Below are 57,671 nucleotides of genomic sequence, written 5' to 3' on the forward strand. Positions count from 1 at the left end.
ATTTCTCATTACAAATTTAATTTATAAATGATACCTGAAATGAACCTGCAACCTTCCAGCACTCCTAAACTCAAAGTATGTGGTTTAACGCAATTACACCAGATTCAAGAGCTGATGGCTATGAACGTAGATTTTCTTGGCTTTATCTTCTACAAAAAATCACCGAGATATGTTTTGAATCATCTGAGCCTGGAAGAGATCTCCACTATTGATCATCAGGGAAAAACTGGTGTTTTTGTGAACGAAGCTGCTGATGATATTCTACAGATTGTTCAAAAAGCCAAATTGAATTTTGTTCAGCTTCATGGTGACGAAAGTGGTAGTTTCATTGCTGAATTAAAACAAAAACTGGATACTGAAGTCAAGATCATTAAAGTGATAAGGATAGGAAACAATGATTCAGAAACAAAAAATAAAATACTGCAAACTTTCAGTCAACAACCTGCGGCCTGCAACCCGTCACCTATCACCTATTATTTGTTTGATACAGACGGGAAAGCATTCGGTGGAACAGGGAAACAGTTTGACTGGACTTTACTAAATGATCTTAAGATTCCACTGCCCTACTTTTTAAGTGGTGGTATTTCAGAAGAAAACATTGGGAATATCGAAGCTTTACAACAGCAGCCTTTTGCTTTAGATATCAATTCAAAATTTGAAATCGAGCCTGGAAATAAAGATATTGACCGCATAAAAAAGTTTAAAAACCTATATCAGTAAAAGATATAACCCCTAAAAAAACACAACGATGAACATACATTTGCTAAAAAAGACATTTTATAAAGCCTTATTTCCTCCTAAGTTTGGGAATGAAAAAATCCAGTCTTTGTACCATTTTGTTGCTGAGAACGACAGCAATATAGAACATTGGGAAGTTGGTGGATTATTGTCTGAGTTCATTGAAATCATTAAAGATTTTCAGGAAACCGACATCCAGTATTTTTTTGAAAGAATCAGTTTGTGGAATAGCTATTATCTTGTTATTATTTCGGATAAGTTTCTGGAAAACCATGTAAGATCAGTTATAAAATATGACTTAGGATTGATTTATGCTAAAATATTTCTGCTGTATGAAGACTCTGATTCTTATTATCTGATTGACAATCTGGAAATTGCGATTACCATGTATCAATCTAAAATAGATAAAGCCACTTTAATTGATTTAATGCATAAAATTGAATTATTACATTATAAAAAACTGATTACCAAACAACAATATGATTACCATCTTACATTTATTAATAGCTTAAACTCATGAAATATCAAGTAAAAGAAACGAAAAATCTAACGGAAAACGAGATAGAACATATCTTGCAGCTTTGGGATATCTCGGCGTGGAACAGCATGAAGTCTGCCTATTTCAAGACATTTTTCAAAGATTCAGAATTTCATTTTATGCTGGATACCGATGAAAATATACTGGCATTGATGCGTGTGAATTTTGATTTTACTTTAAAAATAGCCGGCACTGATTATTCTTTTGCAGAAGCTGTAGGCCTTGTGTCTGCTCATCAAAAGAAAGGGTATGGAGCTGATTTGATTCGAAATTTCAAAGAAAATGCGATCCTGAGAAACATGGAAACTATTGGATTTTGCCATTTGGATCTTCGTCCTTTTTACGAAAAGTGCTCAATTGAAATCCTTCATGACAAAGCCAAAATGATCAAAGAAAGTATCGGTTCGGAATGGATTAACTCTGAAGATGACGATATTTTGATTTTTAATGCCTCACAGGAAACAAAAGAGCTGCTCAATCAGCTGAGCGCACAGAATAATGCTTATTTAATTACTAAAGAATAAAAAAATGAATTATAAAAACCCCGATGAAAACGGATATTATGGAGAGTTTGGAGGTGCTTTTATCCCCGAAATGCTCTATCCTAATGTAGAAGAATTACAAAAAAACTATCTTGAAATTATAGAATCTGAAGATTTTCAGGCTGAGTATCAGGATTTACTGAAAAACTATGTAGGCCGTGCCACACCTTTATATTTTGCTAAAAATCTAAGTCAGAAATATCAGACTCAGATTTATTTAAAACGGGAAGACCTCAACCATACCGGAGCTCATAAGATCAATAATGCTTTGGGACAGGTTCTATTGGCAAAACGTCTTGGAAAAACAAGGATTATTGCTGAAACCGGAGCCGGACAGCATGGTGTTGCCACCGCTACAGCCTGTGCTTTGCTTGGTTTGGAGTGCATCGTTTATATGGGAGAAATAGATATCCAGAGACAGGCCCCGAATGTGGCAAGAATGAAAATGCTGGGTGCAGAAGTGATACCGGCTACATCAGGATCAAAAACCCTTAAAGACGCCGTGAACGAAGCATTGAGAGACTGGATCAATAATCCTCAGACCACTCATTATGTGATTGGAAGTGTGGTCGGTCCTCATCCTTTCCCGGATCTTGTGGCGAGATTTCAGAGCATCATTTCAAAAGAGATTAAAGAACAGCTTAAGGAAAAAATTGGAAGAGAAAACCCAGACTATGTGATTGCCTGTGTAGGTGGTGGAAGCAATGCAGCAGGAACTTTTTATCATTTTGTAGAAGAAAAAGAAGTGAAAATTATCGCTGCAGAAGCAGGAGGACTGGGAATAGATTCAGGGAAATCTGCGGCTACTACATTTTTAGGAACTCTAGGGGTACTTCACGGAAGTAAAAGTCTTGTGATGCAGACAGAAGACGGACAGGTTATAGAGCCCCACTCTATCTCTGCAGGACTGGATTATCCGGGAATCGGACCTTTTCATGCGCATTTGTTTAAAGAAAAAAGAGCAGAATTCTTTAGTATTAATGATGATGAAGCTTTAAAATGTGCTTTTGAACTGACCAAACTGGAAGGAATTATTCCGGCATTGGAAAGCTCTCACGCGCTGGCTGTTCTGGACAAGAAGAAATTTAATGAAAAAGATGTTGTTGTCATTTGTCTGAGCGGCCGTGGTGATAAGGATATGGAAACGTATTTGAAAAATCTGTAAAATGTCGGATGTATTTCCCCGCCTAACATTCATTACATTATACTTTCTTTAATACAATAAAAAATGAAAAAACTAAATATATACTTCACAGCAGGAATTCCTCAATTGGAAGATACCGCTGATATTATAAAACTGATTCAGGATTCGGGAGCAAATATGATTGAGATCGGAATGCCCTATTCTGATCCTGTGGCAGACGGACCGGTGATCCAAAAAGCTCACGAACTGGCTTTACAAAACGGAATGACGATTGAAAAGTTATTATCTCAATTAAAAGCTATCAAAGACGAAATCAAAATTCCGATTATTCTGATGGGCTATATCAACCCGGTATTGAGTTTCGGATTTGAGAGATTCTGTGCTGCATGTTCAGAAAGCGGTGTTTCAGGATTGATTCTTCCAGACCTTCCTCCTATTGAGTTTGAGAAAAACTATCAGTCTATCTTAAAGCAGTACAATCTTAATTTTACCTTTCTGGTCACTCCGGAAACGTCTGATGAAAGAATGATGTATCTGGATTCTTTAAGTTCAGGTTTTCTATATGCAGTAAGCTCTTCCTCCACAACCGGAAATGAAAATGCTGTTTTAAAAAATGAGTACTACCTTTCCAGGGTAGCTTCCCTTCCACTCAAAAATCCTGTGATGATTGGATTTGGAATTAAATCGAAAGAGGATTTTGAAAATGTAACGGAAAAAGCGGATGGCGGTATCATAGGAACAGCCTTTGTGAATATTTTGCTTCAGGATAAAGACTGGAAGAAAAGTGCCATAGATTTTATCCATTCCATCAAAGAGTAAAATTCACTAAATTTGTATATCAAAAATTGAAATGAATACAAATCAAAATAAATCAGTAGAATTTGAAGATTTAGGGGTCAAAGAATATCAGCCAGCCTGGGATTATCAGGAGCAGCTGATGAAAAATATCATTGATACCAAGATAAAAAACAGAGATCTTCCTGCAGAACAGCATAGTACCACTCCCAATCACCTTCTTTTTGTAGAGCATCCCCATGTATATACTTTGGGAAAAAGCGGACATGAAGAAAATATGCTTGCCGGCATTGATAAACTGAAAGAGATTGATGCTACTTTCGTAAAGGTAAACCGTGGCGGAGATATTACTTATCATGGTTTCGGACAGGTTGTAGGTTATCCTATTCTTGATCTTGAGAACTTTTTTACAGACATTCATTTATACATGAGAAATCTGGAAGAAGTGATCATCAGAACGATTGCTGAATATGGCATTAAAGGAGAACGCTCTCCGGGAGAAACAGGAGTATGGCTGGATGTTGGAAAGCCTTATGCCAGAAAAATGTGTGCTATGGGAGTGAAAGCTTCCCGATGGGTTACTCTTCATGGTTTTGCATTGAATGTAAATACGGATATGCGTTATTTTGAATACATCATTCCATGTGGGATCAAAGATAAGCAGGTGACTTCTCTGAAAAGAGAACTTGAAAGAGAGCTGACCCTGGAAGAGGTGGAAGAACTGAAAGCAAAAATCAGAAAACATTTTGCAGACGTTTTCCAGGCAGAACTCATTTACAAATAGTCAATTGACTTAAAATATAATAAACCCAGTTTCAATAGTTGAAACTGGGTTTTTAGTTTAAATACTATCAGAACATTTAAATCCTACGGAATCTAAACCGTTTTATTTATAATTTGGAAATCGAAGGGTTTCAAAAACTTATGAATGTTGGAGAATAGTTCTGTTTTGTGAAATTGGCCAGATTCCTACGGAATGACACAATTGGAATAGAGGTTTTACCCACAGTTTGTCCATTCCGTAGGAATCCAATCCATGAAAACCAAAAAAATCACAATTTAAAAAAATCTCATTTTCTTTAAATCCACCACTATAATCATTAGTTTTTAATCATTTTCAATATCATAAAATCAATAAAATGAAAGAATAGTTTATTTTATTTGAAAAAACTCTTGCTCATATTTTAAATTTTATTACTTTTAATATCACAAAATAGTGAACTATTACAACAAAAATGTTCACTGAAAATTAACCACCAAAATATAAAAACTATGAAAAAATTTCTGTTATCCATGATGGTATTCGTGACGGTACTGTCATTTAATTCCTGCTCAGATTCAGGTGCCAACCAGGATCCTAATCTTGTTGCTAAAGAGTCAAACGAAATTGCAATGAAAGATTTCGGCAAAACTGTCCCGGTAGGGATTGATAAAGAAGATGGGAAATTTAAAATCTCCTTTATGGTTAGTGCCCAGCCCTACTACATCAAGGACACTAAAGAAAATGCAGGCTATATTTCCATGATCAGACAGGCTGTTGAAAACGAAACTCCTGTTCAGGTTTTCCTTAAAGCCAATACCAGCGAAATCGCAAAAGTAGACAAAGCTACCGCTGAAGATATCCGTTATTTCAAATCTATCCTTACTAAAGAAGTAAAAGAAGAGAGCAGAAAAGCAGTAAGTGTTATTCCTAACCTTGCCACTTTAAACAGTCTGTTTGCCCAGATAAAAAATCAGGCTTGCGGAACTTCTACAGCTTCTTCACCATGCATCACATTCAGATATCCTGTTGACGGATGCTATGCAAGAGCCCACAAAATGAGACAGATACTATTGAATGCAGGATACGACTGTGAAAAGCAATTCGTGTATGGTAATCTGAGAGCTTCTACAGGAACGTGCTGCGTATCATGGGTATATCACGTAGCAATATTGGTAAGCTTTAAAAATGCTTCCGGAATTGTTGAAAAAAGAATCATTGATCCATCATTATTCTCCAGCGGACCAGTAACTGATGCTGCATGGAGAGCTGCATGTACAAACACAAGCTGTGGATCTGCTTCTGTATCTTCTTTTGCCAATACAGCAGGAAATGTATACTACAGAAGTCCGGCAGGATCTTTACTGTATGATAACAACTATGTAAATACCAATTGTGTATTGAATATCTTCTCATCCCTTTCAGGATGTTCTCCTTCTCCTGCACCTAGCGTAGGAAGCTGTGGATTTTAACTAATTTATATAGAGCTCCTGCATTTATTTTGATACATTGCAGGAGCTTTTTACTTAATACTTTTTGCTATGAAAGCCTGGTCGTATTTACTATTACTTTTTATTATGATTACATCCTGTTCCGGTAATTCCAGTTCACAGAACTTAACCTGGTATAATAATGCCACTATTTCAGATATCACCGAAGATCCTGATAAACCGAATGAAGTGGTACGTGTTGCCATTGGAATCAGTGCTCAGGTTTTTTATATTTCAAAAAAATCACCAGAATACAAAACTCTTATAGAAAAGGCAACCCAAAGCTTTAAGAAAAATAAGACTTATAATATTGGTATTGAAAATAAAACCAATATCATCAAAGAAATTAAAGAGATCAAATAATCTTTAATTGCTATGAAATAGTCTGCCATTATCTGATCACAGAAATCCCGGCATCTACTTTTACTTCAGCTCCATGGATATAAGAGGCTTCTTCTGAAGCAAGAAACAGAACTACACTGGCTATTTCTGATGGTTCTCCCTGTCTTTTAAAAGGAATGGTAGGAATAATATCTTCAATGGCACTTTCAATCTGCTCTCCGGTTAAGCCTGTATTATTAAAAATATTAGTCTTTATATGTCCGGGACTCACTCCGTTGACGCGGATACCGCGTTCTGTAAGCTCTACCGCAAATGTTTTGATGAAAGACTGTACTGCTGATTTCGCCGCAGAATACACGGAAAAATTATGCATCGCAATATCCGTCGCCACAGAAGTATTAAAAATAACGGAGCTTCCGCTATTCATCAATGGTAATATTTGCTGTACTGTAAAAAAAGGACCTTTTACGAGAAGATTAAAAAGTTCGTCAAACTGATTTTCATCCACATATTCTACAGGAGCAAATCTTCCGTATCCTGCATTCGCAAAGACCAGATCTATCTGTTCAGTATATTTTCTGACTTCCTGCTGGAGGTTCATCAGGTCTTTTATATTTCCGGCATTGGATACTATTCCAAAAGCCTTTTCTCCAAGTTTTTCCAGGGCAATATTCACAGTACCTTCACTCCTTCCTGTGATAATGACTGTTCCCCCTTCTTCAATCAATTTCTGAGCAGTAGCCAGCCCCATTCCATTTGTTCCTCCGGTAATTAAAGCCGTTTTGTTTTTAAATCTCTGCATTATTTTTGGTTTAAAATTCTTCTACAAAGATTGGAATAGAGAGGGTCTTAAAAAATCCGAATCATGCGGAAATGGATTAAAAGCAAATCACTTATTTTCCTGCTTATTTAAATTCATCAATAATCGTCATCAATAAAATCTTTCAAAATTAAATTGCACGCAATTAAATTGCTTGTATATTTGCAGTATTGTTTTACTTCAATATAAAAAACAGGAAGTTCAATAACCGCCAAGTAGTTTAATTTAAAAAACAATAAAAAATGTCATTAATAGAAAATCTAAACTGGAGACATGCTGTAAAAGCTTATGACCCGAACAAAAAAATTTCACAGGAAGATCTTACTACTATTTTAGAATCAGCAAGACTGGCTCCTACTTCATCCGGATTACAACCATTCCGAATTATTGTGGTAGAAAATCAGGAACTAAAAGAAAAAATGGTAGCAGGTGCTTTAAACCCTGAAGTAATGAGAGATTCTTCTCACGTTTTGGTCTTTGCAGCATGGGATAGCTATTCTAATGAAAAAATTGACAAAGTTTACGATTATCATACCGATGTAAGAGACCTTCCAAGAGGACGTTTCGGAAGCTATACCGATAAAATTAAAGAAATGTATGGAGCACAGACTCCTGAAGAGCATTTTGCACACACGGCCCGTCAAACCTATATTGCCTTAGGAATTGCCCTGGCACAGGCTGCGGAACTTAAAATTGACAGTACTCCGGCAGAAGGATTCAGCAATGCTGTAGTAGATGAAGTATTGGGATTAAAAGAATTAGGATTAAAAAGTGTAAGCCTTTTATATCTTGGCTACCGTGACGAAGGCAATGACTGGCTGTCTTCTATGAAAAAAGTCAGAATTCCAATGGATGAATTTATCATAAAAAAGTAATACCTTCATCGAATCTTTCGTACTCAAACTTATGGAAAATCCGAAAACACCCAAACTAGAAAACCAGATTTGCTTCCCGCTGTATGTTATCGCCAAAGAGATCACAGGACTTTACCGTCCTTTCCTCGATGAGCTGGACATGACATATCCGCAGTACCTTGTTATGATGGTATTATGGGAAGGTGACGGACTTACAGTTACCCACATAGGGGAAAAACTGTTTCTCGACAGCGGTACTTTGACACCTCTTCTTAAAAGACTGGAAAGCAAAGGATTTATCATCAGAAAAAGAAAAAAAGAAGACGAAAGAGTAGTTGAAGTATTTTTAGACGAAGCTGGAAAACAGCTTCAGCAAAAAGCATGTGAAATTCCGGGAAAAATTCAGGAAAGACTGGGTATACAGCCGGAAGAACTGCTGCATCTTAAAGACACAGTACTAAAAATATTAAACAAAATAGAAAAATAAATGAAAACATTATATACAACTCAAGTAACTGCTCAAGGGGGTAGAAACGGACATGTGAAAAGTGAAAACGGAGTTTTGGATCTTGAGGTAAGAATGCCTAAAGCATTAGGAGGAGCCAATGAAGATTTTGCCAACCCTGAAATGCTTTTTGCAGCCGGATATTCTGCGTGTTTCGACAGTGCTCTGAACAGAGTAATCAGTCTTTCTAAAGTGAAAACCGGAGAAACAACGGTTACTGCACAGATAAGTATTGGCCAACTTGAGAATGGAGGTTTCGGTTTGGCAGCAGAACTTGATGTCAATATTCCAGGAGTTTCTATTGAGGAAGCACAGGAATTGACAGAAAAGGCACACCAAATCTGCCCTTATTCTAATGCAACCAGAAATAATATGGAGGTGAAACTTTCAGTAACCAACAACGATTAATCCAATTTTTTTAAGCATAGTTATAACGAAAGGAGCTGTTTCCATGGAAACAGCTCCTTTTTATTTTTAAGCACAGGTGATTGAGGATATTTTAAAAGACCAACTTTACTATTGATTCTCTTAGAAATAAAGTAATTTTGTTTAATGGACATTATTATAGATATTGTTTGTCAGGTGTATGCGGGGCAAAAGTCAAGGAAGACAATCAATTTAGTATTAAATACATTTCTTCCGGGCTACAAAAAATTAAATCTGGACTATACCTATCCAAGGCACGACAAAAATTATATTTTCAAAACAGAAGATGAAATGATTGGTTATTTCATCGAAACACCTTCTATCACCCAGACTTTTTATTGGAATAAATATCATGATAACCCCAACAAAATCATGGTAGGTGCAGATATTACTGATGACGACAAACTTATTATGAGCCTGACCTTAAATGGAACCAAGGAAACTGAAAAAATGTATTTCGACCAGCTCAAAAGTATTTTACAATCTGATATTGGAGTGATTTCACACGTTGATCCCGCAGATTATGAAGATGGAGAAGATTTTATTTTGAAATATAGATAGAAAACAGAAGTTTACTTAGCCTTATAACAACTTCTAATCATTAATCATTATCTCCTATCTTTCATTACATCACTTTTCTGATAAGCATCTACTTTTTTATAAGAATCATTTTTATCGTTTTCTTTTTTATCGGAAATCAGAATTCCGAAAAGATGGTCAATTTCATGCTGGAAAATAACGGCTGTAAATCCTTCTACGAGTTCTGAATATTTCTGCCCTTTCAAATCCACATATTCTAACTGAATGACTTTACTTCTGTAAAACTGATCTCTGAAATCCGGAATAGAAAGATCTCCTTCAGGACCAAGATTCTGCAGATCGGAACGCCATACAATGACCGGATTGATAAAATATTCCAGCGGTGTTCCTTCTTTGTCAAAACGCTGTACCCAGATAATTTTTCTGTTGATTCCCACCTGTGGTGCTGCAATTCCTACTCCACCATCTGTAGAAAGAAGAGATTCTTTCATTCTTTTTACCAAAAGAGCTGTATTGGGATCAAGAGGATCTGCTTCTGAAGAAATACTCAGCAATGTTTTATGCTGGCTGGCATCTGTTGTCTGATAGATCGGTAATGCGGTGTTGATATCTCCCTGATTAATTATTGAAATCTCGTTGGATGTGAGTTTCTGGGCGTTTAACAGTCCTATAAAAAAGATCAGCAGGATAGGTAATTTCTTCATGTTTTTTGAATGTGATACAAAGGTAAATATTGTCCGGTAAAAATTAGGAGATAATTATATTTATGTTTGGGCTAAAGCCAATGGAGAGCTGATATAAAAAATAAAACGGGCTAACGCCCGTTTCTATTGAAAATCTGCAGTTTAAGCAATTTTTATTTTTGTCATTCTGAAAGGAATTCAATGTATTGAAGAATCTCATATGTCTGATTATCAATAAGATTACTCCTTCATCAGAATAACATTTTTGTAAGAAATTAGAAAGTCTTGGTCATATCCGTAGGAATAATCAGATTGAAATCTGTTGGGATATAGTCTTTAGCAGGAACTTTCAATTCAGGGTCTTCTGATTCAAAAACAGAGATTACTGCCATTTTCAGGTTAGGATTCTTCTGTTTGATATACCAATAGATTCCGCCAAATTCTTTGCTGTGATAGTTTCCGTTGTAATGGATAAATGTTTTTCCTGACTGGAAGTTTTTCAGAATAGATTCTGCCATGGTAGCATCTTTCGTTGCCTGGGCTGAAATAAAATTCATCACTTTTGTTCCTTCTGCATGATCGCCCATCATTGCCTTCATTTCCAGATATCCCGGAGTGTCTAACGTAACTTTTATAGGCAGCTGAGCAATATATGTTTTCTCTTTTTCGCTTAATTTATTCAGGGATTCAAGCCCTTCCTTAGCAGTTTGAGAGGCATATTTCCTTGGAATATTGGTGGCAATAAAATTCAGTTTTTTATTTTTAGCAAAATCTACCAAGGGTTTGTAATCCGTTGTATAGTTGTTCCATAAACGCGCAGAGTCTTTGAAAGTTTTAGCATCAAATTTCCCGTTCAGGTATTGGTTCAGCTGAGTCTGGTTGTCTCTTTCAAACATTTCAGCACCTAAAATAAGCTGTCCGTTCTTTTTTGCAAACAGGGCTTCTGTAATTTTAAGCTGAAGCCAATGGTTGACAGAACTGTTATGGTTTTCACCAAAAAAGACCACATCATAATCTGCCAGTTCTTTCACTAGTTTTTCCGTCTTTACTTCTTTTCCTTTTTTATCATAAAACTGGAAAGCTTTAAGCTCCTGTGCTTTCAAAGAACAGAAACCCGCAAGCAGTATCGCTATGAAAATATTTTTCATTTTTTTATATTTAACCACAAATTACACAAATATTTTGGCAGTTATTGCACTATAGGAGCAAATTCACACAACTGCAAATCTTTCTTTTAAGTCCTTTGATTATTCTTCGCCAAAACCTGAAATAAAAAAGACCGCTTTGAATTTTACAAACAAAACGGTCTCATTCAAATCATCTAATTATTACTTTTCTAATGTTGCTACAAGGTCCTTCCACTCCTGAAGTTCAGGAATTCCAGGTTTCCTTTTTCCAAAGAACTGAACGATAAAGTCTCCTTCTTTGTTGAATACTTCGATAGCCGTTACTTCTCCGTCTTCAGTTGGTTTTTTAACGATCCATGCTTCTGCAATTTTCGTTACATCCAAATGTAAGTTGAAATCCGGGTCCATTACGTTGAACCATTGCTGGTGCCAAAGCGTTTTCTTTACGTTTCCTGTATGGATCTGGATAATACCTCTGTTTCCAACGAAAACCATGATCGGTGTATTTTTTTCAGAAGCATCTTCAAGGATATTTACCACCTTAGCATTGTCGATTTTCTTAGCAAATCCTTCCGGCGCCAATCTTAATGCCTGTGTTCTGCTTACCCCATATTTTCTTGTCATCATGAAGAAATCATGCGTATCTTTCAATTCTGTCCATGCCTTTTTGAAGCCTTCCACATCAATTTCAGCATCTGCTTTTTCAGCCTGTTTTGGAGCTACAGCTTCAAATACAAAAGCCTGATTTTGATCTTCAGCTTTGAATTTTTCAACCAAAGCATCGAAAGCTTCTTCGTTGCTGTTTTTTGTCAGATAGATCTTGTGCAATGCCAGACCATCCTTTCCGAAAAACTGAAGACTCTTCTTATCTCCTTCCACTACTGCAAAAGCAAACTTCCAGTGGTTAAGGAAAATTCTAAGGTCAATATCTTCTCCAACAAAAAGCTGTGCGTGCGGGCTGCTGAAATCACTGTTCTGATAAATTCCTTTTCTTTCGTGAACACATTCATCATTACGGGTAAGAGCCATTACTTTTCCCAACTGCTCAGCTTCTGTAAGAATTCCCGGGAAATCTGCGTTTAAAACAGTTACCTCTTCTCCTACACTGGTCAATAATAATTCTGCTTCACTTACACCTAGCTGTGCAGCGGCATTTCTTATTCTTATATGTGGATTTTCTGCTTTCAGAGCTTCCCATTTTTCCTTTAAATCATTAACTAACGTGCTCATTATTTTATTTTTTAATGGTTAAAATTGTATAAATTCTTTGTATTGTTTCTTCTCCTGTTTTGCTTTTTATCTGTTCTTCTTTTTCGGAAGTTTTCATTCTTTTAAAATGACTTTTGGAGATCAGTTCTTCCATTTCGTGATTGTTGTAGAGTGTGAAATCATACTCTGTAAACGGTAGTTTCTCCATGAAATCTCTTTGTCCGAATGTAAGAACGAATGTTCCGTCATCTTTTAAAACCCTGTAGATCTCGTTTAAAAATTCTACCGGATTTCCCCAGAAATAGACAGTATTGACTGTAAATATTTTGTTGAAAGTCCCGTCCTGAAAAGGAAGTTTCTTGCCTTCATACAAAATAAAATCTGCCTGGTTTTCAAATTCTTTATTGAGTTTCTGGGCTTCATTGTGCATAGTTTCAGAAATATCAATCCCGGTATATTTGAGATTTTTGGCAAGACTCATTATATTCTTGAGGTGCCCAGCATTACCGTGTCCTATTTCAAGGATCTGCTGATCGTCTTCTATCACAAGTGTTCTGACACTTTCTAACGTCATACTGATGTTAGTGGCATTCATCATTTCGCCAATCTCAATGCCTTTTTCTCCCTGAGGATTGGCAAGATTCTGTGCAAGGATTTTGAGTTCTTCTTTTTCCATGGTTATCCAAAAATGATCATTGGGTTATTGGTAATAGGGTGTCCGCAGATGGTACAGGGGAAATTATAGGCTGTGCTGATATTTTCTGCTGTAAAAACTTCCTGTGGAGTTCCAAAAGCGGAAACCTTTCCTGATTTCATCAATAAAATCTTATCTGCAAATTGTGCTGCAAGGTTCAGGTCATGCAAAACAACAATGGCACTGTTGGCTTTTTTCGTAAAGTTTTTGATAATTTCCAACGCCTTATACTGATGTTTTATATCCAAATTGTTCAAAGGTTCATCCAGAAAAACCAGTTTATGGGTAATTTCGTTCTGTAATTGAGCCATTACTCTTGACAGATGTACCCGTTGTTTTTCTCCGCCGGACAGGGTATTGTAGTCTCTGTCTTTCAGATGAAAAATATCGGTTTCATACATCATATTATTCATGGCTTCCAAATCTTCTTTACCGGGCTGAGCATCAAAATAAGGATATCTGCCCATCATGACTACGTCTTTTACTTCAAGTGGAATATCATTACTGTTGTGCTGCGAAAATTTTGCTTTATGTCTGGAAAGCTCTTTCACGTTCCACTCCTGAATAAGTTTATCTTTAAATAATACTTTTTGTTTTCCGGATTTCACTTCATCTGCCAAAACACTCAGAAGGCTTGATTTTCCTGCTCCGTTCGGACCTACAATGGCTAAAAATTCACCATATTCCAGAGAGACATCTATTCCATCCAGAATACGGAATTCTTTATGTTTATAATTAATCTGGTGTGCCTTGATCATTACAGTGATTTTTTAAATTTAACCAAAATAGCAATAAAGATAGGTCCTCCCATCAGTGCAGTCAGAATTCCGATCGGAAGTTCAGACGGTGCTACAATACTTCTGCTGAATGTATCTGCCGTCAGCAGCAAAATACTTCCACACATGGCTGATAAAGGCAGAATAAAGGTATTATTGGATTTGAATAAAAGTCTTAAAATATAAGGTACAATAAGACCTACAAAACCAATTGTCCCTGAAAATGCTACACAGGTTCCCACCATTAATGCAACAGTGATGATGATCTGTTTTTTCAGTTTTTCTACATTAATTCCCAAGTGCTGAGCATCTTTTTCTCCCAACATCATGGCATTCAAAGCTTTTCCTTTTGGTAATAAAATCATGTAAGCTATCGTCATTACAATGGCCAGAATAATATTCTTTGTCCATGTAGCGGCTGCCAGACTTCCCAGATTCCAAAAGGTTAGATCTCTAAGCTGTTCATCTTTTGAAATATAGATCAGGAACCCGGTAATTGAAAAACCTATTGCCGTTATTGCAACTCCGGTAAGCAGCATCATCACTACATTTGTTTTCCCTCCGCTTGTTGAAATCCTGTATACCAGCATCATAGATAAGAATGATCCTACAAAAGCAGCGATTCCTACCAATGAAAATTGTACAACCTCAGGAAGATATTCTTTGAAATGTCCTCCTAAAACAATCGCAATGGCCGCCAACAGGGTTGCTCCGGATGTAAGGCCAATCAAATCACCTGTTGCCAACGGATTTTTAAAAAGTCCCTGAAGGCTTGTTCCTGAGACGGAAAGCATTCCTCCTACTAAAATTGCCATAACAATTCTGGCTGCTCTTACGTCCCAAATCACATATTTATCACTTAAGGACAAAGACGGATCTCCTTTTATAAATTGCCACAGTGCTCTGAACGGAGAATTCTCTCCGAAATCATAAACTCCTGTATTAAGTGACAGTACTGCTATAATGACTAGCAGTACTGTACTTATAATAAGATAAAAGTATAGTTTACTTTGTGTTTTCAATTAAAAGTTTGTTTAATCCTACTGCTGCTTCTCCTACTCTTGGTCCAAAACCTGACACTAAACCTCCGTCCATTGCGATGATCTTCTTATTCTTTCCTGCATTGGTTTGGGAAACACCCGGCATTTTAAGAGCGCCTTCATTTCCTCCTGCTCCCTGTAAGCCTGTTTCAAAGAAGAACAGTACATCAGGATTAGCTTTTACAACGGCTTCAGGAGTCAATGGCTTGAAGTCTTCAAAATCAGTTACAGCATTTTCTCCGCCTGCAAGAGTGATTAATGCAGCCATTGGTGTATTTTTACCACTCACCATCAGCATATTTCCTCTGGCGTAGATGAACAATACTTTTGGTTTTTTAGCAATGGGCTGTACTTGTTTAAGATCAGCATCAATCTTGTCATTTAATTTCTGGTAATCTGTATTTCCGATAGCTTTTGCTACAGATTCGATTAGTTTTTTAGTTCCATCTACTGTATATTCCTGCTTGAATACTTCCGTTTTAATTCCGGAAGATTTGATTTTCCCCATTAATTCCGGGTTAATATCTTTATCGGAGGCTAAAATTAACGTCGGAGAAACTGCCATAATTGGCTCAATGGTCATTGATCTCATGTGACCTAAATCTTTAGACGTAGCTTTTAAAGATGCAGGATAAGTACTTGTAACATCTGTTCCTACGATTTCTTTTTCGTGGCCCAGAGCAGCTACAATTTCAGTAATTCCTCCGCTTAATGTTACTATTTTATTGCTGGTTTTTGGTGCTTCAGAAGTGGCTTCTGTTGTATTTTCTTTTGCTGATGCTTCTGCCTTTTTGCAAGAATACACTGCTACAAGTACAGAAGCTGCAAGGATGAATTTTTTCATGATATACTATTATTTGATTATTTTATAAAGGTTCAAATTCAAAATTGGTGTACCCACGGTTTCCGTTTTCGTCTTTCATTTTGTTAAATCTCAGTTTAAAGTAGAAACCTTCAGCATCTTTCAACACAAAGAAACGGTCTGAGTAGACAAAAGGAACCGGATTCGCTGCCGTCCCCGTTGTTGTTCTCCACTTATCACCAATGGCTCTATGATCATTAAAAACAAATTTAGCCGGCTCAACGTCTTTCAGTTTGAATGCTGTATAAGCCTGGTCCAGACTTCCTGTAACACTTACCTGGTAAGCACCTACTCCATTCAAGGTATTGGTCGTGACAAAATCTGCATAGAAGTAGCTTCCCGCACTGGTTGTAGGTCCCATGAATACCTCATTGGTAAACGTTGTAAATGCTAAATCCCAGCTTTTTTTCTTAGGCTGAATTTTTACTGGTGTACCTGTTTTCAGGTTAAAGAACGAAAAGTTGTATTCAGTATCTTTTGTAATGATATATTCTTTGATGGCTGTTCCTGTTGCATTCACATCGGCATATCGGATCTTGTATCCATTCTGAGCTCTCAGGATCTGAATTTTTTTCCATCCTCTCGGATCACCTGACAATGAAACGGAACCTGCCCCGATATTAGCTGCAGAAGGTATTTCTCTTCCCAGATTGATCAGATAAACAGGATTATCAGTATCATTTTCTTTGATGGCATCAATTCCCGAAGTCTGAGTTAGAAAATTACCATTAGGATTGTCGATATATTTCATATTGGCAGCATCAAATGTTCCCACCTGAGCAATTTCTTTCAAACTTTCAACATCAGCATCTTTTACTTTACTGATATCTGTAGCATCAGGGACTTTAATAACCGTCATAGCAAGGGATCCGTTCATAATCACACGATATTCATCTCCTGTATAAAAACCAAGATCCCAATCTGTTCTGCTGTTGACAGCCGGATTGGTGTAATCACTCAGATCAATCCAAACCTGATTAGGTTCTGTAGGACCACCAACTTTAACATTGACTTCTGATCCAGTCATGGGAGGAACCGAAACCGGATCTTCATCTGCAGAGAGGCAAGACTGTGTAGCCACCATGATGGAAAGAATAGAAAATATTTTTAAATATTTCATAACAGTAACTTATTATTTAAAATTGAAACATTAATCTGGCAAAATAGCTTCTGCCATAGTATAAATTAACAGAACCACTCGCTGCTGTGTGGGCAGAACCGGCAACTGCAGTAGAGTTTAATCTCGTTACATCAAATATATTTTTCACCCCTGCAGAAATTTCAAAATGCTTATTCCAGAAAGGCTGGCTTACGATAAAATCCATCGTATGAAAGCTGTCTACTTTTCCAAGGCGGAAACCACTTGCTCCATCAGACACATAAATTCTGTCCGGACCTGTAAATTTGTAGTAAAGGGCAAAATTAGTATCGGTATTTTTCAGTTTGTAAGTTGCGGAAGTTCCTGCCTGTACCAAATACTGGAAGTCTGTAGGAGAAGAGGATGTTAAGTCATTCATTAATACCGATGTACCATTTACAGACCCTCTTAAAGACAGGGCAAACTGATCTTTTCTAAAATCTATATTGGCTGAGAATAATAGATTTCTATAGGTATTAAGGTTCATGTATTTGTAGGTAGAAGGTTGTTTTACCACTACCATTTCAATTCTGTCACGTACATCCAGATATAAAGCATCTACCCCGTAAGCGATTTTCCAGCCATTATCCACTGAAAAGTTCTGATTCCAGAAAAGCCCTGCAGAGAATCCTTTTTCAGGATTTAAATCAGGATTTCCCTGTACATCATGGTTAAGGTTTACAAAATATGTGTACAGTTCATCATATTTAGGGAAACGGTTTGCAGATCCTACGATCGCTCTAAGGTTTGAATTCTCAGAAGTTTTATATCTTGCTGATAAGGAATAGTTGTATTGATTATTAAAGTTCTCACTAAGGGAAAGTCTTACTCCCGGTCTCAATGAAAATTTGTCTGAAACATTCCATTCTGCAGAAAGGAAATTGGAATAGGTAAATATTTTTCTTTTTACCGCTTCTCCGAAGAAATCTCCGGCAATCAGTGCCGCATATCCATTGGTATAGTCTAATTCATATCCTAACTGGAAATCAAAAACTTTACTGTCCAGGAAATTACTGAACATCCCTCTTGAGTAAATGACATCGGTCTTATAATAAGATTTTTCATCCTGACGGCTCTTTATCTCTCTGTTTGGAATGTCGTAATTGTAGTCGTAATATTTTCTGTCCTGATTCTGATAGGAGAAATCTCCCATGTATCGGATATGTCCCAGATTGGTTTGAATGTTAAACTGGTGCACCCAGCGGTCTGTATTGTACTTTCTGTCTCTACTCTCATAAGAAACTCCACCTACTCCGTCATTAAGCGGATTTCTGCTTACTTCCGGATTGTAAAAGTTAAAATTTTCATTCAGGTAGGACAGTTTGTAGAAGAATGTTGTTTTGTTTTTGGTATATCTTAGCAATGCAGAGGTATCATACTGGTCTTTCGGATTCCATTCATAGCCTCTCTGATTGTCCTGTCCGAAATATTTGTAACCTTTGCTGTCTCCTTCATATCCCATAAACTGGTTATGGTTGAAATTGATGCTGGCAAACCATTCATTGTTGATGTTATAATCTATATTCAGGTTCTGAATATGTCTTCCGTTTCCCCTTTTCTTAAGATCGTAATTATCTCTTACCGTTTCTTCCTGTACCGAACCTCTTACACTTACTTTTTTTGTACTGGTTTTCTTTGTAATAATGTTAATTACCCCGGCAACAGCTCCATTTCCATATTCAACACCCATACTTCCTTTTACAATTTCAATTCTTTCGATATTGCTTAAGGTAATTTTGGTAAGGTCAATATTACTTCCCAATCCTGTATCTCCTACTACCGGAATATTGTCTATAAGGATTTTTACATAATCACCATTAAGTCCCATAATATTGGCAGTGGAATTTCCTGAACGGGTATCCGGAGTGATCTGTATGTTAAGACTTTGATTTAAAACCTCAGCAACATTCGTTGCTGCCATATTTTTAATCTGTTCTGCATCAATAACATCAACCTTATATATCGATTTGTTAATGGACTGCTGCATATACTGTCCTGTAATAACAACTTCTTCAATTTTCTTTTGATTAAGAGAATCCTTTTCTTGTGCATTCATCCATAAGGCTACAGATAATGATAGAACGGAAAGCACTTTCTTCTTCATAAGGGTACAAATTTTCGACAAATATAAAACTTTATTTAGACTCATTAAAAATAAATATATATTTTTGTGGAATAATTCTAAATAAAAATAATCTCATGAAATTAAAATTACTTTTAGGAACTCTGATGTTTACAGCCTTAACAGCAAATGCTCAGGTATCTAACATCAATGAAAATTTCAATAATTTCACTGCCGGGAATACTACCTTCCCTCAGTTTGGATGGTCTGCCATTGTTGCACCAATAACGGGAGAGTTTCCTCCTGTACCTCCGAGAATGATTGTAGCAGGTGATTCTAACAGGTTCGTTCAATCTTATGCAGGAAATAATGCAACAGGCTCTTCATATCTGATTACACCACAAATTGAAGCTCCAACCGGAAATAAGACATTAACTTTTGATACAACTTTAGTATCTCCATCTCCTGGTCCGGGAAGTATCCAGATTGGGGTAGCATCCAATCCTGCGGATATGTCAACATTTGTTCCTGTCGGAAGCCCTGTCAATGTATCGGTTATTGGTACTGTTCAGAATATCAGCGTAAATATTCCGGCATCTACAGGCTCATATATTGTATTCAAATTCACACCTACAGCCACACACGTTGCGATTCAGGTTGATAATGTAGTGTATAATACGACAGCATCTCTAGGAGTAAATGATAACAATAAAGTGACGGAAAATTTAAGATTTGCATTAAACTCCAATCAGACAGCGTTGGAATTCGTGTCCAAAAAAGATCTTAAAAACATCCAGATCTACTCTGCTGCAGGCCAGAAGGTAACAGAAGGAAAACCAACCGGACAAAATTTTGATATCAGTACTCTTCAGACAGGAGTTTATTATATGAATATTGAAACTTCTGAAGGAAAAATGATCCAGTCAAAGTTTATTAAAAAATAAGGTTTATTAGACTATTATTTACCTTTTTAAAGCCGGCGGGATCATTCCTTCCGGCTTTTCTTTGCTCTTATTTTATGTAAACAAAAGTATAATTAATATAAAAACACGATAAAAATCATGTTTTTATTTAGAATCATTAAAAATAATTATATACTTTTGTTGAATCATTCTAAATAAGGATTTAAAAAATAAGTTATGAAAACAAAACTATTATTGGCTTCAGTATTGGCAATGTCTGTTCAGCAGACTGTTTTGGCACAAACTGATGCATTGGGATACTCACAGGTAAATATGACAATGGGAAGCGGATATCAAAACAGAGTTTTTGTAAATCTTGCAGATGGTAATATGGTTTCTCAGCCTGCCAATACCTGGGATGTTGCTTTTTATAGAAATTCAAACTATGCATTTGGATCAAGAATAAATGATGCGAAGGATATTGAAGTATTCACTGCTTCAACCAATTTAGCAGACTGGGATAATATTAGTATCAGCAATGAAGCGTCATGGGGAGACCCTCTTTATAACCCGGACCAGACAACTGACTGGAGTCAGGGAGCGTTCGAACAAGGACCTGTGACTTCTCCAAACCCTAATATTCCTTCAACAGGATGGGGAGTTTACAACCCAATCAATCACCATATCCAGGGGAAAGCAATATTTGTTTTAAAATATCCTTCTGGAGCATACATCAAATTTGCTATTGAAGATGCATTCGCAGGATATACTTTTAAATATTCAAAATGGAACGGCACTTCATGGGGCGCTACAGAAACAAGAACAGTCGCTAACGGAACAGATGATTCTTATTTCAATTATTTCTCATTTGATACCGGAGCAAAGGTTCCTAGTCTGGAGCCGTCCAGAACTGCATGGGATTTTGTATTTACAAAATATTACACATTCTATATGGGCATGCAGATGTACCCTCTTTCCGGAGCCATCCAAAGTCCTAACGTAAAAGTGGCAATGGTACAGCCGGAAACTCAGGCTACAGCAGCTTATACAATTCCTGCCAATGCGAGCTTATCATCAGCTATCACTACTGTAGGACACTCATGGAAAGGTATTGGGACAGTAAAAAGTGATGTCGTATACTATGTCAAAAAAGGAAACGATTATTACAGAATGTACTTCACGACTAATGGTGGAGCGACTACAGGAAATATGTATTTCAAATACAAAAAAATTACTGAAACATTAGGTATTACTGAAGTTGGGAAAAAGGCATCTTTTGGTATCTATCCTAACCCGGCAACGGCTGATAAAAAAGTAACGGTTCTTTTTGATGTTAAAGAAAAAGCAAGCAACAAAGGTAATGTAGAAGTTTATGATCTTACCGGTAAAAAGGTATATTCTGCTGAACTTAGCAATCAGGCAGGATTCTACAAGCAGGATCTGAACCTTTCTACACTTACATCAGGAAATTACCTTGTAAAAATTACTTACGGTGGCCATTCGGAGACGAAAAAGCTTATCGTGAAATAAATCTTTTATTTTAATACTTTCTATTTTTTCTAATAAAAAGGCGGTTTCAAACTCTTGAAACCGCCTTTTATTCTTTAAGGAAATCTAAAAATCTTTAAATTCTTAAATCATTAAGTCTTTAAATCTTCAATATTAATATATCTTAAATCCTTTATAAACTTCTGCAGAGCTCTCCATGATTTTGGAAGCATCTTTACGGAAATCCAAAAGGTGGTCCTGACCATTATGTCTGTTGTGATGCTCTACGCTTTCCCAAAGCTCGATCAGGAAGAAAGTTCCTTTATTATCTTTATCTTCAACAAGGTCATACTGCAGACAGCCTTCTTCTTTTCTTGTTTCTTTCACAAGGTTCTGAAACAGCTCTACCGCATCCATCAGATAATTTTCATTAAACTTAAAAAGTGCAATGATATGTAAATTCATGTTCTATTATTTAATGATGTAAAAGTAAAATATTTTCAAAACCGAATATCTTTTTAAGCCCTTTATTTTTCAATATAAAGCGTTATTTTTAATTAAAAACTGATTTATAAATAGTTATAGAACTCATTACAATCACCAATGTTCCGATAATCACAAACATTTTCTTCACAGGAAGCTTTGCCGTAAGCATAGCTGAAAAAGGAGCCGTAATAATTCCGCCGATCAAAAGCCCAAGAATAATATTCCAGTGTTGGATTCCCAGGGTAAAGAAAAAGGTAATGGCAGCCGTTAGGGTAAGGATAAATTTGGCTACAGTAGAACTTCCTACCGCAAATCTTGGGGTAAAAGCATTTTTAATCAAAGTTCCGGTTACCAGAGGACCCCATCCTCCTCCGGCAAAAGAGTCTATAAAACCTCCTATCACTCCCAGTCTGGTAAGATTAGTTTTTCTTTTCAATGCCTTACTTTGTTTTTCTTTAAAAGCATTCGATAAAATCTGGATTCCGAGGTATAAAGTATAAAAAGCGATCAGTGTTTTGGTGATCTTCGCATAATATTCTCCAAGGTAAGTAAGGCTTACCGCACCAATAACAGCCCCGATAACTGCCGGCACTGCAAGTCTCTTCACTAAACTCTTGCTGACATTTTTCAGTCTGATATGGCTAAGACTTCCCGCTGCTGTTGTAAAACTTTCTGCTGAATGGATACTTGCACTTACAATATGCGGTGGAATATTCAAAAGCAAAAGTGTAGTAGTACAGATCACTCCATATCCCATCCCCATTGATCCTGCCACAATTTCGGCAAAAACCCCTACCAGAAGCATCCAGTAAAAAATATAATTATCTTTTGCCAGGATGGTCTGCAGTTCTTCCAGATATCCCAGCTCATACATTGAAAAAACAGCAATAGATATAATGACTGCTGTCACAAAAAGGATATTAAGTCTTACCTGAATTTTTCTTGAAATCACCATATTAAAAAATCGTTTTAGTCTGTACTTCTTGATTATCTGTCACATCGAAAATAAAGACATTTAACGATCGTATGTTTTCTGCACTTCTGTACAAGGAAATATTTTCAGATATACGATATGCAGCATCAGAATGCACTGCAGTCATGGAGAGTGTAAGCTTTTGTAATTGGTTTTCCTCTTCTTTTGAAATCATAGTTTATTCATTTGAAGTACTGCAAATATCTGATAAAATATTTATCCTACAAAAAAAGTAGACTATTAATTCAAAAAAAAGGATCAGGTCAGTCGACCAGATCCATTAAAGTTTTTTTCTCAAGAATATTCAGTGAAGCATCCCGAACCTCGATCAGTACATCGTGAAGTCCACAGTGATCTTCATTGCAGTCATCACATTTCTGATAGAAATTCAGACTTACACAAGGAAGCATAGCAATAGGACCGTTTACGAGACGAATGATCTTGGCCAGTTTCACGTTTTCAGGTTTTTCCTTCAAAAAATATCCTCCACCCTTTCCTTTTTTACTGTCAAGAATTTCAGCTTTTTTTAGTTCAAGCAGGATATTTTCCAAAAACTTTAAAGGAATCTTTTTGTGTTCCGCAATTTCAGAAATAAGAATCGGACCTTCATTTCTTTTTTCTACAAGATATGAAAGTGCCTTAAACGCATATTGAGATTTTTTTGAAAGCATTACAGCAAAAATAAGAAAATTGTTTAACATTTGAAAAAGAGCAGATGATGAACAGGTAAATCTGCAAATTTGAATTCTGCGTTTACGTATTTTCGCTTATACGGTTTATCCGTAATTTTACGGTTTCAGTACCACATTTTTGCCTTTCTCCTATTAAATCATTATGTTTGCCGTATGTTCAGTAAACAAGAGGCACAGCAGTTAAAAAAGGAATTTTGGACAGCTTTTGGAAGATCATTTCCCAGAAAATGGATTCTTTATGATACCAAAATCAAGGATATGGCATTTAAATTTTCTGCCGACAATAAAAAAGCAGAAGTTTCTCTGGATATCGAAATGAAGGACGAAATTTTCCGAAACGCCTACTACGAAAAGATCTGGTCATTGGAAGATATTTTAAAAGATTTCACCGGAGATTTTCACAAAGAAGAACATTTCACCCTTGATAACGGAAAGGTTATCAGCAGAATATGGATAGAAAAACATGGTGTTTCCATTTTCAATAAAAATACTTGGCAAGAAATTTTTGAATTTTTTGTGGACAAAATGGACGGTTTCGAAAGGTTTTACTATGAATATGAGGATTTTATAAAGGATATATAAAATCCTTACGAAATAAATACTATTTTACACTTCAGGCTCAGATAAAAAAAGAAAACTTATCTTTGCGATACCACTTAAACTAATAGATGAAACTAAATAACGTGATTAAAAATGAGAAAAGTGTACAAAAACATTTTTGGAGAGATCATCTCTAAAAGTAAAGCTGTGAAGCTAAACGAATATCATCTGTATTATTATGAGGAAGGTTCCGATTTCCTGAAAGAAATTGAATTCATCAACGAAGACAGTGTTTACAGCATCAATTATTTTTTAAGTGACGAAGAGGACGAGGCGAATGTAGTAGAATATCTTAAGGAAAAATCTGACTTTTTTGATATTGAAAGAAAAGAAACTGCCGACGGTTTTATTATTTCTACCAATAAATTGTATTCCTTATCCGTAGATGACCTGCCTCTAATTTCTAAAACCGTTTTCAAAACGGACGACCCCGAAAACTTTATCTGTTCTCAGGTCATCGATAACGAAACCCATGAACCACAGCTCGAAAGAACCATAAAATGCTGGTACACCCAAGATGAAAGCGGTGAAAAATATGCAGCTATAGAATGCAGCTATCAGGAAGACGGTAAACTTGAACTGGCTGTAGACAAGACTCCTGATCCCGACCATGAAGAGAACTGGGTGCATTATGATTATGATACCTTTCAGGATCTTCAGGCACAGATGTCTACTGATATCAGCTATTACAGAACTGCTGCTTTACTTCCAAAAGAAGCCTATCAGCAATAATTTACACTCTTTTAACACCAATCTCAAACATTATCGAATATAGATGTGAACTCAACTTTTTATAACTGAAACCGGAATTTAGCGATCTTACAAATTATTTTGGAGATTACTAGCTGTATTTTACAAATCGAATCTCAGAGAAATAAAATAAAGACTGTTTCAGAATTGGGCAGTCTTTCTATTTTTAAATCATTCCATTTGTAACAAAACTGCTTTACCAAGTGTCTTATTATTAAAAACATATGGGAAGGATTTTATTATTAGTGGTAATTTCATGGATGTTGATATCATGTCATTCAGTAAATGAAGTTCGTCAGGCTCATCATGATGTCAGAGATTCTTTGGATGCGGCTGTCAACAAAATATACCAGCAAGGCTTATTCAACGGGTTTGCGGTTTCTATTGTAAGTGAAGAGTCGACTTTATATCAAAAGGGATTTGGTTTTTCAGATGTAAAAGAAAAGAAATTGTATACTGAAAATACAATACAGAATATTGCATCTGTTTCCAAAACATTTGTTGGAATTGCTCTTCTTAAAGCTCAGGAACTCGGAAAACTGAATCTGGATGATCCTGTTCAAAAATATGTACCCTTTAAAATAGCCAATCCTAATTTTCCTCAAACACCAATCACCATCCGTCAGCTTGGAACTCATACTTCTTCGATTCTGGACAATGATTTTTATTTATCTAAAAATTATTTTCTGAAATCTGATCAGGATCTGAATGGTGTAAAGCTCAATTTTGATGACGAGCAGATATTCAATCCTGCAGATTCGATGATTTCAATGTCTTTATTTTTAGAAAATGTGCTGGCAGAAAACGGAAAATGGAATAAAAACAGTTTCTCCACTCATAAACCGGGATCAATTTATGAATATTCAAATGTAGGAACTGCTCTGGCAGCCTTTATTATTGAAAAAGCTACCGGACAAACTTTCAATAGCTTCACAAAAGAGTATATCCTGAAACCTTTACAGATGAAAGATTCAGGCTGGTCATTTGAAGAAGTAAAGTTTTCACAATTCTCCAGACTGTATGAAAACCCTGACGCTCCTCTTCCCTATTATCAATCTGCAACGTATCCTGATGGAGGATTTATTACGAATATCAACGACCTGAGCAAGTATTTAACCGAACTTATCAAAGGCTATAATGGAAAAGGAACAATTCTGACTCAGAAAAGCTATAAAGAATATTTTATGCCACAGCTTACCGCGTCAAATTTCGCGGAAAGAAATGACAAAAATCCTTACAGTGAATCTTATAACGCAGGCATATTTATGGGTTTTGGTTATACGGGATATATTGGCCATACCGGAGGTGATCCGGGAGTAATGTCTATGCTGTTTTTTGATCCTAAAAATAATCTGGGAAGGATTATGATCTTCAATACCAATTTCTCGGATAAGAAGGGGAATGATGCTTTTTATGGGATCTGGAATGTACTGGAGAAGTATCAATTGAAACTGTAAACCAGATATAAAAAGGTCCGGAAGATACTTTCTTCCGGACCTTTTTATTTTATCCAAATTTCTTTTTCCTCAGCCAGAAGAATAATCCTCCGATAAGGCCGATAATCGCCAATGGAAGCAGTAAGTTAAGCCACTGCCATGTGGATTTCTCTTCGGTAATTCTTTGTCTGTCGAGAAGTCTTTCCTCAATGTTTCTGTTTCTCAGTTCCATCAGGTTGCTGTCATCCAACAGATAATCCAAGGCATTTCTAAGGAACTGCTCGTTTCCAAATTGCTCATTTGTCAACAGATCTACGCCTAATGGAAGCGGTTTTCCTTTGATCACTTTATTTCTTCCTACATCTCCGTCTGCAATAACGATCATTTTATTTTCCGGGCTGGATGTTTTGAATCCAGGGTAAGATTTTCTTTCAATTCTGGATGCATAGGCAGAATTAAATTTTCCTTCTAATGCTACAGCGAAGATCTTAGGTGTACTTGGTTTTTCCATTTGTCCAAGACTGTCTACACTTGCAATTTCTTTCAGATCTACATAATTCGGAACCTGTTTCAGTAATGTTCTTTCACTGGATTCGAAAAGAACTTTTGTTTTGATATTCTTTCTACCTCCTAAAGTATCAATAGAAGTCGGGAATTCAAATTTTACAGGATTGATATTTTTTGTGACCGGGTTATTATTTTCAGCAATCCCAAGCGGATAATACGGCCATGGCAGGCTTGTGTATTGTGGATTTCCACTCACTTCTCCAGTAACCAGTCTTAACAGGGCAAACTTTTTAACGTCTTTTACCAAAGCCGGATTAATTCTCAATCCATAATTGAAAAAGAAGTCTGTCATATTAATATCAACAGGGAAAGGCATTACTTTTTTAGATCTTGTTAAAGTATCCATCTCAGCATTTACTGCATCAATCATCCAAAGTGTTTTCCCTCCGTTCATGATATACTGGTCAAGAATTACTTTCTCATTATCTGTAAAAGCTTTTCTTGGTTTTGCAATCACCAAAGCACTCATTTGCTTCAATAAAGGAATATCTTCCAATGAAAGTTCGGTCTGATTTTTAGGGATAATAGGTCCTGCATCATAATTTTCCATAGCCAGCTGTACAAACCCCTGAAATTCATCCGGATTCAATTCATCATGATTGACCAGAATTCCGATTTTCTTTTTCTTAGCGGCTGCAATGTTCTTGATATTGGAAACAAGGTTGTATTCAAGACCTTCAATAGATCTCGTCAACTGCTGATCGGCATCAATTCCTGCCTGTTGTACCACTAATGGTATAGAAACACCATCATTTCCATGCTTGATCACAGCGTATGGAAAAAGTGTGATCTGTGAGATCTTTCCATCTTTTACATCCGGAAGAATAGATGGCTGCATGCCCATTGCCATCAGGGTATCCTGAGACATTTTCGTTTTAATCGGATCAATAAATTTAAAATCGATCTTTGGATTAATTTTTCTGAATTCTTCCAGCATGAATTTCGTTTCGCTCTGAAGCTGTTTGAAACTTGCAGGAAAATCTCCTTCCAAATATACTTCAACATTCAGAGGCGTTTTAACGGACTCCAATACTTTGATGGTATTATCAGAAAGTGTATATCTTTTTTCTTTTGTTAAGTCTAGTCTGATTCCCGAATACGTCAGGATAATAACCAAAGGAACGATCGCAAATAAGAAGATTCCCAGTGGAGATTTAGCATTGAACTTCTTCATAATTCTACTTCTTTTTGTTTATAAAATGATTAGACAATACTAATGAAGCTCCGATGACAAGAACAAAATAAGCGATATCTTTAAAATCAATAAGCCCTCTTGTAAAGCCTAAGAAATGCTGATAGAAACCTATATTCTGAAGGATAAAATCTGCTCCTCCCAAAAGTTTATAACTTGCCAGCTGTTCGATTCCGAAATACATAATAAAACACATGAAAACGCCCAACAAATAAGCCATAATCTGGTTCTGTGATAATGAAGAAGCCAGAATTCCCACTGCAGCAAATGCCGCAATTAAAATAATCAATCCAAGATAACTCCCAAAGGTCATTCCAAGGTCAATATTTCCTTCAGGAACTCCCAGCACATAAACTGTATACAGATAAATGAGTGAAGGAATAAGACATAAAATCCCAACAATCCATACGGAAAGGAATTTTCCGGTTACGAGCTCAGAAACCTTTAACGGCTGTGAAAAAAGCCAGTTTAATGTTCCCGTTTGCTGTTCTTCGGCAAAAGTTTTCATAGAAAGGGCCGGAATGATAAACATCAGCAGCCATGGAACCAATACGAAATAACTCTGAAGCGAGGCCATTCCGATCTCAAAAATATTAGAATCGTTGTCGAAAAAGAACAGGAAAAGAGTTGCGATCAAACTGAAAGCAGCAATGATCACCCATGCACTCCAGTTTCCAAAGTAACTCCAAAGTTCTTTCTTTAAAATTGCAATCATAGTTTTTTTGTAAGATGTAAAAAGGATGAATGTTCTCAGACACACACCCTACTCAACAATTATTTGTTTTTTTTATTTTTATTAACCAGTTTCACGGTCATCATAATCAGAAATACAAGAACGAAAAATCCTGCGATTAATTGCCACCAGTATTCAATTGCCATCGATTTTAAAATAACGGTAAATACAACCAGAAACAGAATGAATGTAGCAATTTCATTGGCCTGTCTCAGCTTGATATTGGCAGTGGACAATGTATTTCCATTCAAAGCCTTCAAATGAAGTACTTTTTTCCAGCACCAGTAATGGTAAACGGCAAGTCCGATCAGGAAGGTCAATTTCAAATGAAACCATGGCATTTTCATCAGTCCCGGATTTAAAAAGATCATGACCAATCCGCATACTGCCATGATTACCCCTGCAGGAACGGTGATAATATTCCACAGTCTTCTGGCCATAAAGGTGTACTGCTCTCTCAGAATTTTCTTTTTTTCTTCAGGAAATTCGTCGGTATCTTTATAGTAAACGAAAATCCTCACGAGATAAAAAATTCCCGCAAAGTAGCTTACCATAAAAATAATGTGCAGCGCTTTGATTATTGTATAAAGCATTCAGAAAAAATTAACAGCAAAGATAAGCTTATTATATAATTGTTAAAAATAAATTTCTTTTGATCAGGAAAATATAAGTAAAAACAGGTTTCTATAAAAAATAGTTCGGCTCGGGGCAGCAAAGCTGCCCGAGCCGAACATTATATTTCTATTGTTTAATCAACGCAATGATTAAGAAATCACTCCTAATTCTTTTCCAACTTTTTCAAAAGCAGCAATCGCCTTATCCAAATGTTCTCTGGTATGAGCAGCAGATAGCTGTACTCTGATTCTCGCTTTTCCTTTCGGTACTACAGGATAGAAGAATCCGATAACGTAAATTCCTTCATCCATAAGCCTTTCAGCCATTTTCTGAGAAAGAGGCGCATCATAAAGCATTACCGGAACAATGGCAGCATCTCCGTCCGGAATATCAAAGCCTTTCGCTTTCATTTCCGTTCTGAAGTATTCTGCATTTTCCATTACCTGATCACGAAGAGAAGTGTTATCAGAAATCATATCCAATACTTTCAAAGCAGCTCCTACGATTCCAGGCGCTAAAGAGTTAGAGAATAAATAGGGTCTTGAACGCTGTCTCAGCATATCAATGATCTCTTTTTTACCGGAAGTAAAACCTCCTAAAGCACCCCCTAAAGCTTTTCCTAATGTAGAAGTGATGATATCTACTCTCCCCATTACTTCATTAGCCTCGTGAGTTCCACGGCCTGTCTTCCCGATGAAACCTGTTGCGTGAGAATCATCTACCATTACCAAAGCATCATATTTATCAGCAAGGTCACACACTCCTTTCAGATCTGCAACAATACCGTCCATTGAGAATACTCCGTCTGTTACGATAATTTTGAAACGGTGGTTCTTTTCAGAAGCAGCAATCAATTGAGCTTCCAGATCCGCCATATTATTATTTTTATATCTGTATCTCGCTGCTTTACAAAGACGAACACCGTCAATGATAGAAGCGTGATTCAGTTCATCTGAAATAATAGCATCTTCTTCTGTAAACAATGGTTCAAAAACTCCACCATTGGCATCAAATGCTGCTGCATAAAGAATAGTATCTTCAAGACCTAAAAAGTCAGCGATTTTTTTCTCCAAATCCTTGTGAATATCCTGTGTTCCGCAGATGAAACGTACTGATGACATCCCATATCCATGAGATTGAATCATTTCCTGAGACGCTTTCATTACTTCCGGATGATTGGATAATCCCAGATAATTATTGGCACAGAAGTTCAAAAGCTTTTTTCCGTTAGCTTCTATTTCTGCACTTTGCTGAGAAGTGATGATTCTTTCTCTTTTGTAAAGTCCGTCATTCTCAATATTCTGAAGTTCGTTCTGTAAATGTTGAAGGTATTTTTCAGAGATCATTTTTAGTAATTTTTTAGATGTGCTAATTTACTAAAAAGGCAGTAAAATAAAACCTTTTATACGTTTAATTCTAAAAAATCAATTCTGTTTTCAGTTTTAACATTATTAGTCTATAAATTTAGTAGGATAATATTATATTTGTTTAAAATTTGAAAGAATGAGATTAAAGCCGGTACAAAAAATAAAGACAACCAATTCAGAAACCTTTATTAAAGACCATATGAAGCCGAGAATTCCAATTATTATTGAAGATTTTATACATCCGGAAAGTCCTGCCTTCAAAAAATGGAATTATGAATATTTCAAAGAAATTGCAGGAAACCATAAGGTGAATATTTATGGCAGTGAACTTGATTCCCTGGACAGAGTAGCAAGTGATCCTATAGCACAAAGCACATTTTCAGAATATCTCGATCTTATACAGTCTGCTCCTACTGAACACCGTCTATTCTTATTCAATTTGTTAAAAATAAAACCCGAACTTAAGAATGATCTTACCTACAATGATGTTACCAATGGGAAAATATTAAAATGGCTTCCCTTTATGTTTTTTGGAGGTGAAGGTTCTGTAACCAGAAATCATATTGACATTGATATGTCACATGTTTTCATTACTCAGTTTCAGGGAATCAAAAGAATCTGGCTATTTCCCTGGGAACAGTCTGATTCTATGTATAAGCTGCCCTATAACTTCCACAGTCTTGCCCAGATAAAAAACCCAGACTACAGAAAATATCCTGCACTACTCTATTTAAACGGTTATGAAGCTGTCATTCACCCTGGTGAAACACTTTATATTCCTTCCGGATGGTGGCATTATATTCAGTATGACACGGAAGGATATTCTATATCAGTGAGAGCGCTTCCATCAAGCCCTCTCGAAAAATGGAGAGGTTTTAAAAACCTGGTCATCACAAGACATTTCGATAATCTTATGCGCAAACTATTCAAAGAAAAGTGGTTTGAATACAAAGTAAAAACAGCCCGAAAAAGAGGAACTCAAGCTGCCAGAAAACAAAGAAGCTTTCAGATCTGAAAGCTTCCTGTTATTTTATCGTCAATAGTAAGTAAATAAAATATGCATTGATATTTTACAGTCTTACATTTTAATGTTTAATAAATTTGATGCTTTTTTCGTCAATGGTAATGAAATAAGTTCCCGGAACCAATTCTGAAATCCCAATCGCTTTACCTGGCTGATACGTTCCTTTTCCTACCAGTTTTCCATCTACGGCATGAATCGTAAAATCTGCAGCTCTGTTGATCCCTTTCAGATTAATTTCATTTTTTGCAGGATTTGGATAGAGTCCAAAGTTTTCCTTCTCAACAGAAGAAACACTTAAAGTATTATCCTGAGTAACAGTAGAGTTCTTCTCCAGAATCTGATATTCATAATTGAACTGAACACTTGCGATAGGAAATGTTACAGATTCTAAAAAGCTTTGGTTATTGGAAGTATTGTTAAGAACCAAATATGCAATTTGTCCTGAAGTTCCGGTTACTTTTATAGGTAAAGGCATTTCGAAAAAGCTTACCGCAGCACTGCTTTGTGTCTGAGAAACTTTAAATAAAGCCTGATTACCGCCTTGCATCCATTTTATAGTATATGTAGGATAACCTTCCCCATACACCCAGTCATTAAAAAACTCTGTAAAATCTTTTCCGGTAGACTGAAGCAGGGAAGCATTTAAATCAGCAGTACGTGCATAGCTGTAGGCTAAATTCGGTCTTGCATGATAGTCTTTGAGTGCCTGATAAAAAGCAGCATCACCTAAGGCCCATTTCAACATTCTCAGAACATAACCTCCTTTAGCATAGGTCAATCTGCTGTCAAATATCCTGTTAATACTGGAAAGTCCGGTATCTGGTACATACACCGTTCCTGTTGTACTTGCGGTAATATAATTGGATTGACCTTGCAGGTAATTCAGGAATTCAGCATTGGTCATCAGTAATTTTTCATTGGCAACATGCTCTCCGAAAGTGGCAAAACCTTCATTCAGCCAGATGTCGTTCCACGCACCGCAGGTTACCTTGTCACCAAACCATTGGTGGGCAAGTTCATGAGCGATAAGCTGTTTATTCCAACCTCCCATGGAAGACATTGTCTGGTGTTCCATACCTCCTCCGTACATGAATTCCATGTGGCCATATTTTTCATTACGGAAAGGATAAGCCCCAAAATACGTTTCAAAAGTATCCATAGCCAGTTTCGTCCATTGAATATTATTCAGACTGGTCTGATTTGAATTGGTGGATGGATAAATATAGTTGATAAAAGGAAACGGAGGGTTTCCAATAGTATCAGTAAGCTTTACAAAATTGGTAATCGACAGTGCGATCAGATAAGCCGGTGTAGGATACATCGTTCTCCAGAAAGTAAGTTTCGTAGATCCTGTAGGAAAAGTTTCTGACATTAATTTTCCATTAGCAGCAACGCTATAATTGGATGGCGTTGTAATTTTGAAATCAAATCTATCAATTTTATCATTCAAACTCTGTTTTGTTGGAAACCAATCCTGTGCACCGTAAGGTTCATTCAAAGTAGAAAGTACCGGAACTCCGCTCTGAGTGGCAGCTGTAAAAGCCCCATTAGCACTGGGTGGCGTTCCTGAATAATGAATAGTCAGAGAATCCAGCGTATTGGCAGCTATGGGAGTCTGAAAATCAATTTTCACTTCGTTGGAAGGAAGCTGCTGGAAAACAAGATTGTTACCATGATATTTAATCTGGGAAACCGTTAAAGAGGTTGTCAGATCAAAATAAATGCTTCCCATATTCTGAGTAGGTTTAAAATGAGAAGTTACCGATCCTGAAATAGTATTGGAAGCCGGGTTGAGCGTAACATCCATTCTTTGATACTGTAAATCGTAATTCAGCGTATTGGGATTGGTATTTCCGATGTTCATTTTTTGTGTAAAGGATTTTTTCTCTTTTTCGATCAATCCTTTCATATCGGTGTTTTGCTCATGCTTCTGGCCATAAAACTGTTGAGATAATAAAAATCCCAACACCAAAAGGTACAATTTTGTCATGCTTAGAAATATTTAACCAAATATAAAAAAAACCTTTTAATCAATGATTAAAAGGCTGTTATAATATATAAAATAAAAAATTTTTAAAGATCCAGTGCAGGTTCAAGAATTTTTTCCATTCTCTTTTTCACCATATCTACCGACCCGGAATAGTTATTCACCATTAAAGAGAACACCAATGTTTTCCCGGAATTCGTCTTCAGATAGCCTGCTAATGTTTTTACTTTGTTCAGTGTTCCTGTTTTTGCAAAAACCTGTCCGTTACCTCCACCAATGAACATTCTCTTTAAAGTTCCGGATTGTCCTCCAATTGGTAAAGAAGTCAGGTAAGATCTATAGTATTTTTGATCCATCAAAGAAGTAAGAAACTTCACCTGCGAAATTGGCGTCACATTGTTACTTCTTGAAAGCCCGCTTCCATCCATATAATTAAGACCAATCATATCAAAACCGGCATCTTTCAGGTGGCCTGTTACCACAATTCTTCCTGATTCTGAAGTCTGGTCACCCATTTTCTGATAACCAACTGTTCTTAACAGGGCTTCTGCCAATGAATTATCACTATGCTGATTGGTATAATAAATAATATCACCTAAAGTTGGGGATTTATAAGCTGAAAGCATTTTTCTTCCTTCCGGTGCTGCATCTGTCATTTTCGGGTTTACTTTTCCGGTAACAGGAATTCCGCTTTTTACCAATGTAGTTCTGAAAGAGTTGGCAAGGTATGCCGGAGCATCAGGAAGTTTGGTTGTTAAAGTCCCGTTTCCTTCATATTTATCAGCATATACCATCTGATGATTGTAAGGAGAAACGTAGAAAAATTTCTTATCTGTAGAGAAACTTCCTTTTTTAACAATCAGTTTTTCGTTAGCTGGGTTGATGTCCCGGGTACTTCCTGCAGGCAGATAATAATTATTGTTTTCCAACCATACAACATTTTCCGGAAGCACTGAAATATTGCCTTTGAAAAGCGCTGTCTGAATGATAATATCACCATTTACCTTTTTGATTCCCTCTCTTGAAACTCCGCCTACGAAATCTGAAACAATATCTCTATAAGATGATGCACCTGCTTTGTTTGTTCCCAAAGAAGGGTCACCGCTTCCTATAACATAAAGATTTCCATTTAAAACTCCATTTTCATCTATGGTTCCTGAATACTCAAGCTGAGTCATCCAACGGTAGTTTTCACCCAGCAGGTTTAATGCTGTTTCCGTTGTAAGCAGCTTTGTAGTAGAAGCAGGTACTAAAGGAGTATTTTCATTGTACGAAGAAATTACTTTCTTCGTTTTCGGATCGTACACTACGAATCCCCAACTTGCATTTTTCAGCACAGGATCCGCCATCATTGTGTTCACATTAATATCTACAAGTTCTTTTGCTGACAAAACAGTTTTCTCCACCATCGTGCTAACGGGTGAAGGCAGGTTTAAGCTGCTTTTCTGACTGTCATAATTCTGAGAATAAAGAACGGTAGAAACGGTAGATTGAGCCAGGAAAAGACCAGAAGCCAACACCGCCGCACTTGAAATATATTTTCTGAAATTTACCATCTATCTTCTTTTTGTTCTATAGCTTTGACTCTATAAAAAATGACAGGTTAAATCATTCAATAAAAGAGCCAAACACTTAATCAACGTCCAAAAGTAGAAATTATTGTCATATAACAAGCCACTGACCCGTTATAAAAGAGTGTAAAGTTTGTTAAAAATTGTTAAAAATCCACAAAAACATCTTTTTTAATGCTTTGATACGCAGTGATTTCATCAAATTCTTTCAAACTTATCAAAACCAGGCTTTTGAATTTCTCATAGTTTTTCCCACGGGGAAGCTTAAGCATAATTTGGAATTGGTATAGATTATTCAGCCTTGCAATCTGAGCTCTTTCGGGACCTAAAACGCAATCTTCCGGAAGGTATTTTCTGAGGATGGAACCCAGAAACTGAGAGGCTCGGTCTACTTTATCTTCCTTTCTGTGCTTCATTTCAATCATAATCAGCTTCGTAAAAGGCGGATAATGGAATTTCTGGCGCTCAGTAAGGATGTATTTATAGATCTTCGCAGGGTTATTCATCTTGATCAGCTGGAATACAGAATGATCAGGATTAAAGGTCTGAATCAGGATTTTCCCTTTTCCAGAAACTCTTCCGGCTCTTCCTGAAACCTGTGTGATCAGCTGATAGGCTCTTTCTTCTGCTCTGAAATCCTGTACATATAATAAGGAATCCGCTTTGGGAATTGTAACAAGCTCAATATGATCAAAATCCAGTCCTTTGGAAATCATTTGTGTTCCTACAATGATGTCTGTTTCTCCGTCTTCAATCTTTTCATACAATTTTTCGTAGGCGAATTTCTTACGCATAGAATCCACATCCATTCTGTCTACCTCATTTTCAGGAAACAGTTTGGAAACTTCTTCATGAATCTGCTCTACACCTACTCCTCTTTCGTTCAGCTTTTCAGAATTGCATTTCGGGCAGGTTTTCGGTTTTGAAGCTCTTTGGCCGCAGTAATGGCATTTCATTTCGTTAGCTGCTTTATGATAGGTCATTACCACATCACAATTGGAGCAGTAATTGACATAGCCACAGCTCTCACATTCTATGACATTGGAATAGCCACGACGGTTGTGAAGGACAATCGCCTGTTTTTTTTCATCTACCGTTTTCTTAATCTCCTCAAGAAGTTTCAGAGAGAAGTTTCCGGAGACTTTTTTAGAGTCCTGCGCTTCTTTGAAGTTGATCAGTTCATATTCCGGCAAATTCACGTTCCCGAATCTTTCATTCAGGAAAATATATTTCATTTTATCTTTTCTGGCCCTGTAGTAACTTTCAACAGAAGGTGTTGCAGATCCCAGGATTACTCCCGCATTATAAAATCCGCCCAAAACCAATGAGGCATCTTTAGCATTGAAATAAGGCGTCACTTCTCTTGGTCTGTAGGCAGAATCATGCTCTTCATCCACCACAATAAGTCCCAGGTTCTGATAAGGTAAAAACAAAGCATTACGGGTTCCGATGAGAATACGAATATCATTCTGTTTGATTCTTCTCCAGACTTCCACCCTTTCAAAATCAGTCAGTTTCTGGTGGTAAAAACCTAGCTGGCGTCCGTATTTTTTTTCTAATCTCTGTGTAATTTGTTTGGTCAGGGAAATCTCAGGAAGTAAAAACAGAACATTTTTTCCTTCTTTGATACATTCTTCAATTTTTTCTAAATAAATATGCGTTTTCCCTGATGAAGTTACCCCATGCAGCAGGACATTTTTTCCTTCTTCAAAAGCTTCATCAATCTCAGATTTAGCAATTTTCTGCTGTTCAGAAAGTTCTTCCAACTCTTCAATTTCTCCTTCATAGCTTTCAATTCTGTCTTTCTGCATGTAATATTCCTCCACAAAACCTTTATCTGCTAAAGGCTTGAAGTGTGAACTTCCGAAATAACCGCCCTCAAACAGCTCAGATTTTTTAATATGAGCATCAGGATTTTCCGTCTGTTTTTCTAAAATAAGAAGGAACAGGTCTTTCTGCTTTTGAGCCCTATTTAGCTTTAAAAGAATATCCGTAAGGTTCTGATTGGCTAAAACCTCATCCTTAATTCTTACATATGCTACTTCTTTAGCTTTATATTTCTCAGCAATTTTCTCATCAATTTCAATATACTGAAGATCAATCAATGAATTGATAGTCTTAATAATATCCTTTTTGGGAATAAAAGCTTCAATATCTGTCAGGTTGATCAGCTGTCGTACTTCAAGTGCCTGAATCAGGTACATTTCATTGACATCCAGGTTTTCAAAATCAATTACTATTCCTGGTTTTAATTTTAAATAGGTCTCACTTTCCAATTTCAAGGAAGAAGGGAATGAAAACCTGTAAATTTCACCAAGACTGCACAAATAATATTCCGAAAGCCAGTTCCAGAAACGGATCTGTTCTTCAGGAACAATGGGTTTATCATCCAGCATGCTGATGACTTCTTTAGCCGTAAAATTTTCTGGTGCATTGTCGTGAAGCTCAAATACGATTCCCGTATAGATTTTCTTTCCGCCAAACGGTACCAGAACACGCATTCCGGGTTGAATTTCGGACATCATTTCTTCGGGAACTTTATAGGTAAAAGATCCTTTGAGGTTCAGTGGTAAAACAATTTGAGCGTATTGCAAGGGAAATATTTAAAGTGTAAAATTAGATTTTTCTTCAGAGAACTGCAACTTTGTAGGGATTCTTTCGCGCTCCTTTAACAGAACTGGAAACTAAAGCTGTTGTATGTTTTTACTTCCTCTTTTGTTCATTCCGTAGGAATCTAAACAATCAGATATTATAAAATCTAAAACTGTATTAATTTATTGATCAAAACAATGATATGACAGGCTGGATTCCTACGGAATGACAAAGTCTGCGGATAAAAGAACAGCACAAATTCAGAAAATCTCTAAGAAAGAATCCATAAATGGTTAAAACAGTAATTGAGTCATCTCATACCAAAATGCGGAAGTAAAGAATCCTACAATGATGCTGACGCCGATGATCAGGTTGGTCAGTTTTGTATTGAGTCTGAACTGTTCTGCAATAATGCTTGAGGTAACCAGTGTAGGCATTGCTGCTTCAAATACCGTAATTTTAGCCACATCTCCTTTTATTCCCAATAATAAAGCCAATCCAAGTACAATTGCTGGTGCCAAAATAAGCTTGTAGAGCATTGACATCGACATCTGCGGAATCAGTTTTTGCCATCCGTTAAACTTCAGCTGCAGTCCAACTGAAAACAGGGCTAATGGACTTACCGTAGCCGCAAGCTTATCAAAAAATGGTTCTGCTACGGTAAAATCAATAAACCGCGACAATATCAGAGCGGAAATACACCCGATTAATGGAGGAAACGTAATGAGTCTTTTTAAAATAAATACTGCGCTTACTTTTCCTGATCTACTTCCTCCTTTTACTGCAGCTATAATTCCGAGGGTAGAAAGAGCAAAGAACATGGTCTGATCACAGATAATGGCAATGCTAAGGAGTCCTTCACCATAAAAAGCACTGATTAAGGGAAATCCGATGAATGATGTATTGCTATAACCGCTTGCCAGTTCTAAAGTACTTCTGGAACGCCTTGAATATCCCCTGCTCTTGCTATAAAACATCATAAAGAAGAAGCAGAACACAGAAATTAAAAATGTGGCTGCTATCGGAAACAACATCTCTGTTGTCCATTTTACTTTAGGCAGATATTTAAACGAAACTGCCGGAAGAGCAAGATAAAGAATCCAGGTATTGATACCCTTATGAGCATCGGGGTGGATAGATTTTGTTGCTTTGAATATCATTCCTGCAATAATGCACACTGCAATCAGAACAAAATTTACCATAACTGTAAAGAAATATGAGGCAAATTTACGGCTGATTTTTGAGTTGGAAGGGTAAAATTTATATTTTTTTGAGTACAATTCCGGTACAGCAGAATATCAAATCCGATACAGACAAGGCTCTTTTTCATTTATTACAAAGCCTTAATGGATTTCTTTTTCACCCATTCAATAAACAAATCTGTTCTTCTTATCAATCACAGTTTAAATCCTAACTATTATTTTTATAATAAATAACTATATTTTAAATAATTTTTATAATAATAAATTCTGACGGAAATTTGTACTGTTGATAAGAGATACAATATTAACTGAAAATACATCAATGAAAAATATCTTTTAAAACACATTTGTAAAATAATAAAATAAGACCAATCCTCTCATTTTTTTAATACTTAAAATTTTAAACAATGAATATTAATATTTTTAAAGAAGCAAGTATAGGTTCGTTAGACCTAAAAAACAGAATTGCCATGGCTCCAATGACCAGAGCCAGAAATGAAGACGGAATTCCGAAAGACTTTAATGCTGAATATTACGCACAGCGTACCGGTACAGGACTGATCATTACAGAAGGTACTGCGATCTCTCCAACGTCAAAAGGAGTACTTCATATTCCGGGATTATATACTGATGAGCAGGTAGAAGGCTGGAAACTCGTGACTGATGCTGTACATCAGAAAGGAAGTAAAATTTTCACTCAATTATGGCATGTGGGACGTGTTTCTCACGTAACCATTCAACCGGACGGACAAGCTCCTGTTTCTTCTTCTGATATTCAGGCAGGTGAAACGCATGCATGGGGATATGATGAAAACGGAAAAGAAGGTTTTGTCATTAATTCCAAACCACGGGCATTGGCTACTGGTGAAGTAAAACAAATTGTTAAGGATTTTACTTTAGCAGCGGTAAATGCTGTAAGAGCTGGTTTTGATGGAATTGAACTTCATGGAGCCAACGGATATCTTATTGAACAGTTCCTGAACCCGTTTGTAAATACCCGTAATGACGAATATGGCGGAAGTATAGAAAATCGCTCTCGTTTTTTACTTGAGATCGTGGATTCTGCGATTGCAGCGATTGGCGCTGATAAGGTAGCCATCCGTTTAACTCCTTATGGTGGATTATACGAAATGCCTTATTACGATGAGATAGAAGCTACTTATGAGTATTTAGCGAAAGAACTTTCCAAGAGAAATATTGTTTACGTTCATATTATGGATCAGAAATCGAGAGGAAGTTTTGCTTTACCGGAAGATTTTATGAAGCGTTTCAGAAACTGGTATGATGGAGTAATTATTCTTGCCGGAGGTATGGACAGAGAGAAATCTGAAAAACTGATCAATGAAGGGTTAATCGATATTGCAGCATTCGGGGAAGCTTTTATTTCCAATCCTGATCTTGTGGAAAGACTTGAAAACAACTGGGAACTTACTCCTCCAAAAAGAGAACTTCACTATGGACTTACTATGGAAGGGTATCTGGACTGGGAAGTATATCATAAACAACAATTAAACTAACATAATTACTGTTTAAATTTCACTATACTATCAAAAAGAGCTACCGTAATGGATAGCTCTTTTTATTTTTATGGATTATTCCGAATTAATATTCTGGAAATAACAATTACTCTTTCATCACATCCCAAAGGTTCATCAATTCTACATTTCCCAAAGGTTTTGAAAGGACAATTCTTTTTGAAGTTCCTGGTAACAAATCAAAGAAATTATCGCTGAAATGAGTATCTCCAATCAGATAAATATCTTTTGTAAGGGCATCTGTTGAGATTTCAATTTCAGTGGGTGATATTTTTTTGATTTTGATATTTGGTTTTGAAAGTTTCAGGTCTTTCGGTTTATTAAAAAAGAACAGCTTTTGAAATATTATATCCTTTTCGGAGCTGATCTTTAAAACGGCTTCAGACAGATTAAACTGAGCCAGTTCTGTTTTACTAATGCTTCTAATTTTCTTGCTTACATCGGCATTTACAACGTCTGACTGATTGGCTTTCCAAAGTGTTTTTCCTTTAAAATCAATGAGTTCAAATTTAATATCAGCTTTCAGTTCTTTCATAAGATCACTTATCAGATAAACATCATAGCTTTTATCGGTTTCCGCTATTGATACCAAGACAGGCTCAAAGCTTCTTTTTGCCTGATAATGGAAAGCTTTCCAGTTTCCAAGATAATCAATGGAAGACCATGAAACTACTGGCCAGCAGTCGTTGAGCTGCCAATACAACGTTCCCATATTGTAAGGTTTTGCACGGCGATGGGCTTCGATGGCTATCTGCATTCCTCTTGCCTGCAATAGCTGTGAAACGTAATTGTATTGTACAAAATCTGTAGGGATTTTATAATCCCGTTTCAGATATTCATTAATAATATCCCAACCTCTGGCATGTTTTTCATGTGCTTTGATAGTTGAGTTTTGCAGATTTAAATCAGGAGTTCCTGAAAACATGGATTTTGTAGTTTCAAGACTGGGAGTCCCTTGAAAACCATATTCAGACATAAAACGTCCTACTTTTTCATTGTAAATTTCAAATGGCTGCTCACCCCACCAAACGCCCCAATAGTGGGAATCTCCTTCTGTAAGGCTTTCTTTATGTCCCCAGCCGATGGACGGCGAACTTGGCCAATATATATTTTTATCTGACTTCAGGTTTTCTGCCAATGCACTGGGAATCACATCATGGAAAAGCTTTTTATAGTCTTTCCAAACCTGCAGAGAATCATTTTTTGAATACTTGAATTGTTTCTGATATCCCCAATTGACAATGGCTTCATCAATTTCATTATTACCACACCACAAAGCAATAGACGGGTGATTCTGAAGTCTGTTGACCTGATCTTTTACTTCTTCTTTTACATTGTTTAAAAATGCTCCGTCTGCAGGGTAAAAACTTCCCGCAAACATAAAATCCTGCCAAACTAAAATTCCGTTTTCATCGCAGGCTTTGTAAAATTCGTCATCTTCATAAATACCGCCACCCCAGATACGGATCATATTCATATTCGCATCTTTGGTATCTTTGATCAGTTTATGGTATTTTTCTTTGGCCATTCTGGGTGAAAAACTGTCTCCCGGAATCCAGTTGGTTCCTTTGATATACAACGGATTTCCATTCACTTTAAAATAGAATGACTTACCTTTTTCGTCTTTTTCCTGAATTAATTCTACGGTTCTTAATCCTATCCTGATGTCTTTAACATCAATATTGTTAAGGTCTTTTGAAAGTTTTATTTTAAAATCATAAAGATTCGCTTCACCACGTCCATTAGGCTGCCAAAGTTTCATTCCCTTTGTCTCATAAGGAACCGAAATTACATTAGTCCCTTTTTTTAAAGAGATCTTTTTATGAATGGAATTCAGATCCAATGTGTAATCTCCAGCATTTTGAGCATAAATTTCCACTTCAAAATGTAAGTTGGAAGATTTCCCGGAATTATTCTGAATATCTTTAACGGTAATAATTTTGGCATTATTCCAGAATTCTAATGCAACATCTTTCCAGATTCCTGCAGTAACCAGCCTTGGTCCCCAATCCCATCCAAACTGGTATTGTGCTTTTCTCACAAAACTTCTTGGTGATTCCGGCATGGTAAACGGAACTTTTTTAGCCAGTTCTTTTCCGGTATTGACAGCAGATTGAAACTTAATCTGCAATGCATTATTACCCGGCTTTAGATATTTTTTTACAGGAATATTCCATTTCCTGAACATATTATCTGTTTTCTTCAGCAGTTTACCATTAAGATAAATTTCTGAAAATGTATCCAGTCCATTAAAGATCAGATCAATATTATCATTTTTCAATTCCTGAGATGAAACCGTAAATTGAGTCTGATAGTCCCAATCTTCATTTTCTATCCACTGTACTTTCTTTTCATTTTCATCTTTAAAAGGATCAGGAATGATCTTGTTATCCATTAAATCCAAATGAACGGTTCCCGGTACTTTCGCAGGAAGCCAGTTTTGATCTTTTGAATTTTTGAACTGCCAGTTTTCGAAAGACAAATTTCTTTGTGAAAACTGTGCAAAAAGGATATTCTGCATAAAAAGAAAAGCAAAAAGGATAGTTCTATTCATCAATAAATTTGTTTTGTATTGTTACAATACCCGTGATTTTGTCATTCCGAGGTACGAAGGAATCTCTACTATAAGAATTTAGATTCCCGCTGCGCTTGGAATGACAAACTGAGTGCATATCATTATTACTTACTCTTCAATGCAGCCACTTCAGCCGGGTTTGCAAAAGCACCACCATCTGTAATGGCTGAAGAATGGAAGTAGCCTGCGTTTGTAAGGGCTCTTATTCCTTCAATATTAGATGAACGAAGTCCGCCTCCAACAAGGATTTCTATTCTTCCATCGGAAAGTTCAACCAGTTTTTTCAGATTTTCTTTTCCTTCTGATACATTGGGTTTCTGGCCGGAAGTAAGAATGGTAGTAAAGCCACATTCAATTACTTTTTCTAACGATTCTTCCAGGCTTGCAGCACGATCAAAAGCACGGTGGAAAGTACATGGAAGCGGTGCTGCCAGTTCAACTAAAGTTTTATTCTGTTCAACATTAACCTCATCGTTTTCGTTGAGAATACCAAATACAAAACCGTCTACCTGTAAAGATTTCAAATAAACCAGATCATTTTTCATCTGTTCAAATTCTGAATCCGAATAGGTAAAATCACCTCCTCTGGGGCGGATCATCACAAAAATCGGAATATTAATTTTTTCACGAAGCTTTTTCATCGTTTCAAAGTCCGGAGTAGTTCCTCCTTCACTGAGACCATCACATAATTCTATTCTGTCAGCTCCATTTTCAAAAGCAATCATTGCTGATTCAGGATTAAAACACGCTATTTCTATTTTTGACATTGTATATATCTGTTTAATTCTACTTTGGTTCGTCCTGCAATACATCTGCAATCAGAAAGGAACCGTTTTGTTTTACTACTTTTATTACTGACGGATATTTAGCTTTAAAACTATTATCAGTCAACACTACATTAAAGATATATTCATCTTTTGAGGAAGATTTTAAATCGCAGCTCCCGACTTCAATTTTATCCCAGTCCTGTGCTGTAATCAGGAAACCCACTCCGACACCTGCTTTATTAGTATCAAATTTTGATTTCCATTTATCCTGAAATTCTTTTTCAGTCAGACTTCCATCTACGTCCATATCTACATTCGTTGCATCTGTTTTATAATCGAAATAATCTTTGGTCGTGATCTTCTCCCTATTCTTTTCTTCACTTCCGATATCAGCTTTAAAATAATCTACAATGCTCTTCTCCAACCATTTTTTAGCATCTTCCGCTTCATTGGATTCATTATTTAAAACTACTTTCTCTTCTGTCTGCTGTGGTCTGACATCTGTTTTAATCTCCTTCTTTTCTTCCTTGCATGCAATAACGAGAAATAAGGAAGCAATAATCGTTCTTTTCATATTTTGTTTTAAGTTTTGGCTAAAGCCATTGGATGGCTATATTTTAGCAAGAACAAGCTAAAGCTCATTCTTTTTTAATTTGGATTATTTCAAAGCAAATTCAGGAGTTTCAAGGCGGTTACCTTTCTGATCATACACGGCAAAGTTGAATCCGTCCTGAATACAGTAAGAACCATATTCTCCTTTTTTATTGATGGCGATAAAACCTACCTGAATATCTTTGAGATTCTTTTTTCTGCGCTGAGCGATCTTTACAATCCTATCTACAGCTTCTTTACAGGCTTCCTGTGGATTTCTGCCTTGTCTCATCAGTTCCACTACAAGATGCGTCCCCACCGTTCTTATCACTTCTTCACCATGACCTGTTGCTGTAGCAGCTCCTACTTCATTATCTACAAACAGACCTGCTCCAATAATTGGGGAATCTCCTACTCTGCCATGCATTTTAAAGGCCATTCCGCTGGTTGTACAGGCACCGGAAAGGTTTCCCTGAGCATCCAACGCAATCATTCCAATGGTATCGTGGTTTTCAATATTGGCAATGGGTTTATACTGACTGGTTTTTAACCATTCTTTCCATTCTTTTTCGGATTCCGGAGTAAGAAGATTTTCTTTTTTAAATCCCTGTGAAAGGGCAAACTGTAATGCCCCGTCTCCTACCAACATAACGTGAGGTGTCTTTTCCATGACGGCTCTGGCAACGGAAATAGGATTTTTCACATGCTCCAGACAGGCAACAGAACCGATATTATAATTTTCATCCATGATACAGGCATCCAGCGTTACTCTTCCATCTCTGTCCGGACGGCCTCCGTACCCAACACTTCTTTCTTTGGGATCTAATTCTACGAGACGCACTCCTTTTTCTACTGCATCCAGAGCCTTTCCTCCTTTTCCAAGGATTGTCCATGCTTCTTCGTTGGCTTTTAGTCCGAAATTCCAGGTAGAAAGGACAATCGGTTTGTTGACAGCTGTGACAGTAGGTTCAGGTAATTCGGCAGCCATTAAATCCAACGGGTTTACGGCAAGTGCTGCTGTTGCAATTCCCAGTTTTTTAATAAAACTTCTTCGGTTATTGTTCATGGTATCTCAAATTGTATAATACCCACAAATCTAAAAAAAACTTCTATGAAATCCTCATGACGGCTCAACGAATATCCGTGTATTATTTTTATTTATCTTTACTGCTGTAATGGACTCATTTAAAACTTTCAGAAATATCTCTTTCTTTCAGGAACTCTCTGATGAAGAAATTACTATTTTGGTCAATATCAGTACCCCAAAACTACTTCGAAGAAAAGAAAAGCTGGCAGAGCCTGGTAAACCTTTCAATCAATTATTCATTCTTTCTCATGGGCTATTAAGGTTTTTCTTTGATGATGAAGAAGGCATTGAAAGCAATCTTTTTCTCCCTTCTGAAAAGGAAGCTGCCATTATGGAAAGCCCGGAATCTTATGCTAATGAAAACGAAGGAAAATACACTATAGAAGCTGTATTGGAAAGCCAGATTTTCCTATTCAACAAGAGTGAATTTGAAGAAGCCGCTTTTCAAAACAGAGGTATTTATAATGTATATCTCAAATCTTTAAAACAGATTATCAGCATATTAAAAGTACGTACAGAACAGTTTTGCTCTACTTCTCCGCATTCCCGGTATGAAGAGTTTCTGGAAACCCGCCCTTTTACTTCACAGAACGCCAACAGAAAGTATATTGCCAATTTTCTGGGCATTACTCCCAACTCTCTTTCAAGGATGACAGCCCGTATCCATAAAAAAAGGAACGAAAGAAAAAAATAACTTAGGAATACTTTTTCTCACTTTATTCATTCTACTTTTGCTTACTGAAAATACTGTTACCCAAACAATTAAAAGCAAAATGAGAAAAATATCATCTAAAAAGACACCTTATTATTGAATCATCTTTAATCTTTCTTAAGATTCATAGTAACCGGACGTAAAGTACCAGCGGCCAGGTTGCCCCCTTGTTTACACTTCATTATTACCTTATACAATTATTTTATGCAAAGAATATCATTACTTCTTTGCCTGTTATTATCATGCAATTTTGTTCAGGCATCAACAGGCAGCTTAGAAGATACTATAGCAAATTCTGCTTCTTGGTTCATTTTACTTGTTTTACCTATAGCAGGAATTTACCTTTTCTGGAAAGTTCACATTTATCCGGAAAAGGTAGCTGAGAAAAAGAACCATCCTCAGCTGAAAGCCATAAAAAGTATGTGCCTCCTTTCCCTTGTTTTTGGAGGCCTTTTATGGCCAGTTGCTTTAATCTGGGCCAACTATGATTATGGTAACCAAAATGCTCCTGAAGAAGACACAGAAATCACGGAAGAAGAATTTAAAACCCTCGAAAATTAAAAAAAATGCTGGAATTACTAGTCGCAATATATGCCGGAATATGCTGGCTTCTTATCAAAAAATTTAAACTGATCCCCTGGACTTTTACCACACAGGTAGTGGTATATTCATTGCCTATTTTCGGGTCTATCGCTTTAATATTAAGTTTAAATTATTACTGCCCTATCACCTCTGACGTGAAGGTAGGAAACAGAAGTGTGGATATTACCACTCAGGTTTTAGGAAAAGTAAAAAAGGTATATGTAACTACCAATCAGGAAGTAAAGAAAGGAGATACCTTATTTGTACTGGACAGAGAGCCTTATGTACAGGAAATCAAGTCTCTGGAGGCAAAACTAAGCAGTATGAAAGCTACTGTAAGTTCTTATGATACAGATATCTCAGCTTCCAGAAAAAATATTGCAGGGTTGCGGTCACAGCTGGATCTGGCTAATAAAAGAGCGGCTCAGTACAAAGAATTGGTGGAAGCAGGAGCTGCTAATAAGTTTGATCTTGAACAGGCTGTCACCAATGTACAGGATCTTCAGTCAAGAATCAGTGCTGCGCAGTCACAGCAACAGTCTTTAGAAACCAAATCCAATGTTTCTTATGGTGGAGAAAATTCATCCGTTTCTGAAATTCAGGCAAAACTGGACCAGGCAAAATGGAACCTTTCCCAAACAGTTGTTCTTGCTCCTACTGATGGAGTAATTCCTAATGTTCAGTTGAATGAAGGAGCGATCATGGCACCTTTTAAATCTGCTTTTGTGCTGATTCAGAAACAGCAGTCTGTGATTGGATTTTTTGCCCAGAACGAACTGGAAACGGTAAAAAACGGTAATGAGGTTGAATTAGCTCTTAAAACAGAACCGGGAAAAGTTGTAAAAGCCAGACTTGAATATGTAATTGATGCTACCAGCCAGGGAATTATGAATAATGCGGGAGGAATGCTTGGAGGAAACGGTTCTACAGCGGGACTTCCTGACACAGCCAGACAATTGCCTGAAACTGATGGAAAACTTATTGCCAAGTTTGTTTTGGAAGACAGCCAGAAACAGCTTACAGTAGGGGCAAGAGGAACGGCTGTTATCTATTCTGATCATATTAAACCGCTTCATCTTATCCGAAAAGTAATGGTGCGTGTAAGCAGTAAAGTCAACTATCTGATTCCTAAACTTCATTAACATGTACAGGAAATTAATTTTATTGGGTATGCTTTCCGTAAGTTTAAGTTCATGCATCGGTTATAAAGAGCCCACTAAGGAAAATATAAACGAGCTTAAAGAAAAAAGTGAAATTGCTTCTCATATAGAAATCCCGGATGAATGGATCTTCGACAGAAAAGCAAATTCAAGATCAATTTCCTATGACTGGATCAATGATCTTAAAACACCTCAGCTGGAAACCTTGATTAATGAAGGAATGCTTTATAATGCTGATCTTATCATTGCAAAGGAAAAGCTGAATCAGGTTGAACTGGCCATGGAAATTGCAGGAAGTGATCTTTATCCTAGTGTAAGCGCAGTAGCCAATACTTCCAATAATTTAGTGAGTGATACTCAGATCCGGCGTCTGGCATTAAAAGCCAATTGGGAGATTGACCTTTGGGGTAAAAATAAATCTTCACAGATGGCAAGCACCAGCAATTATTTTTCTGCAAAACATCAGAATACTTTGCTGCATCAATCTATTGCAGGGATGATTGCTAAAGCTTATTTTCTGAATATTGCGGGAAATATTCAGGAAGATAAGATTGAAAGTTATATTCAGAAGTCTAAAGATCTGGAAAAGCTGTACGTCATTCAAAAGAAAGTGGGAACGGCAAATGCTTTGGATATCTCCAATATAACAGCAGAGATTATTTCCCTGCAGGGCTATCTGGAAAAGGTCAAAAATGCGAATTCACAATCCAGAAGATCACTGGAACTGCTCACCGGAAAGTATCCGGAAGGAAAACTAGCCACTCAGAATTTTTTTAATGCTGTACCTAACACTATTCCTGAATCTTTTCCGCTTGAGCTTTTAGAAAACAGATCAGATATACAGGCTAATCATTTTCAGATTGAAAAGGCTTTTTACGAAGTACAGCAGGCAAAAGCAGCAAGACTTCCTTCATTGAGTATAAGCACTTCTATTGGCTCTGCCGGAAGTAATGTGGAATCTATCAATTCTTTATTTTCCAATCCGTTATTAAAAGTGGGCGGCGGATTAGTTTCTCCTTTATTCAATAGTGGAAAGCTAAAAAAGAATGTGGAAATAAAAAACTCTCAGCAAAAACAGATCGTTGAAGAATATTCAAAAGCTGTTCTGAATGCTTTGAACGAAGTGGAATCTTCTTTAGCCAATCTCCGTTCTATTGAAAAACAGATCACTTTCACTACTAAGGCTGTCAACGAACTGAAAAATAATATTACTCTCACCGAGAAACAAATAAAGGTAGGCACCAACAACAGTTTTGTATTGATCCGTAAACAAAGGGATCTCCTGAAAAATGAAATGAACCTCATCAGTCTGGAACTTCAGTACAGAATAGAGCGTATTAATCTTTATATGGTTTTAGGCGCAGAGAACTTCATTTATTCTTAATTTTATACTTGAAAAGACTGTAGAAAATAATCTGCAGTCTTTTTTAATATTAATGGGGTAATTGATCTCTGAAATATCCATACACCCAAGTTCCAGCAACAGCACTCAACAGGGTTACAGATACAGCCAAAGCTCCTGTTCCGATCTGAGCAAAGAGAGGTCCGGGACACGCTCCGGTAATGGCCCAGCCAAAACCGAATATCAACCCTCCGTAAATCTGGCCTTTATTGAACTTTTTAGGTGTCAGGGTAATGGGTTTGCCGTAGATTGTTTTTATCTTAAACTTTTTGATCACCCATACTGAAATCATTCCCACCAATACGGCACTTCCGATGATTCCGTACATATGGAAAGATTGCAGACGGAACATTTCCTGTATTCTGAACCAGCTGATCACTTCTGCTTTCACAAATATAATCCCGAATATAATTCCTGATGCCAGGTACTTCAGATTGTGATACCATCGGTAAGTAAGCGTACTTTCGTTTACACAAACAGCATCCTGACGGCGTATATCTTTTTCTTTTATCATTATTTCAAAATTCTCTTTAAAATTAAACTTACAGGGAAAGGATGACAGGCAGAATAAGGTTGGCCATTACAAAACCTCCGATCATAAAACAGATGGTTGCCACTAAAGAAGGCCATTGCAAATTGGAAAGTCCCATGATCGCATGCCCGCTGGTACATCCTCCTGCATATCTTGTTCCGAAACCCACTAAAAACCCACCAACGACCATGATGATAAAGCCTCTCCAGGTCAACAGGCTTTCAAAGTTCATCAGCTGTACAGGGACCAGATTACTGTAATCTGTGATTCCGTAGCCTGCCAGTTCGGTTTTCAGATCGGGATTGACTGTTATTTCTGCTGGATTAAGCAAAAAATTAGCAGCAATCATTCCTCCGAAGAAAATTCCAGCTACAAAGAATAAATTCCAGGCTTCTTTTTTCCAGTCGTATTTGAAAAAGTTCACATTGGCCGGGATACAGGCAGCACAGACATGCCTCAGTGAAGAGCTTATTCCAAAGGATTTATTTCCCATTATCAATAAGGCAGGCACAGTAAGCCCAATCAGCGGACCGGCAATATACCATGGCCAAGGTTCTTTTATAATCTCCAACATTTCTTCTTTTTTAATCTAATTTATTTAAAATTTTAGTCTGACACACAAAATCACTTTTAGGAACATCTGTCAATGAAATAGCTTTAAAACCTCCTTCAATTTCTGTAAAATTCCTATATCCTCTTGCCTGAAGGATACTTGCAGCCATTGTACTTCTGTATCCGCTTCCGCAATGCATATAAAAGTGTTCTTCCGGGTGTAGGCGATTAATCCATTCGTTAATATACGCTAAAGGCATACTGTAAGCTTCATGAATGTGTTCTGCATTATATTCATTTTCTCTTCTTATATCAATGATTTTTACTTCTTTTTCTTTTATTTCGCTTTCAAACTGTTCTGCAGAGATACAGTTGACAAAATCAATTTCCTTTCCGCTCTTTTTCCAGGCATCAAAACCACCTTCCAAAAATCCTAAAATATGATCGAATCCTACTCTGCTTAATCTTGTTACAGCTTCTTCTTCAGTTCCTTTTTCCGTTACCAGAAGAATAGGTTGGTTTACATCAGCAATTAAAGCGCCTACCCAAGGGGCAAAATCACCATCCAGTCCTATATTTACCGACTGTGGGATAAAACCTTTTGCAAATTCATGATTGTCTCTCACATCTAAAATTAAAGCGCCTGAAACTTCAGCAATTTCCTCAAACTGTTCCGGAACCAGAGCCTGTAATGCCTGTGAAAGAACCTCATCAAAACTGTTGTACCCTTTTTTATTCATCATCACATTCATTCCAAAATAAGCAGGAGGAGGCAAAAGTCCATCTGTTACTTCTTTTATAAAACTCTGTCTGTCCTTTTGATTCAAAGCATAATTGGTTCTTTTCTGATTTTCCAATGTATCTACTGTTTCTTTCTGCATATTTTTACCACAGGCTGAGCCGGCTCCGTGAGCAGGATATACAGTAATATCATCATGCAAAGGCAAAATTTTATCATACAAACTATCGTATAAAAGTCCTGCAAGCTCTTCCTGAGTCATATTCGCTCCTTTCTGTGCAAGATCCGGACGGCCTACATCTCCCAGGAATAAAGTATCTCCGCTGAAAAGGACTTTCTCATCTCCATTTTCATCCATCAACAGATAGCATGAGCTCTCAAGCGTGTGTCCCGGTGTGTGAAGAACTTTGATTGTAATATCTCCTATTTCAAATATCTGATGATCTTCTGCAATGATGGCCTCAAACTCAGGTTTTGCGGTCGGGCCATACACAATCGGAGCTCCGGTTTTATTGCTTAAATCAAGATGTCCACTGACAAAATCAGCATGAAAGTGGGTTTCAAAAATATATTTCAATTGTACTCCATCTTCCTTCAATCTGTTGATATAAGGTTGTGTTTCTCTTAAAGGATCAATAATTGCCGCCTCTCCTGCTGAGGTAATATAATAAGCTCCTTGTGCCAGACATCCTGTATAAATCTGTTCTATTTTCATTGTATCTATTTTTTGATTTTGTTATCTGATACAAATCTCCCGCTTTCTTTTTTTCTCTACAGCTACTTTTGTTACATAAGAGATTTAAAGGAATATTTCTTTGGCAATAATGTAAATACCCATGATCAGAATAAACCATCCGAATGCCGGTTTCAGTTTTTTCCCGTCTATCTTTTTTGATAACTGTGAACCTATTATAATTCCTGCAACAGCAATTGTGGTGATAGAAATCAATAGTCCCCATTCTATTTTCATGTGATTTACTGAAGAGAAGAAGCCTATCAAAGAATTGAAAGAGATAATGAATAAAGAAGTTCCTATCGCAATCTTCATTGGAATTTTTAAAAGGTTAACCAATGCCGGAATAATCATAAAACCACCTCCTGTTCCCACTAATCCCGTTAGAACACCTACAATAGAACCCTGTACTCCTGCAAGTAAAGTATTATTTTTATCTATAGCTCTTTCTGACAGTTTTTCTGAAGCATTGCTTTTTATCATTTTATAAGAAGCCAGAATCATCAGACCTGCAAAAATCAATAATAAAAAAATGTCTCTGATAATGGTAAAGCTTCGTATTCTGAATACTTCCTCCGGAATTAAAGGGAGAAGATATATTCTGGTCAGAAAAATGGCGAGCACAGAAGGAATTCCGAATATCATTGCCATCTTAAAATTGACCAACCCTTTTTTAAAATACGAAACCGATCCAACAAGACTGCTTATTCCTACTATAAAAAGGGAATATTCCGTTGCCAGAAAAGCATCGAGACCAAAGAGATAAACAAGTACCGGAACGGTGAGAATACTTCCACCACCTCCGATCAAACCGAGAGAAATCCCGATTAAAACTGCTGCTGCATATCCTATAATTTCCATTTTACTATTCAATATTCTGATGCAAAAATGGGAAAGTGAAAAGAGGTGTACAGCTACTTTTGTTACATAAGGAGATTCCTTCTCCTTTTGTTTGCAATGGCGGTTTTACCACCCCGTCAAAAATTCTCTGAATTTTCGCCACCCCTCCAAAGGATGGGAATGTGAGTGCGCTTTATTAAAATGAGGTATCGTTTATGAATTGAGGGTTTTCAGAAGAGTGATTTTATTTCTTCCCAATTTTAGTTTGCCATCTTCTTCCAGCTGTTTCAGGAGTCTGGAGACGACTACTCTTGCAGTTCCCAGCTCATTTGCAAGCTGTTCATGAGTTGTGTTGATGGTTTCAGAGTGGGTAAGTTCTGATTTTTTCTGCAGCAGATTTAACAGTCTTTCATCTACTTTTTTGAAAGCAATTGCATTGATGATATCCAATAGTTCTTCAAACCTTTTATGATACAGTCTGAAGATATAATCTAACCATTCCGGATGTTCTTTAATGAATAAAGATACTTTGTCTACCGGTAAAAAAAGGATTTCCGCATCTTCTTCAATTTCGGCTTTTACAATACTTTTTTCATTGTGCATTCCACCGAGAAAAGACATAATACAGCTTTCTCCCGCTTTGATGTAGTACAGTAAAATTTCACGTCCGTCCTCTTCAGTCCTGATGACCTTCAGCATTCCTTTCATCACAATAGGAATGGAACGGATAGAAGCATTTTCATCTAATATGATATCACCTTCATGGTAGTTTTTGGTGATTCCATATTGATACAGCTTTTCTACCAGATCCGGTGATGATGAAAATTCTGAAGAAAGTATGGTATTGTCCTGCATAATTTTAATGGAAAAGGTATTGACGAAGTACGGAAAAAAATGAGTTTCAGTTCAATTTTAAATCAACTATAACTGATACTTATTAACTAAATTACAAAAATATGTGGAATGGAAAAATAGTGACGGCTGGAAAGGTGTGGATTTCAATTCCCTTGTAAACTCCGCACTTTACCAAATACAATGTTAACTTCAATATTAATTATGTTTTAGGTAATTTACCATTTGATTTACTACTATCGAATCTTTTTTATCAAATTGAAAGCATTTAATATCAGTATAATAATTTTTTTTATCTGAGTATAGATAGTTTGTCAACCATTCACTGCTTTTGGAATTTATAAAAGATTTATCTAATGACCTACCAATAACTCGTTTATTTTCAGAGTGACAGCTTAGGCAATTGTATTCATAATTAGTTAATCCAGTTTCTTTGTTTTTGTTTGAGAAATTCTTCTTATCTAAAATATTAGAATTGCCCATATTGTCTATTTTAAAACTAGATAATATTGCAGCAACTTTTCCCCTATCTTTTAATGGAGATGAGAATATAATAACTCCATCCAATGAATCTAATTTTGGAACATAAATATTATAAAATCCTTGTTTAGAATTTGGAATTTCAATGACTGCTTCTCTCCCATTTATTTCAATTTGTTCCCTTAAATTTCCACTTAATTTATTTTTGTAAATTTTATGATTATATCTTCCATAATTTATAAATATAGTATCTTCATTATTAGTTAAATATGCACTATAAGAATCAATCATCTTTGGTTCTATTAATTTCCAATCAGAAGGATAATTAAAACTCACTTTTCCTACTTTAAATTCTTTTGCTTTTACATTCTCAGGCTTACATGAGAACATAAAGAAAAACGATAAAATGAAGGAAATTGATTTGTACATAAGTTTGATAATATTGCGACTAATGAGGCTAATTTACTCCAATTTCATCTACAAACAGCCATGCTTTTGAGTCTGCTCCAGGATTTCCTGCCGGAATAATCCCTGCATTTTCAATGCTTACTTTCAGATATTTTGCATTTTGTGATCCTACATTCAATCTGATTTTTCCTTTGGCATTTTGAATTTCTCCAGCTGCAATTTCCTTGATCATTTTAAAATTCTTGTTATCATCAGAAATGAAAATTTTTGCAGATTTCGCAAGATGAATCCAGCTTCCTTTATTTTCAAGGGTATTGAAATAAACTTCTGAAAAAGCTGTTTTCTGACCAAAATCTATCGTTGCCACCACATCTTTCCCCTGAAAACCAAGCCATGTTTTACCAAGTTGTTTTACATTTCCGATAATGCCATCTACCAAAGTAAAAGCACCTCCAAAAGAATAATTTTCACTTGGCTGTTGTTCAAGACTTATGTTTTTCCCGGTAGTCTTTGAAATGGTAAACTGCTGAGTAGAGATAGCGCTTTTCAACTGACCATCTTCAAAATAAGCTGATTTTATCGTTAAAGAACTAGGAATCTGAACCGCATTCTCATAAGTTTTAGAATTGATAGAAGGATCTGTTCCGTCCAAAGTATATCTGATTCCGTTTGAGTTCTGTGAAGTAGACAGCTCGTAAGCAATCCCATTATTTGAAGGAATTACTTTTCCGGTGATATTATAAATGCTCTTTGCATAGTTCACCTTCATCTTATCCAGAACTTTAAACTGATTGATCACTCTGTTTTCAAATTCTTTATAATTTTTAGGATCTGAGGTTCCCCAGCCCACTTCGGAAAGTGCCATTAATCTTGGGAAGATCATATATTGCACCTGTTTAAAGTCTAAAATATATTCTGTCCATAAGTTAGCCTGAACTCCCATGATATATTTTGCCTGTTCGGCATTCAGTTCGGAAGGAATAGGATTGTAAGAATATACTTTGTCTAAAGGAGTAAAACCGCCAAAAGCATTCGGTTCGGACTGCGGATCTCCCTGATAATGGTCGAAATAACAATATGCTCCAGGAGTCATTACGGCAAAATGTTTTGATTTTGCAGCTTCAATACCTCCGTTGACACCGGTCCAACTCATCACCGCAGCGTTCGGGGCCAATCCTCCTTCTAAAATCTCGTCCCAGCCAATGATTTTTCGACCTTTACTGTTGACATATTTTTCAATTCTATGAATGAAATAGCTTTGTAAGCCATGTTCATCTTTTAAGTTGTTTTTCTTAATCAATTCCTGACAGTGTGTACATTCTTTCCATCGTGTTTTCGGGCATTCGTCACCACCGATGTGAATGTATTTGGATGGAAATAATTTCATCACTTCATCCAAAACATTTTCCAGGAAAGTAAATGTTTCATCCTTCGGACAGAAAACATCATCAAAAACACCCCATTTTGTAGCAGCCTCAAAAGGTCCTTTTGTACAGGCCAATTCAGGATATGCAGATAACGCAGCCAAAGCATGCCCCGGCATTTCGATTTCCGGAATTACTGTGATATGTCTGTCCTGAGCATATTTTACGACCTCTTTTATTTGATCCTGGGTATAAAAATAAGGTCCGTAAGGTTTTCCGTCAAATGTATTGTCAACATATGCCCCAATCATTGATTCTTTACGTTTTGAACCTATCTGAGTCAGTTTAGGGTATTTTTTAATTTCAATTCTCCATCCCTGATCGTCTGTTAAATGCCAGTGGAAAGTATTCAGCTTGTACATCGCCAGATAGTCTATATATTGCTTCACCTCTGCCACCGTGAAAAAATGACGGCATACATCCAGATGCATTCCTCTCCACGCAAATTTCGGCTGATCTTCAATTTTTAAAGCCGGAATTTTCTTACTCTCTTTATATTGCTCGAAAACCTGAATCAATGTTTGCAGTGCCAGAAAATAACCTTGTCTGGTGTATGACTTTATTTGAATCTGCTTGGGAGAAATTTCTATTGAATAATATTCTTTTTTCTGTTCCGCATCTGTTGAAGCCGCAGGAATTATAGAGCTTGTCAAATGGCTTCCACCATCCTTTTTAATGTCCTGAAATTTAAACTGAGAATCTAAGCGTTTTTTGAAATATTCCGTTTCTTCTTTTGGTAAATTGCCAGCTAATAACAAGGTTTCTGGTATAAGAAACTCTCCCTGTGAAAATTCAACTTTTTGAGGGTAAGGAATTAAATTCAATTTATTTTGGGCAAAAATCACGTTTGAAATCAATACAAAAAATACTAAAAAAGTCCGTATCATTGGATGGAATTAAGGTTTGAGCTAAGATAATTATTTTTCAAAACTCTTAGGGCCTTTTTAAAAACAAAATTTAGACATCTTAAATTGTTTATATTCTTGTGAATGGACAATTTACAGTTTGCTAAACCATGTCCTTAGATATTCTTCTATTATATTCTGTTCATTATGGTTTGCTTTTTGATCAACTTAGACGACTTAAAAAAATTAAAAGATTTAAATTTGCAAAAAAATAGGATGAAAAAAAACTTTTTTCTGGCAGCTGGATTATTATTCTCAATGTCAACGCAGGCACAAATTTTCGATATCATAAAATCTGCCGTTAAAGATAAAACAGGGGTAGATCTTAATGTTCCCGTAAAAAATAACAGTACTAATACTACTACCACGACAACAACTGCCGGTCATGCTAATAATTCATCTACTAATATTGGAAGCCTTACCTCTACTCAGATTTCTTCAGGATTAAAAGAAGCCTTAAGCATGGGAGTAACAGACGGAGTCAAAAAACTGGCGATCACCGATGGTTTTTTCAAAAATGAAGCAGTAAAAAT

The 57,671-nt window shown here is 36.5% G+C and carries 58 protein-coding genes (2 of these 58 cut by a window edge); 25 read left to right on the forward strand and 33 right to left on the reverse strand.

The window, feature by feature from the left end; genetic code table 11:
• The 9 genes from trpC to GFU89_RS16080 all read left to right on the forward strand — a co-directional run.
• Positions 1-20 carry the final stretch of an indole-3-glycerol phosphate synthase TrpC gene (gene trpC, locus GFU89_RS16040; RefSeq protein WP_318848089.1) on the forward strand. It extends 754 nt beyond the left edge of the window, so only the last 20 of its 774 coding nucleotides appear in the window; the start codon falls outside the window, past its left edge; its stop codon occupies positions 18-20.
• A gap of 19 nt (positions 21-39) precedes the next feature.
• Positions 40-720: a phosphoribosylanthranilate isomerase gene (locus GFU89_RS16045; protein WP_318848090.1), complete on the forward strand. Its 681-nt coding sequence runs from the start codon at positions 40-42 to the stop codon at positions 718-720.
• A 28-nt stretch (positions 721-748) separates the two neighbouring features.
• Positions 749-1,258 carry a hypothetical protein gene (locus GFU89_RS16050; RefSeq protein ID WP_318848091.1) on the forward strand — a complete coding sequence of 170 codons (510 nt, stop codon included), beginning with the start codon at positions 749-751 and terminating at the stop codon, positions 1,256-1,258.
• Positions 1,255-1,800, forward strand: a complete 546-nt coding sequence (locus GFU89_RS16055; protein ID WP_318848092.1) for a GNAT family N-acetyltransferase — start codon at positions 1,255-1,257, stop codon at positions 1,798-1,800. The genes GFU89_RS16050 and GFU89_RS16055 overlap by 4 nt, the downstream gene beginning before the upstream one ends.
• 4 nt (positions 1,801-1,804) lie before the next feature.
• Positions 1,805-2,983 (forward strand): tryptophan synthase subunit beta, encoded by a 1,179-nt coding sequence (gene trpB, locus GFU89_RS16060; RefSeq protein WP_318848093.1) that lies wholly within the window; start codon positions 1,805-1,807, stop codon positions 2,981-2,983.
• A gap of 63 nt (positions 2,984-3,046) precedes the next feature.
• The gene (gene trpA / locus GFU89_RS16065; protein WP_318848094.1) at positions 3,047-3,781 is read left to right on the forward strand and encodes a tryptophan synthase subunit alpha; all 735 of its coding nucleotides are present in this window, start codon (positions 3,047-3,049) and stop codon (positions 3,779-3,781) included.
• A 31-nt stretch (positions 3,782-3,812) separates the two neighbouring features.
• Positions 3,813-4,541, forward strand: a complete 729-nt coding sequence (lipB, locus tag GFU89_RS16070) for a lipoyl(octanoyl) transferase LipB (RefSeq protein ID WP_318848095.1) — start codon at positions 3,813-3,815, stop codon at positions 4,539-4,541.
• Positions 4,542-5,029: 488 nt separating this feature from the next.
• Positions 5,030-5,989 carry a protein-glutamine glutaminase gene (locus GFU89_RS16075; RefSeq protein ID WP_318848096.1) on the forward strand — a complete coding sequence of 320 codons (960 nt, stop codon included), beginning with the start codon at positions 5,030-5,032 and terminating at the stop codon, positions 5,987-5,989.
• Between the two features lie 69 nt (positions 5,990-6,058).
• On the forward strand, positions 6,059-6,370 hold the full coding sequence (locus GFU89_RS16080) for a hypothetical protein (RefSeq protein WP_318848097.1): 312 nt from the start codon (positions 6,059-6,061) through the stop codon (positions 6,368-6,370).
• A gap of 28 nt (positions 6,371-6,398) precedes the next feature.
• Here GFU89_RS16080 and GFU89_RS16085 read toward each other — a convergent pair whose 3' ends face one another.
• Entirely contained in the window at positions 6,399-7,151 is a 753-nt protein-coding gene (locus GFU89_RS16085) for an SDR family oxidoreductase (RefSeq protein ID WP_318848098.1), read from the reverse strand.
• A gap of 260 nt (positions 7,152-7,411) precedes the next feature.
• On the opposite strand from GFU89_RS16085, the gene GFU89_RS16090 reads away from it, so the two are divergent.
• The 4 genes from GFU89_RS16090 (at position 7,412) to GFU89_RS16105 (ending at position 9,515) form a co-directional block, all read left to right on the forward strand.
• Positions 7,412-8,044 (forward strand): NAD(P)H-dependent oxidoreductase, encoded by a 633-nt coding sequence (locus tag GFU89_RS16090; RefSeq protein ID WP_318848099.1) that lies wholly within the window; start codon positions 7,412-7,414, stop codon positions 8,042-8,044.
• Between the two features lie 31 nt (positions 8,045-8,075).
• A complete protein-coding gene (locus GFU89_RS16095; protein WP_318848100.1) occupies positions 8,076-8,510 on the forward strand; it encodes a MarR family transcriptional regulator in 435 nt (144 codons plus the stop codon).
• Complete coding sequence (locus tag GFU89_RS16100; protein WP_318848101.1) at positions 8,511-8,936, forward strand: organic hydroperoxide resistance protein; 426 nt, start codon at positions 8,511-8,513, stop codon at positions 8,934-8,936.
• Between the two features lie 144 nt (positions 8,937-9,080).
• Complete coding sequence (locus tag GFU89_RS16105) at positions 9,081-9,515, forward strand: hypothetical protein (protein WP_318848102.1); 435 nt, start codon at positions 9,081-9,083, stop codon at positions 9,513-9,515.
• 47 nt (positions 9,516-9,562) lie between these two features.
• Here the strand turns inward: GFU89_RS16105 and GFU89_RS16110 are convergent, their stop codons facing one another.
• From GFU89_RS16110 to GFU89_RS16150, 9 genes are all read right to left on the reverse strand, one after another.
• Positions 9,563-10,198 carry a peptide deformylase gene (locus tag GFU89_RS16110; protein ID WP_318848103.1) on the reverse strand — a complete coding sequence of 212 codons (636 nt, stop codon included), beginning with the start codon at positions 10,196-10,198 and terminating at the stop codon, positions 9,563-9,565.
• 254 nt (positions 10,199-10,452) lie between these two features.
• Positions 10,453-11,325, reverse strand: coding sequence for a ChaN family lipoprotein (locus GFU89_RS16115; protein WP_318848104.1), 873 nt, complete (start codon positions 11,323-11,325; stop codon positions 10,453-10,455).
• A 180-nt stretch (positions 11,326-11,505) separates the two neighbouring features.
• Positions 11,506-12,534, reverse strand: a complete 1,029-nt coding sequence (locus GFU89_RS16120) for a hemin-degrading factor (protein WP_318848105.1) — start codon at positions 12,532-12,534, stop codon at positions 11,506-11,508.
• Positions 12,535-12,538: 4 nt separating this feature from the next.
• Positions 12,539-13,189 (reverse strand): class I SAM-dependent methyltransferase, encoded by a 651-nt coding sequence (locus tag GFU89_RS16125; protein WP_318848106.1) that lies wholly within the window; start codon positions 13,187-13,189, stop codon positions 12,539-12,541.
• A 2-nt stretch (positions 13,190-13,191) separates the two neighbouring features.
• Positions 13,192-13,965, reverse strand: a complete 774-nt coding sequence (locus tag GFU89_RS16130; protein ID WP_318848107.1) for a heme ABC transporter ATP-binding protein — start codon at positions 13,963-13,965, stop codon at positions 13,192-13,194.
• Positions 13,965-15,005: an iron ABC transporter permease gene (locus tag GFU89_RS16135; RefSeq protein WP_318848108.1), complete on the reverse strand. Its 1,041-nt coding sequence runs from the start codon at positions 15,003-15,005 to the stop codon at positions 13,965-13,967. Before GFU89_RS16135 ends, GFU89_RS16130 begins: the two co-directional genes overlap by 1 nt.
• Positions 14,989-15,867, reverse strand: a complete 879-nt coding sequence (locus GFU89_RS16140; protein ID WP_318848109.1) for a heme/hemin ABC transporter substrate-binding protein — start codon at positions 15,865-15,867, stop codon at positions 14,989-14,991. The genes GFU89_RS16135 and GFU89_RS16140 overlap by 17 nt, the downstream gene beginning before the upstream one ends.
• 22 nt (positions 15,868-15,889) lie before the next feature.
• Positions 15,890-17,005, reverse strand: a complete 1,116-nt coding sequence (locus tag GFU89_RS16145; protein WP_318848110.1) for an HmuY family protein — start codon at positions 17,003-17,005, stop codon at positions 15,890-15,892.
• 16 nt (positions 17,006-17,021) lie between these two features.
• Positions 17,022-19,127, reverse strand: coding sequence for a TonB-dependent receptor (locus GFU89_RS16150; RefSeq protein ID WP_318848111.1), 2,106 nt, complete (start codon positions 19,125-19,127; stop codon positions 17,022-17,024).
• Positions 19,128-19,222: 95 nt separating this feature from the next.
• Between GFU89_RS16150 and GFU89_RS16155 the strand changes: the two genes are divergently transcribed.
• Both GFU89_RS16155 and GFU89_RS16160 read left to right on the forward strand, forming a co-directional pair.
• Entirely contained in the window at positions 19,223-20,029 is an 807-nt protein-coding gene (locus tag GFU89_RS16155) for a T9SS-dependent choice-of-anchor J family protein (protein WP_318848112.1), read from the forward strand.
• Between the two features lie 195 nt (positions 20,030-20,224).
• The gene (locus GFU89_RS16160) at positions 20,225-21,517 is read left to right on the forward strand and encodes a T9SS type A sorting domain-containing protein (protein ID WP_318848113.1); all 1,293 of its coding nucleotides are present in this window, start codon (positions 20,225-20,227) and stop codon (positions 21,515-21,517) included.
• A 132-nt stretch (positions 21,518-21,649) separates the two neighbouring features.
• Here the strand turns inward: GFU89_RS16160 and GFU89_RS16165 are convergent, their stop codons facing one another.
• The 4 genes from GFU89_RS16165 to GFU89_RS16180 form a co-directional block, all read right to left on the reverse strand.
• Positions 21,650-21,940 (reverse strand): putative quinol monooxygenase, encoded by a 291-nt coding sequence (locus GFU89_RS16165; RefSeq protein ID WP_184552443.1) that lies wholly within the window; start codon positions 21,938-21,940, stop codon positions 21,650-21,652.
• Between the two features lie 88 nt (positions 21,941-22,028).
• A complete protein-coding gene (locus GFU89_RS16170; protein ID WP_318848114.1) occupies positions 22,029-22,916 on the reverse strand; it encodes a sulfite exporter TauE/SafE family protein in 888 nt (295 codons plus the stop codon).
• A gap of 1 nt (position 22,917) precedes the next feature.
• On the reverse strand, positions 22,918-23,109 hold the full coding sequence (locus GFU89_RS16175) for a hypothetical protein (RefSeq protein ID WP_318848115.1): 192 nt from the start codon (positions 23,107-23,109) through the stop codon (positions 22,918-22,920).
• Positions 23,110-23,197: 88 nt separating this feature from the next.
• Positions 23,198-23,605 carry an RrF2 family transcriptional regulator gene (locus GFU89_RS16180; RefSeq protein ID WP_077415878.1) on the reverse strand — a complete coding sequence of 136 codons (408 nt, stop codon included), beginning with the start codon at positions 23,603-23,605 and terminating at the stop codon, positions 23,198-23,200.
• A 174-nt stretch (positions 23,606-23,779) separates the two neighbouring features.
• Between GFU89_RS16180 and GFU89_RS16185 the strand changes: the two genes are divergently transcribed.
• The 3 genes from GFU89_RS16185 to GFU89_RS16195 all read left to right on the forward strand — a co-directional run bounded on the left by GFU89_RS16185 (position 23,780) and on the right by GFU89_RS16195 (position 26,433).
• On the forward strand, positions 23,780-24,208 hold the full coding sequence (locus tag GFU89_RS16185) for a DUF4268 domain-containing protein (RefSeq protein WP_318848116.1): 429 nt from the start codon (positions 23,780-23,782) through the stop codon (positions 24,206-24,208).
• 120 nt (positions 24,209-24,328) lie between these two features.
• Positions 24,329-24,958 (forward strand): hypothetical protein, encoded by a 630-nt coding sequence (locus GFU89_RS16190; protein ID WP_318848117.1) that lies wholly within the window; start codon positions 24,329-24,331, stop codon positions 24,956-24,958.
• 242 nt (positions 24,959-25,200) lie between these two features.
• The gene (locus GFU89_RS16195) at positions 25,201-26,433 is read left to right on the forward strand and encodes a serine hydrolase domain-containing protein (RefSeq protein ID WP_318848118.1); all 1,233 of its coding nucleotides are present in this window, start codon (positions 25,201-25,203) and stop codon (positions 26,431-26,433) included.
• A gap of 49 nt (positions 26,434-26,482) precedes the next feature.
• Here GFU89_RS16195 and gldG read toward each other — a convergent pair whose 3' ends face one another.
• The 4 genes from gldG to kbl all read right to left on the reverse strand — a co-directional run bounded on the left by gldG (position 26,483) and on the right by kbl (position 30,865).
• A complete protein-coding gene (gene gldG / locus GFU89_RS16200) occupies positions 26,483-28,153 on the reverse strand; it encodes a gliding motility-associated ABC transporter substrate-binding protein GldG (RefSeq protein ID WP_318848119.1) in 1,671 nt (556 codons plus the stop codon).
• 4 nt (positions 28,154-28,157) lie between these two features.
• Positions 28,158-28,886: an ABC transporter permease gene (locus GFU89_RS16205; protein ID WP_318848120.1), complete on the reverse strand. Its 729-nt coding sequence runs from the start codon at positions 28,884-28,886 to the stop codon at positions 28,158-28,160.
• 59 nt (positions 28,887-28,945) lie between these two features.
• Positions 28,946-29,497 carry a CopD family protein gene (locus GFU89_RS16210; RefSeq protein ID WP_318848121.1) on the reverse strand — a complete coding sequence of 184 codons (552 nt, stop codon included), beginning with the start codon at positions 29,495-29,497 and terminating at the stop codon, positions 28,946-28,948.
• A gap of 171 nt (positions 29,498-29,668) precedes the next feature.
• A complete protein-coding gene (gene kbl / locus GFU89_RS16215; protein ID WP_318848122.1) occupies positions 29,669-30,865 on the reverse strand; it encodes a glycine C-acetyltransferase in 1,197 nt (398 codons plus the stop codon).
• Positions 30,866-31,022: 157 nt separating this feature from the next.
• On the opposite strand from kbl, the gene GFU89_RS16220 reads away from it, so the two are divergent.
• Positions 31,023-31,901, forward strand: coding sequence for a cupin-like domain-containing protein (locus GFU89_RS16220; RefSeq protein ID WP_318848123.1), 879 nt, complete (start codon positions 31,023-31,025; stop codon positions 31,899-31,901).
• Between the two features lie 70 nt (positions 31,902-31,971).
• Here GFU89_RS16220 and GFU89_RS16225 read toward each other — a convergent pair whose 3' ends face one another.
• From GFU89_RS16225 to GFU89_RS16240, 4 genes are all read right to left on the reverse strand, one after another.
• Positions 31,972-33,900 carry a M1 family aminopeptidase gene (locus GFU89_RS16225; RefSeq protein ID WP_318848124.1) on the reverse strand — a complete coding sequence of 643 codons (1,929 nt, stop codon included), beginning with the start codon at positions 33,898-33,900 and terminating at the stop codon, positions 31,972-31,974.
• Between the two features lie 83 nt (positions 33,901-33,983).
• A complete protein-coding gene (gene dacB, locus GFU89_RS16230; protein WP_318848125.1) occupies positions 33,984-35,453 on the reverse strand; it encodes a D-alanyl-D-alanine carboxypeptidase/D-alanyl-D-alanine-endopeptidase in 1,470 nt (489 codons plus the stop codon).
• Between the two features lie 161 nt (positions 35,454-35,614).
• Positions 35,615-38,062, reverse strand: coding sequence for a primosomal protein N' (gene priA / locus GFU89_RS16235; protein ID WP_318848126.1), 2,448 nt, complete (start codon positions 38,060-38,062; stop codon positions 35,615-35,617).
• A 291-nt stretch (positions 38,063-38,353) separates the two neighbouring features.
• Positions 38,354-39,262: an AEC family transporter gene (locus GFU89_RS16240; RefSeq protein ID WP_318848127.1), complete on the reverse strand. Its 909-nt coding sequence runs from the start codon at positions 39,260-39,262 to the stop codon at positions 38,354-38,356.
• Between the two features lie 407 nt (positions 39,263-39,669).
• On the opposite strand from GFU89_RS16240, the gene GFU89_RS16245 reads away from it, so the two are divergent.
• Positions 39,670-40,779 carry an alkene reductase gene (locus tag GFU89_RS16245; protein ID WP_318848128.1) on the forward strand — a complete coding sequence of 370 codons (1,110 nt, stop codon included), beginning with the start codon at positions 39,670-39,672 and terminating at the stop codon, positions 40,777-40,779.
• Between the two features lie 106 nt (positions 40,780-40,885).
• Here the strand turns inward: GFU89_RS16245 and GFU89_RS16250 are convergent, their stop codons facing one another.
• From GFU89_RS16250 to GFU89_RS16265, 4 genes are all read right to left on the reverse strand, one after another.
• The gene (locus GFU89_RS16250; protein ID WP_318848129.1) at positions 40,886-43,351 is read right to left on the reverse strand and encodes a beta-mannosidase; all 2,466 of its coding nucleotides are present in this window, start codon (positions 43,349-43,351) and stop codon (positions 40,886-40,888) included.
• Positions 43,352-43,476: 125 nt separating this feature from the next.
• Positions 43,477-44,139, reverse strand: coding sequence for a copper homeostasis protein CutC (locus tag GFU89_RS16255; protein WP_318848130.1), 663 nt, complete (start codon positions 44,137-44,139; stop codon positions 43,477-43,479).
• Between the two features lie 19 nt (positions 44,140-44,158).
• Entirely contained in the window at positions 44,159-44,713 is a 555-nt protein-coding gene (locus GFU89_RS16260; protein ID WP_318848131.1) for a hypothetical protein, read from the reverse strand.
• 84 nt (positions 44,714-44,797) lie between these two features.
• On the reverse strand, positions 44,798-45,796 hold the full coding sequence (locus GFU89_RS16265; RefSeq protein ID WP_318848132.1) for a N(4)-(beta-N-acetylglucosaminyl)-L-asparaginase: 999 nt from the start codon (positions 45,794-45,796) through the stop codon (positions 44,798-44,800).
• A gap of 109 nt (positions 45,797-45,905) precedes the next feature.
• Between GFU89_RS16265 and GFU89_RS16270 the strand changes: the two genes are divergently transcribed.
• The 4 genes from GFU89_RS16270 to GFU89_RS16285 all read left to right on the forward strand — a co-directional run bounded on the left by GFU89_RS16270 (position 45,906) and on the right by GFU89_RS16285 (position 49,655).
• Complete coding sequence (locus GFU89_RS16270) at positions 45,906-46,511, forward strand: Crp/Fnr family transcriptional regulator (RefSeq protein WP_318848133.1); 606 nt, start codon at positions 45,906-45,908, stop codon at positions 46,509-46,511.
• Between the two features lie 222 nt (positions 46,512-46,733).
• On the forward strand, positions 46,734-47,090 hold the full coding sequence (locus GFU89_RS16275) for a DUF3302 domain-containing protein (RefSeq protein WP_318848134.1): 357 nt from the start codon (positions 46,734-46,736) through the stop codon (positions 47,088-47,090).
• Positions 47,091-47,095: 5 nt separating this feature from the next.
• Entirely contained in the window at positions 47,096-48,253 is a 1,158-nt protein-coding gene (locus GFU89_RS16280) for an HlyD family secretion protein (protein WP_318848135.1), read from the forward strand.
• 1 nt (position 48,254) lies between these two features.
• Complete coding sequence (locus GFU89_RS16285) at positions 48,255-49,655, forward strand: TolC family protein (RefSeq protein WP_318848136.1); 1,401 nt, start codon at positions 48,255-48,257, stop codon at positions 49,653-49,655.
• A 49-nt stretch (positions 49,656-49,704) separates the two neighbouring features.
• Here GFU89_RS16285 and GFU89_RS16290 read toward each other — a convergent pair whose 3' ends face one another.
• The 7 genes from GFU89_RS16290 to GFU89_RS16320 form a co-directional block, all read right to left on the reverse strand.
• Positions 49,705-50,187, reverse strand: a complete 483-nt coding sequence (locus GFU89_RS16290; protein WP_318848137.1) for a DUF6691 family protein — start codon at positions 50,185-50,187, stop codon at positions 49,705-49,707.
• Positions 50,188-50,215: 28 nt separating this feature from the next.
• Positions 50,216-50,779 (reverse strand): YeeE/YedE family protein, encoded by a 564-nt coding sequence (locus tag GFU89_RS16295; protein WP_318848138.1) that lies wholly within the window; start codon positions 50,777-50,779, stop codon positions 50,216-50,218.
• Between the two features lie 10 nt (positions 50,780-50,789).
• Positions 50,790-52,211, reverse strand: coding sequence for an MBL fold metallo-hydrolase (locus tag GFU89_RS16300; protein WP_318848139.1), 1,422 nt, complete (start codon positions 52,209-52,211; stop codon positions 50,790-50,792).
• Positions 52,212-52,295: 84 nt separating this feature from the next.
• Entirely contained in the window at positions 52,296-53,090 is a 795-nt protein-coding gene (locus GFU89_RS16305; RefSeq protein ID WP_318848140.1) for a sulfite exporter TauE/SafE family protein, read from the reverse strand.
• 192 nt (positions 53,091-53,282) lie between these two features.
• Positions 53,283-53,924: a Crp/Fnr family transcriptional regulator gene (locus GFU89_RS16310; protein WP_318848141.1), complete on the reverse strand. Its 642-nt coding sequence runs from the start codon at positions 53,922-53,924 to the stop codon at positions 53,283-53,285.
• Between the two features lie 195 nt (positions 53,925-54,119).
• Complete coding sequence (locus tag GFU89_RS16315) at positions 54,120-54,830, reverse strand: hypothetical protein (protein WP_318848142.1); 711 nt, start codon at positions 54,828-54,830, stop codon at positions 54,120-54,122.
• A 28-nt stretch (positions 54,831-54,858) separates the two neighbouring features.
• Positions 54,859-57,120 carry a family 20 glycosylhydrolase gene (locus tag GFU89_RS16320; RefSeq protein ID WP_318848143.1) on the reverse strand — a complete coding sequence of 754 codons (2,262 nt, stop codon included), beginning with the start codon at positions 57,118-57,120 and terminating at the stop codon, positions 54,859-54,861.
• A 234-nt stretch (positions 57,121-57,354) separates the two neighbouring features.
• Here GFU89_RS16320 and GFU89_RS16325 point away from each other — a divergent pair, with 234 nt between their 5' ends.
• A protein-coding gene (locus GFU89_RS16325; protein WP_318848144.1) for a DUF4197 domain-containing protein crosses the window boundary here: on the forward strand, positions 57,355-57,671 show its beginning. 496 nt of this gene lie beyond the right edge of the window; 317 of the gene's 813 nt are visible here — the first part of the coding sequence; it begins with the start codon at positions 57,355-57,357; its stop codon lies off the right edge, out of view.

It is taken from the genome of Chryseobacterium sp. JV558, assembly GCF_033712365.1.
GTDB lineage: Bacteria > Bacteroidota > Bacteroidia > Flavobacteriales > Weeksellaceae > Chryseobacterium.

What these genes read in the sequence shown, in the direction of transcription:
- GFU89_RS16260 (WP_318848131.1), bottom strand. Translation starts at nt 44,713, where the DNA reads ATGAAAAGAACGATTATTGCTTCCTTATTTCTCGTTATTGCATGCAAG.
- GFU89_RS16300 (WP_318848139.1), bottom strand. Translation starts at nt 52,211, where the DNA reads ATGAAAATAGAACAGATTTATACAGGATGTCTGGCACAAGGAGCTTAT.
- GFU89_RS16320 (WP_318848143.1), bottom strand. Translation starts at nt 57,120, where the DNA reads ATGATACGGACTTTTTTAGTATTTTTTGTATTGATTTCAAACGTGATT.
- GFU89_RS16175 (WP_318848115.1), bottom strand. Translation starts at nt 23,109, where the DNA reads ATGATTTCAAAAGAAGAGGAAAACCAATTACAAAAGCTTACACTCTCC.
- GFU89_RS16210 (WP_318848121.1), bottom strand. Translation starts at nt 29,497, where the DNA reads ATGCTTTATACAATAATCAAAGCGCTGCACATTATTTTTATGGTAAGC.
- GFU89_RS16270 (WP_318848133.1), top strand. Translation starts at nt 45,906, where the DNA reads ATGGACTCATTTAAAACTTTCAGAAATATCTCTTTCTTTCAGGAACTC.
- trpA (WP_318848094.1), top strand. Translation starts at nt 3,047, where the DNA reads ATGAAAAAACTAAATATATACTTCACAGCAGGAATTCCTCAATTGGAA.
- GFU89_RS16145 (WP_318848110.1), bottom strand. Translation starts at nt 17,005, where the DNA reads ATGAAATATTTAAAAATATTTTCTATTCTTTCCATCATGGTGGCTACA.
- dacB (WP_318848125.1), bottom strand. Translation starts at nt 35,453, where the DNA reads ATGGTAAATTTCAGAAAATATATTTCAAGTGCGGCGGTGTTGGCTTCT.
- GFU89_RS16130 (WP_318848107.1), bottom strand. Translation starts at nt 13,965, where the DNA reads ATGATCAAGGCACACCAGATTAATTATAAACATAAAGAATTCCGTATT.
- GFU89_RS16285 (WP_318848136.1), top strand. Translation starts at nt 48,255, where the DNA reads ATGTACAGGAAATTAATTTTATTGGGTATGCTTTCCGTAAGTTTAAGT.
- GFU89_RS16170 (WP_318848114.1), bottom strand. Translation starts at nt 22,916, where the DNA reads ATGGTGATTTCAAGAAAAATTCAGGTAAGACTTAATATCCTTTTTGTG.
- GFU89_RS16160 (WP_318848113.1), top strand. Translation starts at nt 20,225, where the DNA reads ATGAAAACAAAACTATTATTGGCTTCAGTATTGGCAATGTCTGTTCAG.
- GFU89_RS16095 (WP_318848100.1), top strand. Translation starts at nt 8,076, where the DNA reads ATGGAAAATCCGAAAACACCCAAACTAGAAAACCAGATTTGCTTCCCG.
- GFU89_RS16085 (WP_318848098.1), bottom strand. Translation starts at nt 7,151, where the DNA reads ATGCAGAGATTTAAAAACAAAACGGCTTTAATTACCGGAGGAACAAAT.
- GFU89_RS16090 (WP_318848099.1), top strand. Translation starts at nt 7,412, where the DNA reads ATGTCATTAATAGAAAATCTAAACTGGAGACATGCTGTAAAAGCTTAT.
- GFU89_RS16125 (WP_318848106.1), bottom strand. Translation starts at nt 13,189, where the DNA reads ATGGAAAAAGAAGAACTCAAAATCCTTGCACAGAATCTTGCCAATCCT.
- kbl (WP_318848122.1), bottom strand. Translation starts at nt 30,865, where the DNA reads ATGATCTCTGAAAAATACCTTCAACATTTACAGAACGAACTTCAGAAT.
- trpB (WP_318848093.1), top strand. Translation starts at nt 1,805, where the DNA reads ATGAATTATAAAAACCCCGATGAAAACGGATATTATGGAGAGTTTGGA.
- GFU89_RS16080 (WP_318848097.1), top strand. Translation starts at nt 6,059, where the DNA reads ATGAAAGCCTGGTCGTATTTACTATTACTTTTTATTATGATTACATCC.
- GFU89_RS16255 (WP_318848130.1), bottom strand. Translation starts at nt 44,139, where the DNA reads ATGTCAAAAATAGAAATAGCGTGTTTTAATCCTGAATCAGCAATGATT.
- GFU89_RS16225 (WP_318848124.1), bottom strand. Translation starts at nt 33,900, where the DNA reads ATGACAAAATTGTACCTTTTGGTGTTGGGATTTTTATTATCTCAACAG.
- GFU89_RS16165 (WP_184552443.1), bottom strand. Translation starts at nt 21,940, where the DNA reads ATGAATTTACATATCATTGCACTTTTTAAGTTTAATGAAAATTATCTG.
- GFU89_RS16265 (WP_318848132.1), bottom strand. Translation starts at nt 45,796, where the DNA reads ATGAACAATAACCGAAGAAGTTTTATTAAAAAACTGGGAATTGCAACA.
- GFU89_RS16150 (WP_318848111.1), bottom strand. Translation starts at nt 19,127, where the DNA reads ATGAAGAAGAAAGTGCTTTCCGTTCTATCATTATCTGTAGCCTTATGG.
- GFU89_RS16115 (WP_318848104.1), bottom strand. Translation starts at nt 11,325, where the DNA reads ATGAAAAATATTTTCATAGCGATACTGCTTGCGGGTTTCTGTTCTTTG.
- GFU89_RS16055 (WP_318848092.1), top strand. Translation starts at nt 1,255, where the DNA reads ATGAAATATCAAGTAAAAGAAACGAAAAATCTAACGGAAAACGAGATA.
- GFU89_RS16195 (WP_318848118.1), top strand. Translation starts at nt 25,201, where the DNA reads ATGGGAAGGATTTTATTATTAGTGGTAATTTCATGGATGTTGATATCA.
- GFU89_RS16250 (WP_318848129.1), bottom strand. Translation starts at nt 43,351, where the DNA reads ATGAATAGAACTATCCTTTTTGCTTTTCTTTTTATGCAGAATATCCTT.
- GFU89_RS16155 (WP_318848112.1), top strand. Translation starts at nt 19,223, where the DNA reads ATGAAATTAAAATTACTTTTAGGAACTCTGATGTTTACAGCCTTAACA.
- GFU89_RS16075 (WP_318848096.1), top strand. Translation starts at nt 5,030, where the DNA reads ATGAAAAAATTTCTGTTATCCATGATGGTATTCGTGACGGTACTGTCA.
- GFU89_RS16240 (WP_318848127.1), bottom strand. Translation starts at nt 39,262, where the DNA reads ATGGTAAATTTTGTTCTGATTGCAGTGTGCATTATTGCAGGAATGATA.
- GFU89_RS16050 (WP_318848091.1), top strand. Translation starts at nt 749, where the DNA reads ATGAACATACATTTGCTAAAAAAGACATTTTATAAAGCCTTATTTCCT.
- GFU89_RS16140 (WP_318848109.1), bottom strand. Translation starts at nt 15,867, where the DNA reads ATGAAAAAATTCATCCTTGCAGCTTCTGTACTTGTAGCAGTGTATTCT.
- GFU89_RS16105 (WP_318848102.1), top strand. Translation starts at nt 9,081, where the DNA reads ATGGACATTATTATAGATATTGTTTGTCAGGTGTATGCGGGGCAAAAG.
- GFU89_RS16275 (WP_318848134.1), top strand. Translation starts at nt 46,734, where the DNA reads ATGCAAAGAATATCATTACTTCTTTGCCTGTTATTATCATGCAATTTT.
- GFU89_RS16110 (WP_318848103.1), bottom strand. Translation starts at nt 10,198, where the DNA reads ATGAAGAAATTACCTATCCTGCTGATCTTTTTTATAGGACTGTTAAAC.
- GFU89_RS16100 (WP_318848101.1), top strand. Translation starts at nt 8,511, where the DNA reads ATGAAAACATTATATACAACTCAAGTAACTGCTCAAGGGGGTAGAAAC.
- GFU89_RS16290 (WP_318848137.1), bottom strand. Translation starts at nt 50,187, where the DNA reads ATGATAAAAGAAAAAGATATACGCCGTCAGGATGCTGTTTGTGTAAAC.
- GFU89_RS16205 (WP_318848120.1), bottom strand. Translation starts at nt 28,886, where the DNA reads ATGATTGCAATTTTAAAGAAAGAACTTTGGAGTTACTTTGGAAACTGG.
- GFU89_RS16045 (WP_318848090.1), top strand. Translation starts at nt 40, where the DNA reads ATGAACCTGCAACCTTCCAGCACTCCTAAACTCAAAGTATGTGGTTTA.
- GFU89_RS16310 (WP_318848141.1), bottom strand. Translation starts at nt 53,924, where the DNA reads ATGCAGGACAATACCATACTTTCTTCAGAATTTTCATCATCACCGGAT.
- lipB (WP_318848095.1), top strand. Translation starts at nt 3,813, where the DNA reads ATGAATACAAATCAAAATAAATCAGTAGAATTTGAAGATTTAGGGGTC.
- GFU89_RS16180 (WP_077415878.1), bottom strand. Translation starts at nt 23,605, where the DNA reads ATGCTTTCAAAAAAATCTCAATATGCGTTTAAGGCACTTTCATATCTT.
- GFU89_RS16120 (WP_318848105.1), bottom strand. Translation starts at nt 12,534, where the DNA reads ATGAGCACGTTAGTTAATGATTTAAAGGAAAAATGGGAAGCTCTGAAA.
- GFU89_RS16305 (WP_318848140.1), bottom strand. Translation starts at nt 53,090, where the DNA reads ATGGAAATTATAGGATATGCAGCAGCAGTTTTAATCGGGATTTCTCTC.
- GFU89_RS16295 (WP_318848138.1), bottom strand. Translation starts at nt 50,779, where the DNA reads ATGTTGGAGATTATAAAAGAACCTTGGCCATGGTATATTGCCGGTCCG.
- GFU89_RS16245 (WP_318848128.1), top strand. Translation starts at nt 39,670, where the DNA reads ATGAATATTAATATTTTTAAAGAAGCAAGTATAGGTTCGTTAGACCTA.
- GFU89_RS16185 (WP_318848116.1), top strand. Translation starts at nt 23,780, where the DNA reads ATGTTCAGTAAACAAGAGGCACAGCAGTTAAAAAAGGAATTTTGGACA.
- GFU89_RS16280 (WP_318848135.1), top strand. Translation starts at nt 47,096, where the DNA reads ATGCTGGAATTACTAGTCGCAATATATGCCGGAATATGCTGGCTTCTT.
- GFU89_RS16220 (WP_318848123.1), top strand. Translation starts at nt 31,023, where the DNA reads ATGAGATTAAAGCCGGTACAAAAAATAAAGACAACCAATTCAGAAACC.
- gldG (WP_318848119.1), bottom strand. Translation starts at nt 28,153, where the DNA reads ATGAAGAAGTTCAATGCTAAATCTCCACTGGGAATCTTCTTATTTGCG.
- GFU89_RS16315 (WP_318848142.1), bottom strand. Translation starts at nt 54,830, where the DNA reads ATGTACAAATCAATTTCCTTCATTTTATCGTTTTTCTTTATGTTCTCA.